This window comes from Streptomyces mabaensis, assembly GCF_053763515.1.
Genome location: NZ_JBSOPZ010000025.1, coordinates 57,001 through 113,156 on the forward strand (window position 1 = coordinate 57,001; position 56,156 = coordinate 113,156).

General features: G+C 72.0%; 49 protein-coding genes and 1 pseudogene (2 of these 50 only partly in view). 19 read left to right on the top strand and 31 right to left on the bottom strand.

Features of this window, described 5'->3' with window-relative positions:
• Window positions 1–300, top strand: partial view of a GNAT family N-acetyltransferase gene (locus ACWV17_RS22255; RefSeq protein ID WP_455361138.1) — the 3' portion only. Its footprint begins 255 nt before the window's first position; 300 of the gene's 555 nt are visible here — the last part of the coding sequence; its start codon lies off the left edge, out of view; the stop codon is at window positions 298–300.
• Window positions 301–358: 58 nt separating this feature from the next.
• Complete coding sequence (locus ACWV17_RS22260; RefSeq protein ID WP_455361139.1) at window positions 359–970, top strand: DUF6461 domain-containing protein; 612 nt, start codon at window positions 359–361, stop codon at window positions 968–970.
• A gap of 44 nt (window positions 971–1,014) precedes the next feature.
• On the opposite strand, the gene ACWV17_RS22265 is transcribed toward ACWV17_RS22260, so the two are convergent.
• From ACWV17_RS22265 to melC1, 3 genes and pseudogenes are all read right to left on the bottom strand, one after another.
• On the bottom strand, window positions 1,015–1,782 hold the full coding sequence (locus tag ACWV17_RS22265) for a S1 family peptidase (RefSeq protein ID WP_455353201.1): 768 nt from the start codon (window positions 1,780–1,782) through the stop codon (window positions 1,015–1,017).
• Between the two features lie 349 nt (window positions 1,783–2,131).
• Window positions 2,132–2,524: pseudogene (locus tag ACWV17_RS22270) on the bottom strand (tyrosinase family protein); the annotation flags it as partial.
• Window positions 2,525–2,554: 30 nt separating this feature from the next.
• Window positions 2,555–2,965 carry an apotyrosinase chaperone MelC1 gene (melC1, locus tag ACWV17_RS22275; protein WP_455361140.1) on the bottom strand — a complete coding sequence of 137 codons (411 nt, stop codon included), beginning with the start codon at window positions 2,963–2,965 and terminating at the stop codon, window positions 2,555–2,557.
• A gap of 99 nt (window positions 2,966–3,064) precedes the next feature.
• Between melC1 and ACWV17_RS22280 the strand changes: the two genes are divergently transcribed.
• Complete coding sequence (locus tag ACWV17_RS22280; RefSeq protein ID WP_455361141.1) at window positions 3,065–5,116, top strand: SpoIIE family protein phosphatase; 2,052 nt, start codon at window positions 3,065–3,067, stop codon at window positions 5,114–5,116.
• 132 nt (window positions 5,117–5,248) lie between these two features.
• The gene (locus tag ACWV17_RS22285) at window positions 5,249–6,652 is read left to right on the top strand and encodes an alkaline phosphatase PhoX (RefSeq protein ID WP_455361142.1); all 1,404 of its coding nucleotides are present in this window, start codon (window positions 5,249–5,251) and stop codon (window positions 6,650–6,652) included.
• A gap of 74 nt (window positions 6,653–6,726) precedes the next feature.
• Here ACWV17_RS22285 and ACWV17_RS22290 read toward each other — a convergent pair whose 3' ends face one another.
• Complete coding sequence (locus tag ACWV17_RS22290) at window positions 6,727–7,725, bottom strand: GNAT family N-acetyltransferase (protein ID WP_455361179.1); 999 nt, start codon at window positions 7,723–7,725, stop codon at window positions 6,727–6,729.
• A 50-nt stretch (window positions 7,726–7,775) separates the two neighbouring features.
• Between ACWV17_RS22290 and ACWV17_RS22295 the strand changes: the two genes are divergently transcribed.
• Window positions 7,776–8,372 (top strand): TetR/AcrR family transcriptional regulator, encoded by a 597-nt coding sequence (locus tag ACWV17_RS22295; RefSeq protein ID WP_455361143.1) that lies wholly within the window; start codon window positions 7,776–7,778, stop codon window positions 8,370–8,372.
• 77 nt (window positions 8,373–8,449) lie between these two features.
• Here the strand turns inward: ACWV17_RS22295 and ACWV17_RS22300 are convergent, their stop codons facing one another.
• From ACWV17_RS22300 to xylB, 6 genes are all read right to left on the bottom strand, one after another.
• Complete coding sequence (locus ACWV17_RS22300; RefSeq protein ID WP_455361144.1) at window positions 8,450–10,027, bottom strand: GMC family oxidoreductase; 1,578 nt, start codon at window positions 10,025–10,027, stop codon at window positions 8,450–8,452.
• 35 nt (window positions 10,028–10,062) lie between these two features.
• On the bottom strand, window positions 10,063–11,649 hold the full coding sequence (locus tag ACWV17_RS22305) for an APC family permease (protein WP_455361145.1): 1,587 nt from the start codon (window positions 11,647–11,649) through the stop codon (window positions 10,063–10,065).
• Window positions 11,646–13,115, bottom strand: a complete 1,470-nt coding sequence (locus tag ACWV17_RS22310) for an aldehyde dehydrogenase family protein (protein WP_455353194.1) — start codon at window positions 13,113–13,115, stop codon at window positions 11,646–11,648. The genes ACWV17_RS22305 and ACWV17_RS22310 overlap by 4 nt, the downstream gene beginning before the upstream one ends.
• A 465-nt stretch (window positions 13,116–13,580) precedes the next feature.
• Window positions 13,581–14,192, bottom strand: coding sequence for an N-acetylmuramoyl-L-alanine amidase (locus ACWV17_RS22315; RefSeq protein ID WP_455353193.1), 612 nt, complete (start codon window positions 14,190–14,192; stop codon window positions 13,581–13,583).
• A 55-nt stretch (window positions 14,193–14,247) separates the two neighbouring features.
• The gene (locus ACWV17_RS22320) at window positions 14,248–15,429 is read right to left on the bottom strand and encodes an ROK family protein (RefSeq protein WP_455353192.1); all 1,182 of its coding nucleotides are present in this window, start codon (window positions 15,427–15,429) and stop codon (window positions 14,248–14,250) included.
• On the bottom strand, window positions 15,426–16,910 hold the full coding sequence (gene xylB, locus ACWV17_RS22325) for a xylulokinase (protein ID WP_455361146.1): 1,485 nt from the start codon (window positions 16,908–16,910) through the stop codon (window positions 15,426–15,428). Before xylB ends, ACWV17_RS22320 begins: the two co-directional genes overlap by 4 nt.
• A 90-nt stretch (window positions 16,911–17,000) precedes the next feature.
• Between xylB and xylA the strand changes: the two genes are divergently transcribed.
• Window positions 17,001–18,173 carry a xylose isomerase gene (gene xylA / locus ACWV17_RS22330; RefSeq protein WP_455361147.1) on the top strand — a complete coding sequence of 391 codons (1,173 nt, stop codon included), beginning with the start codon at window positions 17,001–17,003 and terminating at the stop codon, window positions 18,171–18,173.
• Window positions 18,174–18,179: 6 nt separating this feature from the next.
• Here the strand turns inward: xylA and ACWV17_RS22335 are convergent, their stop codons facing one another.
• From ACWV17_RS22335 to ACWV17_RS22345, 3 genes are all read right to left on the bottom strand, one after another.
• Entirely contained in the window at window positions 18,180–18,548 is a 369-nt protein-coding gene (locus tag ACWV17_RS22335) for a VOC family protein (protein WP_455361148.1), read from the bottom strand.
• A gap of 350 nt (window positions 18,549–18,898) precedes the next feature.
• A complete protein-coding gene (locus ACWV17_RS22340; protein WP_455361149.1) occupies window positions 18,899–20,197 on the bottom strand; it encodes an SWIM zinc finger family protein in 1,299 nt (432 codons plus the stop codon).
• Window positions 20,194–23,202 carry a DEAD/DEAH box helicase gene (locus tag ACWV17_RS22345; protein ID WP_455361150.1) on the bottom strand — a complete coding sequence of 1,003 codons (3,009 nt, stop codon included), beginning with the start codon at window positions 23,200–23,202 and terminating at the stop codon, window positions 20,194–20,196. Before ACWV17_RS22345 ends, ACWV17_RS22340 begins: the two co-directional genes overlap by 4 nt.
• 216 nt (window positions 23,203–23,418) lie before the next feature.
• Here ACWV17_RS22345 and ACWV17_RS22350 point away from each other — a divergent pair, with 216 nt between their 5' ends.
• Window positions 23,419–23,601 (top strand): hypothetical protein, encoded by a 183-nt coding sequence (locus tag ACWV17_RS22350; RefSeq protein WP_254371611.1) that lies wholly within the window; start codon window positions 23,419–23,421, stop codon window positions 23,599–23,601.
• Between the two features lie 149 nt (window positions 23,602–23,750).
• Window positions 23,751–24,296: an MOSC domain-containing protein gene (locus tag ACWV17_RS22355; RefSeq protein WP_455361151.1), complete on the top strand. Its 546-nt coding sequence runs from the start codon at window positions 23,751–23,753 to the stop codon at window positions 24,294–24,296.
• A gap of 514 nt (window positions 24,297–24,810) precedes the next feature.
• Here ACWV17_RS22355 and ACWV17_RS22360 read toward each other — a convergent pair.
• Window positions 24,811–25,680, bottom strand: coding sequence for a hypothetical protein (locus ACWV17_RS22360; protein WP_455361152.1), 870 nt, complete (start codon window positions 25,678–25,680; stop codon window positions 24,811–24,813).
• 120 nt (window positions 25,681–25,800) lie between these two features.
• On the opposite strand from ACWV17_RS22360, the gene ACWV17_RS22365 reads away from it, so the two are divergent.
• On the top strand, window positions 25,801–26,220 hold the full coding sequence (locus ACWV17_RS22365; RefSeq protein ID WP_455361153.1) for a deoxyxylulose-5-phosphate synthase: 420 nt from the start codon (window positions 25,801–25,803) through the stop codon (window positions 26,218–26,220).
• Here ACWV17_RS22365 and ACWV17_RS22370 read toward each other — a convergent pair.
• The 4 genes from ACWV17_RS22370 to ACWV17_RS22385 all read right to left on the bottom strand — a co-directional run bounded on the left by ACWV17_RS22370 (window position 26,144) and on the right by ACWV17_RS22385 (window position 30,090).
• Window positions 26,144–26,380 (bottom strand): hypothetical protein, encoded by a 237-nt coding sequence (locus tag ACWV17_RS22370; protein WP_455361180.1) that lies wholly within the window; start codon window positions 26,378–26,380, stop codon window positions 26,144–26,146. The two genes, ACWV17_RS22365 and ACWV17_RS22370, sit on opposite strands and share 77 nt — an antisense overlap.
• A gap of 121 nt (window positions 26,381–26,501) precedes the next feature.
• Entirely contained in the window at window positions 26,502–28,553 is a 2,052-nt protein-coding gene (locus ACWV17_RS22375) for a recombinase family protein (protein WP_455361154.1), read from the bottom strand.
• 718 nt (window positions 28,554–29,271) lie between these two features.
• The gene (locus tag ACWV17_RS22380; RefSeq protein ID WP_455361155.1) at window positions 29,272–29,430 is read right to left on the bottom strand and encodes a hypothetical protein; all 159 of its coding nucleotides are present in this window, start codon (window positions 29,428–29,430) and stop codon (window positions 29,272–29,274) included.
• 60 nt (window positions 29,431–29,490) lie between these two features.
• The gene (locus tag ACWV17_RS22385) at window positions 29,491–30,090 is read right to left on the bottom strand and encodes a class I SAM-dependent methyltransferase (protein WP_455361156.1); all 600 of its coding nucleotides are present in this window, start codon (window positions 30,088–30,090) and stop codon (window positions 29,491–29,493) included.
• Between the two features lie 150 nt (window positions 30,091–30,240).
• Between ACWV17_RS22385 and ACWV17_RS22390 the strand changes: the two genes are divergently transcribed.
• From ACWV17_RS22390 to ACWV17_RS22420, 7 genes are all read left to right on the top strand, one after another.
• The gene (locus ACWV17_RS22390) at window positions 30,241–31,017 is read left to right on the top strand and encodes an MHYT domain-containing protein (RefSeq protein WP_455353181.1); all 777 of its coding nucleotides are present in this window, start codon (window positions 30,241–30,243) and stop codon (window positions 31,015–31,017) included.
• 77 nt (window positions 31,018–31,094) lie between these two features.
• Window positions 31,095–33,800: a nitrate- and nitrite sensing domain-containing protein gene (locus tag ACWV17_RS22395; RefSeq protein ID WP_455361157.1), complete on the top strand. Its 2,706-nt coding sequence runs from the start codon at window positions 31,095–31,097 to the stop codon at window positions 33,798–33,800.
• Window positions 33,797–34,234: a roadblock/LC7 domain-containing protein gene (locus tag ACWV17_RS22400; protein ID WP_455353179.1), complete on the top strand. Its 438-nt coding sequence runs from the start codon at window positions 33,797–33,799 to the stop codon at window positions 34,232–34,234. The genes ACWV17_RS22395 and ACWV17_RS22400 overlap by 4 nt, the downstream gene beginning before the upstream one ends.
• Before the next feature lie 110 nt (window positions 34,235–34,344).
• Window positions 34,345–34,671, top strand: a complete 327-nt coding sequence (locus ACWV17_RS22405; RefSeq protein WP_455361181.1) for a DUF742 domain-containing protein — start codon at window positions 34,345–34,347, stop codon at window positions 34,669–34,671.
• Window positions 34,652–35,269 (top strand): GTP-binding protein, encoded by a 618-nt coding sequence (locus ACWV17_RS22410; RefSeq protein WP_455353177.1) that lies wholly within the window; start codon window positions 34,652–34,654, stop codon window positions 35,267–35,269. The genes ACWV17_RS22405 and ACWV17_RS22410 overlap by 20 nt, the downstream gene beginning before the upstream one ends.
• A gap of 95 nt (window positions 35,270–35,364) precedes the next feature.
• Complete coding sequence (locus tag ACWV17_RS22415; protein ID WP_455353176.1) at window positions 35,365–35,763, top strand: roadblock/LC7 domain-containing protein; 399 nt, start codon at window positions 35,365–35,367, stop codon at window positions 35,761–35,763.
• 87 nt (window positions 35,764–35,850) lie between these two features.
• Window positions 35,851–36,771: a DUF6397 family protein gene (locus ACWV17_RS22420; RefSeq protein ID WP_455361158.1), complete on the top strand. Its 921-nt coding sequence runs from the start codon at window positions 35,851–35,853 to the stop codon at window positions 36,769–36,771.
• Here ACWV17_RS22420 and ACWV17_RS22425 read toward each other — a convergent pair.
• From ACWV17_RS22425 to ACWV17_RS22470, 10 genes are all read right to left on the bottom strand, one after another.
• Window positions 36,735–37,166: a YchJ family protein gene (locus ACWV17_RS22425; protein WP_455361159.1), complete on the bottom strand. Its 432-nt coding sequence runs from the start codon at window positions 37,164–37,166 to the stop codon at window positions 36,735–36,737. The two genes, ACWV17_RS22420 and ACWV17_RS22425, sit on opposite strands and share 37 nt — an antisense overlap.
• A 12-nt stretch (window positions 37,167–37,178) precedes the next feature.
• The gene (locus tag ACWV17_RS22430) at window positions 37,179–37,982 is read right to left on the bottom strand and encodes an FkbM family methyltransferase (protein WP_455361160.1); all 804 of its coding nucleotides are present in this window, start codon (window positions 37,980–37,982) and stop codon (window positions 37,179–37,181) included.
• Window positions 37,979–38,188, bottom strand: a complete 210-nt coding sequence (locus ACWV17_RS22435; protein WP_455361161.1) for a Trm112 family protein — start codon at window positions 38,186–38,188, stop codon at window positions 37,979–37,981. Before ACWV17_RS22435 ends, ACWV17_RS22430 begins: the two co-directional genes overlap by 4 nt.
• Entirely contained in the window at window positions 38,178–39,086 is a 909-nt protein-coding gene (locus tag ACWV17_RS22440) for a DMT family transporter (RefSeq protein ID WP_455353171.1), read from the bottom strand. Before ACWV17_RS22440 ends, ACWV17_RS22435 begins: the two co-directional genes overlap by 11 nt.
• Window positions 39,087–39,090: 4 nt before the next feature.
• Window positions 39,091–39,810: a class I SAM-dependent methyltransferase gene (locus ACWV17_RS22445; protein ID WP_455361162.1), complete on the bottom strand. Its 720-nt coding sequence runs from the start codon at window positions 39,808–39,810 to the stop codon at window positions 39,091–39,093.
• Window positions 39,807–41,177, bottom strand: coding sequence for a condensation protein (locus ACWV17_RS22450; RefSeq protein ID WP_455361163.1), 1,371 nt, complete (start codon window positions 41,175–41,177; stop codon window positions 39,807–39,809). The genes ACWV17_RS22445 and ACWV17_RS22450 overlap by 4 nt, the downstream gene beginning before the upstream one ends.
• Window positions 41,174–45,358, bottom strand: coding sequence for an alpha-(1->3)-arabinofuranosyltransferase domain-containing protein (locus tag ACWV17_RS22455; RefSeq protein WP_455361164.1), 4,185 nt, complete (start codon window positions 45,356–45,358; stop codon window positions 41,174–41,176). Before ACWV17_RS22455 ends, ACWV17_RS22450 begins: the two co-directional genes overlap by 4 nt.
• The gene (locus tag ACWV17_RS22460) at window positions 45,351–46,121 is read right to left on the bottom strand and encodes a class I SAM-dependent methyltransferase (protein ID WP_455361165.1); all 771 of its coding nucleotides are present in this window, start codon (window positions 46,119–46,121) and stop codon (window positions 45,351–45,353) included. Before ACWV17_RS22460 ends, ACWV17_RS22455 begins: the two co-directional genes overlap by 8 nt.
• Before the next feature lie 6 nt (window positions 46,122–46,127).
• Window positions 46,128–47,309: a glycosyltransferase family 4 protein gene (locus tag ACWV17_RS22465; protein WP_455361166.1), complete on the bottom strand. Its 1,182-nt coding sequence runs from the start codon at window positions 47,307–47,309 to the stop codon at window positions 46,128–46,130.
• A gap of 153 nt (window positions 47,310–47,462) precedes the next feature.
• Entirely contained in the window at window positions 47,463–48,428 is a 966-nt protein-coding gene (locus ACWV17_RS22470) for a DUF3068 domain-containing protein (RefSeq protein ID WP_455361167.1), read from the bottom strand.
• A 165-nt stretch (window positions 48,429–48,593) separates the two neighbouring features.
• Here ACWV17_RS22470 and ACWV17_RS22475 point away from each other — a divergent pair, with 165 nt between their 5' ends.
• Window positions 48,594–48,758: a hypothetical protein gene (locus tag ACWV17_RS22475; RefSeq protein ID WP_455354020.1), complete on the top strand. Its 165-nt coding sequence runs from the start codon at window positions 48,594–48,596 to the stop codon at window positions 48,756–48,758.
• A gap of 9 nt (window positions 48,759–48,767) precedes the next feature.
• The gene (locus ACWV17_RS22480; RefSeq protein ID WP_455361168.1) at window positions 48,768–49,991 is read left to right on the top strand and encodes a PucR family transcriptional regulator; all 1,224 of its coding nucleotides are present in this window, start codon (window positions 48,768–48,770) and stop codon (window positions 49,989–49,991) included.
• Window positions 49,992–49,993: 2 nt separating this feature from the next.
• On the opposite strand, the gene ACWV17_RS22485 is transcribed toward ACWV17_RS22480, so the two are convergent.
• Both ACWV17_RS22485 and ACWV17_RS22490 read right to left on the bottom strand, forming a co-directional pair.
• Window positions 49,994–50,881 carry an acyl-CoA thioesterase gene (locus tag ACWV17_RS22485; RefSeq protein ID WP_455361169.1) on the bottom strand — a complete coding sequence of 296 codons (888 nt, stop codon included), beginning with the start codon at window positions 50,879–50,881 and terminating at the stop codon, window positions 49,994–49,996.
• A gap of 37 nt (window positions 50,882–50,918) precedes the next feature.
• Complete coding sequence (locus ACWV17_RS22490) at window positions 50,919–53,432, bottom strand: DEAD/DEAH box helicase (RefSeq protein WP_455361170.1); 2,514 nt, start codon at window positions 53,430–53,432, stop codon at window positions 50,919–50,921.
• 144 nt (window positions 53,433–53,576) lie between these two features.
• Here ACWV17_RS22490 and ACWV17_RS22495 point away from each other — a divergent pair, with 144 nt between their 5' ends.
• Entirely contained in the window at window positions 53,577–54,368 is a 792-nt protein-coding gene (locus ACWV17_RS22495; protein ID WP_455361171.1) for a metal-dependent hydrolase, read from the top strand.
• A gap of 28 nt (window positions 54,369–54,396) precedes the next feature.
• Here ACWV17_RS22495 and ACWV17_RS22500 read toward each other — a convergent pair whose 3' ends face one another.
• A protein-coding gene (locus tag ACWV17_RS22500) for an ABC transporter ATP-binding protein (protein WP_455361172.1) crosses the window boundary here: on the bottom strand, window positions 54,397–56,156 show its 3' portion. 22 nt of this gene lie beyond the right edge of the window; only the last 1,760 of its 1,782 coding nucleotides appear in the window; its start codon lies beyond the right edge, outside the window; its stop codon occupies window positions 54,397–54,399.

The following is a 56,156-nucleotide window of genomic DNA, read 5'->3' on the forward strand; positions in this document are numbered from 1 at the left end:
ATGCGCCGGATCGGTCCGGGCGGGCTGGATATCGGCTACTGGCTCCACCACGCGTGGACGGGGAAGGGGTTGGCCACCATGGCTGCTGCTGCCCTGGCACATGCGGGACGCCGGATGCCTGGCATCGATCGCATCGAGATCCATCACGACGAGGCCAACCCCGCCAGCGGAGCCGTCGCCCGGCGCTTGGGTTTCACCGAGATTGAGCGCGTGCAGGTGCCGGAAGGGCCTGCGGCCCCGGGTGAGACGGGCGTTGACGTGATCTGGCGCCTGCGGACCCGCCCCTCGCCAAGCCCCTGACGCCGTCAAGGTTGTCGCCGAGGGGCGGCCTGTCAGTGGCGGCTGCCATGCTGCCCCTATGCCTGACACAACCACCGCCGCCGACTATGCATGGCTCAATGAGCAGTACGAGGATCTGATGGAGGCGTACTGCATCACGCTCGTCCAAGGGCTCGCCCCCGAGGAACTGCTCCGGGCCCTCGGAGCCGAACCGGGGGTGCGGATCACCGGCGTGACGGGGCTGCGCGAGCCGTCGTACGACGTGTGCGGCCATGAGCAGATGTTCGTGGGAGCCGCTTCCGTCGGTGGCTGGTCGCTGATGGTCGAGTACAACGGCTACTTGGGTGTCAGGGACGAGGCCATGCTCCCTGTTTCGCGCGGACGCACGGTGGTCTCACACTTCCGCAACGTCAATGCGGTGGACCACTTCTGCTGGTACCAGGACGGCACCACACGCCTGCACTTCGAACCGCTCTTCGCCTACTACCGCGACGGCAGCCACCCGGACGAACTGCTCACCGAGATGCGGGAATCAGGCTTTGACCTCAACGATGCCGACGACCGGGACTACGACGGACACACCGAAGCCGCCTTCGCTCTGGCCCACCGGATCACGGGCATACGCCTGACGCCGGAACTCTTCGCCTCCGCAGAGTTCGTGTGCGGTCTCTCGCCCGTGCACCACGAGTAGCTCCGATCGTCGTGCTGGCCACACCGCCCGGTGGGCGGCCCGGTTCAGTCGTTCAGGGCGGACTCGACGAAGTCCCTGAGGGCGGTGACGTCGGTGTATATCGACGGTGCCTCGGCGCAGGTCAGGCTGTCGTTCCCGCTGCGGCTCGTGGCGCCGATCAGCTGCCACTCGTCCCCGGCCCGGACGATGGCGGGGCCTCCGGAGTCGCCGTAGCACGCGCCCTGCGGGTCACCGTTCTCGTCGAGCGGGCTGTCCACGCACAGTTCGCCCTCGGGGCTGATGCCGGTGCACCCGGAGTCCACGAGCGTGGTGTCGAGCTCCTTGAGCGACTCCGAGCCCTCGTCGGCGCCCCTCTCCGGTGTGACCTGGCCCCAGCCGAGGAGGCGGGTGGGCGTGCCCACGGGTGCCTCGCCGGCGATGGCGATCGGCTGGGCCTGCACCGGCTCGGCCAGTCGGAGGACTGCGAAGTCGTACTGGGGGTGGGTGAGGACCTCGTCGACGGCACTGGTCTCACCGCCGGACGACCGGTCCGCGGACCCGACCCGCACCGTGTACTCGGCGCCGTCCTCGACGCAGTGGGCGGCGGTCACGGCCACGTCGGGCGAGACCAGCGAGGCGCCGCATTGGAACCCGCCGTTCGCGTGCAGCGAGGCCATGAACGCGTAGTCCTCGGACGCCTGGCCGCCGCCCACGATGTACGGCGAGACCGGGTCGGGGGAGCTGCCGGCGGACGCCGCCGTCGAGCCGGCGAGGGTGAGTACGGTCGCGACTGTGGTCGCACCCAGGGCTTTGAGCAGGGATGACTTATTCACGGGGCACTCCAGTTCCGGAACTCGGTCCGGACGGTGGGGGGATGTGACAGCCCCGGATTCTTGAACCCGACATGTCATCGAGCAATAGGTGGTGGGCCACGGTGGCCTGTCGGACCGCCAAACCCCCCAACCGGCGGAAGGATTACCCGGCCCGAGCGGACTCGGCATCGACCTCGACGGCCAGGAGTCAGCGCCGTTCCCCCGCACGGCTCGGTCGGCCGCCACCACGACCCTGTTCCGGAATGCGATCGACTATGACCGACTACTGGCCGTCGGACTCGTCGGGCTCGTCGGTGTCATACGCGTAGAGGGGCCTGTGGTCCAGCAGCTGAGCCGGTGTCACGTCGTCCCAGGGCCCGCATCGGCTCGTGGAGGCTGACGACGTTCTCCGTCGGCTGCTCGGGCGGATAGGGCGACTCGGGGTGGAGTCGCTGCCAAGGAAGTCGGGCCGCCAGATGCTCGCGTCGAGGGTCCGGTCCACCGTCCAGTCCCAGTAGGGGAGTTCGACGGAGTCGTCGATGGCCTGCAGTTCCTGCTCGAAGTCCAGGAGGAACTGGCGGTGCCAGGGCAGGAACGAGGGCCCCCGGTGGGCGACGCGCGGACCGAAGTCGGTGTCGCTCGTGACGAAGTCGCGGTGGGTGCTGACGAACCTGTCGTACCGGCCACGGCGCTTGAGTTCGAGCAGGGCGCCGATGAAGTTCCTCTTCTCGGTGGCGGTGAGCGTCGCTTGGTTCTTGCGCATGAAACAGGCTTCTTCTTTCCTGATCGATGGTTAGGCGAACGGGACGAGCGCGGCGCTGTTGAGCTCGTCGACCGCCGCCCGGGCGACGTCACGGGGGCTGTCGAAGGTGTCGTAGTGGTTCACGACGCTGATCCACGAGCCGTCGGCGTTGCGCATCACGTGCAGTTCCTCGCCGTCGATGAGAACTTCGACCTGCGGTCCGGGCTCTACGCTGTGGTGCTCTCCGTGCTGGTGTGGGGAGCCGCCGGGGACGGTTCGTCCCTGGATGCGGCGCCCCTTGTAGACCTCGTCGAACTGCACAGGACCGCCGGAGGGCGAGACGGGGTCCGCCTGCTGCGGCTGATCGGCGGACTGCCCCGCCAGGGCTATGGGCGTCACAGCGGCGGCGCCCGCGACTGCGACGAGCGCGCCCGTCAGGATGCGGCGACGCGTCCTGTCCACGGCGTGGGTCCCCCGGAAACGTCCGTCGGCAACATACCGGGCGATACTGGGAGTAAGGGCCTGCCCGTGTCGAGCCGGAACCGATCACCGGGAGTGCGTATGAACTCTGGCTCCGACCCTGCCGCCGGGGACTTGACCCTGCCCTGGGCACATCTGGCCGCACTGCTGGTCAGCGACTCGGGAGAGATCATGGCCTGCTCGGAGGAGGCCGCGGACCTCCTCGGCTACCTCCCCGGCGACGTGGTCGGCCTCCCCGCCTCCGCACTCTTCCCCACCTCGCCCGACTGGCCCACGGGCCGGGCGCGGGCGCGGGCGCCGCAGAGGGAAACCCGTACCGTCCTTCGACACAGGGACGGGAGCCGGGTAGACGTCGTCGTGGCGGCGTGGCCCATGGCGGGGAGCAGCGGGACGCTCGCGCTGGCCCTTCTCGCGGAGACGGCTTCAGGGGGCCCGGCGCGCCTCCCGCCCGTACCCGAGGAGCCCGGACGGGGCTCTGCTCTTGGGGTACTTCGCGAGGCGGCCTCCCGGATCGGCAGCTCCCTCGATGTGGTCAGGACGTGCCAGGACCTGATCGACGTTCTGGTGCCGGCGCTCGGGGACATGGGCAGCGTGACACTGACGGAGTCCGTCCTCGCCGGTAACGAGCCGCTCCCCGTCTACGACGCGCGTGAGCCGAGGCGGCTCGTGGCCGCCAAGCACGCGCACGGCCCTCGTCCGCCCCGGATGGTGCAGGTTGGTGACGCGGTGCCGCCCATCCCGGCGCTGCCGCAGTTCGCCGCGCTGTTCGACGGCGAGACCGTCGTCTGGCGCTCTCCCGAGGAAGCCGCCGTCCTGCTCGGACACGATCCCCGGCTGATCGCCCTGCTCCTGCCTCCCGGCATGCGGCAGTCCCTCGGGGCATCGCTGTTCGCCCGTGGCGTGGCCGTCGGCTATGTGGTCGTGGGCCGCACCCGTGATCCGCGGCCCTTCGACGAAGAGGACAAGTGGCTCATGCAGGAGCTCGCCACCCGGGCCGGACTCGCCGTGGACAACGCGCGCCGCTTCACCCGCGAGCACCATACGGCCGTCACACTCCAGCGCAGCCTCCTTCCGCGGGCGAGCACCGACACCGCCGCGGCCGAGACGGCAGGCTCCTACTTCGCGGCCGAAGGATCTGCCGGCGCCGGCGGAGACTGGTTCGACGCGATCCCGCTGTCCTCGCTGCGCGTCGCTCTGGTGGTGGGTGATGTGATCGGACACGGTCTGAAGGCCGCCGCGACGATGGCGCGGTTGCGGGCGGCGGTGCAGACGCTGTCCGACCTCGACCTCCCTCCCGATGAGGTCCTGCTCCGACTGGACGACCTGCTCCACCGTGTCGCCGCTGAGGCCGAGCACCCCGATGTCGTGGGCGCGTCCTGCCTGTACGCCGTCCACGATCCGATCACCGGGCGCGCCCTGCTGGCCAGTGCCGGTCACCCGCCGCCCGCCGTCGTGCACCCCGACGGTACGGCCCGCTACCTCCACGTCGAACCCGGCCCGCTCCTCGGAGTCGGCGGACTGCCCTTCGAGGTGACCGAAGTCCAGCTGACGCCCGGCAGCACCCTGGCCCTCTACACCGACGGCCTGACAGGCCGGGACCAGGAGCCGCACGACCTGTTGCGCCAGCTGTCGTCCGCCTGCCGCCCGGAGCGCGCACTCACCGACATCGGTCGCGACCTGGTGCACACCGCCCCGCGCACATCCCCGCGGCCTGATGACGTCACCGTCCTGCTTGCCCGCCTCCGCGCCGTCCCGCCCACGGACACGGTCGCCTGGAGCTTCCCGGCCGACCTGGCCGCCGTGGCCCGAGCTCGTCGGGCGGCGACCGGCCAGCTCTCCGACTGGGAGTTGGAGGACCTCGCCTTCTCCACGGAACTGATCGTCAGTGAGCTGGTCACCAACGCCATCCGCCACGCCCACAGCGGGGTCACGCTCCGTCTGACCCGCGACCGGGTGCTGGTGTGCGAGGTGTCCGACGCGAGCAACTCCCAGCCGCGACTGCGCCATGCCCGCGCGACCGACGAGGGCGGGCGGGGGCTGTTCCTCGTCGCTCAGCTCAGCAGCCGATGGGGGAGCAGGTACGGCGTCACGGGCAAGACCATCTGGACCGAGCAGCCGATCGGCGGGGAGTGACCAGCCTCCATACCCAGGCGGCGGACGGTTCCACCCAGGTGGGTGGAAGCCGGCAGCGGCCATTCAAGGGGGACGTCGCCCGGTGATACACACGGCGCGACGTTGTCGGTCCGCACTGTGGAGTGTCCCCTCATGGATGTATCACGCCGCCAGGTCCTCGCACGTACAGGTGCTGTCGGGGCGGGAATCGCCTTCGCCGGTTCTCTTTCCGACGTCTTCGCCGGTACGGCTACCGGCGCCCCAGAGTTGGGAGAAGGGTCTGGGTACGGGCCGCTGGTGCCCGATCCGGAGGGGCTGCTCGATCTGCCGGAAGGCTTCTCCTACCACGTACTCTCCCGTGAGGGAGACGAGCTGCTGAGCGGTGAGGGCCTGGTCCCGGGCAATCACGACGGCATGGGCGCGTTCGGCGGCGAGGGGGGAAGCGCCCGGCGCATCCATCTCGTCCGCAACCACGAGAACCACGCCTCCGCGCGCGGCCCCGTCCCGGCTGTTGTCGGGATCACCTACGACCTGGGAGGCAAGGGCGGCTGCACGGTCATCGAGCTCGACGGCCGGAACAACGTGATCGGTGAGCGCGTCGGCATCGCCGGCACCGCAGCCAACTGCGCGGGCGGGCCAACCCCTTGGGGTACCTGGCTCACCTGCGAGGAGACCGAGGACCGGGCGGGCACGAACGGCTACACCAAGGATCACGGCTTCATCTTCGAGGTCGACCCCGTGGACCCGTACCGCACCGGAGCCGCCCCGCTCACCGCGATGGGACGCTTCGCGCACGAGGCGATCGCCGTCGACCCGGACAGCGGCATCGTGTACGAGACCGAAGACGCCTTCAAGCACCCGTTCGGGCTGTTCTACCGATTCCTGCCCAACAAGCCGCTGGGCGGGACGGGTTCGCTGCGCGCGGGCGGGGCTCTGGAGGCGATGCGGGTCCCTGGCGTCCCCGACCTCTCCGTGATCGACGAACCGGGTGCGAGCTTCGACGGGGTCGAGTGGGTGCCCGTTCCCGACCCGCTGGCGAAGCGGACGCCGATCCGGCTCCAGGACTTCGGGCGGAAGGGCATCACGCATGCCCAGAAGCTGGAGGGCTGCTACTGGGGTGACGACTCGGTGTACTTCGTCTCAAGCTTCGCGCGGTCCAAGGACGGCTCGGGGTCAGACCACTCCGGCCAGGTGTGGCGCTACGAGCCGGACGCTCGCCGCCTCACCCTGGTCGTGGTCTTCGGGCCCGACTCGGACATCGACCTGCCCGGCGAGGCCCCGGACAACATCTGCCTGGCACCCGGCGGCGGCCTCATGGTCTGCGAGGACGGTGGCGGCGAGCAGTACGTGTACGGGCTGACCCAGCAGGGCGAGGTATACCCGGTGGCGCGCAACGCGCAGGCGGTGACATCTGCTGCTGCCGCAGCGGGCGGCTCCGCAGAGTCACCGGAGTACGGCGAGTTCGCCGGCGTCACGTTCTCGCCCGACGGCGCGACGATGTACGTCAACTGCTACGCGCCCGGCACCACGTTCGCAGTCACCGGCCCCTGGAGGTAGTGCGGCAGACTGCGTCGGCTCCGGCCGTCGGGGCCCCAGCCGTCGGGGTGCGTTGAGGAGCCCTTACACGTCCTCTACACGTCCTCCCAGGCCATCGAGCTCATCCTCCAGCCGGCGGGCGTCCTGACGAACTGGGTGGTCTTGCGGCCGGAGCCCTCGAACCGTTCGCCGTGCAGGAAACCGGACTTGCGGTATTCGCTGAACCTGTGCGCGATCGAACCGAAGATCTCGGTCCGCTCGGCGACCTCCCATTCGCGGAACTCCGTCAGCGTTCCATCGGTGAGGATCTTCTGCCGGGGCTCGATGAACGCGTCGACGTCGTAGACCAACGGCTCGTCTCCGACGTTGGTGATCGTTCCTTGTGGAATGAACACCTCGCGGACGACGTCAACGTTCGGCCGACCGCCGCCGGTGTTCGTGAACGCGCCGAGGAAGACGTGCATCAACTGGTCGAGCTCGGCCTTGACTTCGGACACGTCGGACACGGGTACCCCTACGCCGAGGGAGACGCCTCGCGCCTGACCGTCGCCCACCGCCGGCGTGTCCTCGGAGAGGATCGACCAGATCTCGATGTCGTGCCGCATGCCCCGGTAGAGAGAACGCCGCCGAAGTACCCCGTCGCGGGTCATCCCGAGCCGGCGCGCGGCTTCGACGCTGCGGGTGTTGCCCGCCGCGACCCACCATTCGACGCGGCTCATCCGGCGTTCCCCGAAAGCCCAGTCGATCAACACACGGCACGCCCGGGTCACCAGCCCGCGGCCCGCCCCGTCCGCCTCCAGCCAGCAGCCGATCTCGCACACCCCCGAGGCGGCGTCGAAGTTCGTGAACATGACCCCGCCGACCAGCGTGCCCTCCAGCCAGATCCCATAGATCCGGCGGGTGTCCTCGGCCTGCCGGTCCGCATACCGCTGGAGCACGGCCGTGGCAGAGGGAAGGTCGGGGCTGAACGTCGCCCAGGGTATCCAAGGGTCCACATAGGGGCGGGCGCGGTCGATATGGGCGAGGAACTCCTGGGCGTGCCAGGGCTCCAGCGGGCGGAGCTGCGCGTTGTCGCCGAGCGGCAGTGCGAACACGGACATCCTTTCCAGGTACGTAACGAGCGTTCGGTATGTACAGTGGCAGTATGCCGCCCGCACCCGGAGACCGTGAAGCCCGCCGCGAGGACGTGTCCCAGGCGGTGTGGCGCGTACTCGCCGAGAAGGGGTTCGGCGGGCTGACGCTGCGTGCCGTCGCAGCCGCCATGGGTGTCTCGACCGGCATGCTCATGCACTACTTCCCGACCAAGCGGGCCTTGGTCGCGCATGCCCTGGACCTGCTGGAGAAGCGCACCGCGGGACGTCCGCGGCGTGAACGTCCCACCGAGGGCCTTGCCGCCCTGAGAGCAATGCTGCTGGACATCCTGCCTCTGACCCCGGGCGACACCGCCCGTAACCGCGTCTGGGTCAGTTCATGGGACCTGTCCCTCGCCGACGAGTCTCTCGGCAAGGACCAGGCCGACCGCTACACCCGGTTGCGCTCGGCGATCCGCCCGCACCTCGAAGCGGCTCGCGACCTCGGCGAACTGCCGGCAGACGCCGACCCGGAGCAACTCGCCGCCACCGCAGTTGCGTTCACCCACGGACTCGTCGTCCAGGCCCTCTTCGACCCCGGCCGGTTCCCCGAGGACGTACAGATCGCGATGCTCGACGGCTTCCTCGCTTCGCTCGCCGGCCCAGCCTGACGGCGGCAGCAGGCCAACGCCGTTCCGGGGGAACTCCCGGACCGGGACGTTGCAACCACGTTGCGCTCGCGGCCGGTTCAGGATTCCTTGATCATGTCAGCGCACTTCTCGCCGATCATCATCGTGGTGATGCACGGGTTCACCGCCGGCAGGAAGGGCATCACCGACGCGTCGGCCACCCGCAGCCCGTCGATCCCCTTCACCCGCAGCTGCGGGTCGAGCGGCGAGGCGGGGTCGTCCGGTGGGCCCATCCGGACCGTCCCCGCCGGGTGGTAGACGGTGTTGTGGGTCTCGCGGATGTACGCGAACAGCTCCTCGTCGGACGTGGCTGCGGGCCCGGGGGCGAGCTCCGCGCCGGTCCACGCGCGCATCGGGGCCTGGGCGGCGATCTCGCGGGCGAGCCGCAGCCCGTACGTCATCACGCGGATGTCGTGCTCGTGCGTGAAGTACCGCGGGTCGACCTTCGGCTTGTCCCGGTAGTCACGCGTGCGCAGCCGGACCGTGCCCATGGACCGGGCACGGGTGACGTTCGGCGTGAGGCAGAAGGCGTTGTCCGTGGTCGGGTAGCCGCGCCGGTAGGTGTTCAGGTCGAAGGGCACCGAACCGTAGTGGAACATCAGGTCCGGGCGGTCCAGGCCCGGTTCGGTGTTCGTGAAGATGCCGATCTCCCACCACTGGGTGGAGGAGGCGACCATGGGCTGCTTCGCCTCCCACATGATCACGCCCTCCGGATGGTCCTGGAGCGCCTCACCGACGCCGGGCGAGTCGGCCCGTACGTCCACTCCGACGTCCCGCAGATGCCCGGCCGGTCCGATGCCCGACAGCATCAGCAGCTTCGGCGAGTCGATGGCCCCGCAGCACACGACAACCTCGCGCCGGGCCCGGACCGCGCCGGTGTGAATGGTGTCGGGCTCCAGGTACTCGACACCCGTGCAGCGCCGGCCGCTCTCGTCGAACAGCAGCCGCCGGGCCGTCAGACCGGTCCGTACCTCCAGGTTCGGACGCCGGCCCAGTACCGGGTGCAGATACGACACCGACGCCGACGAACGGACGCCGTCCGCACGGGCGTTGATCTGGAACCAGTGCGCGCCCCGCACCACCGTCGTGCCGGTGTTGAACGGCGTGGTGGGAATGCCCGCCTCCGCGCAGGCCGCCAGCAGCGCCGTACCGCACGGGTCCTTCGGGGGGACGGTACGGATGGTGACCGGGCCGGAGCGCCCGTGGTGGTCCCCGGGCGCGTCGTTGCTCTCCAGGCGCCGGTAGAGCGGGAAGCAGTCCGCCGCGCTCCAGCCGGTACAACCCAGCGCCGCCCACTCGTCGAGATCCTCGGCCGGTGCCCAGAAGGCGATGCACGAGTTGTGCGAGGAGCAGCCGCCGAGCACCTTGGCGCGGGCGTGCCGCATGAAGCTGTTGCCGTTCTCCTGCGGCTCCACCGGGTAGTCCCAGTCGTATCCGGACTCCAGCAGGGCCATCCACCGGTCGAGCCTGAGGATGTTGTCGTCGCCGACGTCCGACGGGCCGGCCTCGACGAGGCAGACGCTCACCTCCGGGTCCTCGGTCAGCCGCGCGGAGACGACGGCGCCGGCCGTGCCGCCGCCGACCACCACATAGTCGAATTCCGGTGACGGGCCGGGCGGAACGCTTGCTGCGGACATCGTTCTCTCCAGGACTCGGGCGGTGGGGGTGGCGGTCAGGACCCGGGTGGTGCCGGCTGCGTCGGGTCGAGAACCTCCGCGCGGTGGGCGTCCAGTACGCCCGTACGCTTGCGCTGGACGAACCAGTAGTAGGTGAAGCCGCCGAGCGCCACGACGCCGATGAACAGGAACGCGCCCCAGCGCAGGTACCAGTGCTGCGGTCCGGTCGCGTTGTACACCTCGGCACGGGGCCAGGCGAGGTTGATGGACATCGCGGCGCCCCACAGCACGGCGACGATGTTGACGGGCAGCCCGAGCCGGCCGAGCGAGAACCGCCCCTCCTTGGGCTGCCAGCGTCCGCGCAGCCGTTGCACCAGCATCGGCCCGGTGACCAGGAGATACGCCAGGTAGATCATGATGATCGCGATGCTGGTGATCACCGAGAAGATCTGCGGCTGATTGATGTTGATCACCAGGATGACGACCCCCACCACACCGATCACGACGGCGGGCACCACCGGGGTCTGGAACCGTGGGCTCACCCGGGCGAGCACCGAGCCCGCCGGCAGGTTGTTGTCCCGCGCCATCGCGAACATCAGCCGGATACCGGCGGCGTGCACGGCCAGCACACAGACCGTGATCGCGACGACCACGGCCCACAGGAAGATCTCGCCGATGGTCGAACCGAGGGTCTCCAGCACCACGTACTGCAGACCGCCGGTGGACAGTTCCTCGGCCTTCAGGTCCGGTACGGCCATCAGGGCGAAGAGCAGGATGAACCCGCCGATGAGGAACGAGGCGATGAGCGCCCGCAGGATGGCACGCGGCGCGTTGCGTGACGGGTCGTGCGACTCCTCGCCGAGGGAGGACGCGGTGTCGAAGCCGTACATCACGTACGCGGAGGCCAGCGACGCGGTCAGGAACGCGCCGAGATAGCCGAGGTTCTGGCCGCTGCCGAGCCCGTAGGTCTCGGTCAGGACGCTGCTGGGGCCGCGGGTGATGTGCGCCGCGAGGAAGATGATCAGCGCGACGGCGGCGATCAGCTCGATGAACACGCCCGCGGAGTTGATCCGTGCCATGAGCTGGACGCCGAAGGCGTTGACCAGGGTCGAGAAGAGGATGAGCACCGAACCCAGCAGAACGGCGTTGGCCGCCGCGTCGGTCGGCCCGCTGCCGTCACCGACGAACTGGAACCAGTCGTCGATCTGCGGCAGCGTGATCTGGTAGGCGAGCGCCACGGCCGACAGGGTCACCATGGTGGCTGTCATCATCATCCAGCCGCCGAGCCAGCCGACGTGCGGGCCGCCCATCTTCTTCGCCCAGTTGTAGATGGACCCCGCCACCGGATAGCTGGCCGCCAGCTCACAGAAGCACAGCGCCACCATCAGCTGGCCCACGAAGACCATCGGCCAGGACCACCAGTAGGCGGGCCCGCCGAAGGCCACCCCGAAGTAGAAGAGCTGGAAGGTGCCGGTCAGGATCGAGATGTAACTGACCCCGGCGGCGAAGGTGTGGAAGTTGCCGAGGGTGCGTTTGAGCTCCGGGCGGTACCCGAGCTCGGCGAGCGAATCGTCGTCGTGCTGGCTCTGGGTCCGGACGGGGCTGCTGGGGTCCGGCTCCCGGCCGGAGGATTCCGTACTCATTCGAACCACCGCTGCGGACGCGGCGCGAGATTGCGCCAGATGTGTTTGGCCTCCTGGTACTCGGCCAGCCCGGCCGGTCCCAGTTCCCGGCCGAAGCCGGACTGCTTCATGCCGCCCCACTCGGCCTGCGGCACGTACGGATGGAAGTCGTTGATCCATACCGTGCCGGCGCGCAGCCGGGAGGCCACCCGGTGCGCCCGGCCGACGTCCTGCGACCAGACCGCTCCGGCCAGCCCGTAGACGGTGTCGTTGGCGAGCGCGACGGCCTCGTCCTCGCTGCGGAACCGCTCGACGGTGAGCACCGGGCCGAACGACTCGTCGTGCACCACGGACATCGCCGGCGTGCACTCGTCGAGCACGGTCGGCGGATAGTAGTAGCCGCCGCGCAGCGCCGGGTCGTCGGGACGGGACCCGCCGCAGCGCAGTACCGCGCCCTCGGCCAGGCCGGCCGCCACATACGCCTCCACCTTGTCGCGATGCGTCGCGGAGATCAGCGGGCCGGTACGGGCATGCTCGTCGAACGGGCCGCCCAGCCGGATCGTCCGGGCCCGCTTGACCACCTCCGCGACGAACGAGTCGTGCAGCTCCTCCTGGACCAGCAGCCGTGCCCCGGCCGAGCAGACCTGGCCGGAATGCAGGAACACGGCCATCAGCGCGTAGTCGACCGCCGCTTCGAAATCGGCGTCGGCGAAGACGATGTTCGGATTCTTGCCGCCCAGTTCCAGCGCGACCTTCTTCACCGTCGGCGCGGCCGCCGCCATGATGCGCCGGCCGGTGGCGAGCCCGCCGGTGAACGACACCATGTCGACCCGCGGGTCCTCGCAGAGCGGCGCACCCGCGGTGGGGCCCGCGCCCAGCACCAGGTTGGCCACCCCGTCGGGCAGGCCCGCCTCGGCCAGCAGCCGCATCAGGCCGATGGCGGTGTGCGGAGTCAGTTCGCTGGGCTTGAGGACGAACGTGTTGCCCGCGGCCAGCGCCGGCGCGACCTTCCACGACGTCTGCAGCAGCGGATAGTTCCACGGGGTGATCAGCGCGCAGACCCCGACCGGCTCGTGCACCACCCGGCTGTCCGCGTCGGGCTCGCCGGTGTCCACGATCCGGTCCTTGCCGCCCGACGCCGCGAGGTTCCCGAAGTAGCGGAAGCACTTGGCGATGTCATCGATGTCGTACTCGCTCTCGACCAGCCGCTTCCCGGTGTCCAGGGACTCCGCGCGGGCGAGCGCCGCCTTGTCCCGCATCAGCAGATCGCCGACGCGCAGCAGCAGCCGGCCCCGATCGGCCGCCGGGGTACCGGGCCAGGGCCCGCGGTCGAAGGCGTCACGGGCGGCGGCGACGGCCGCGGCGGCGTCCTTCGGCCCCGCCTCGTCGACGGTCCCGACCAGGGTGCCGTCCGCCGGGCAGCGGATCTCGCGCACCTGCCCGTCGACGGCGGCGGTCCACTGGCCGCCGATGAACAGCTGAGGCATGGGGACTCCTGAGGGGTCGACAGTCGGGTGCACCGCCGGGGCCCGGCACGCCGGGACCCGGCCGCTTACCCCATCCACCGACACTAAGGAAAACCGGGCGCATCCGCAGTACGGGGGAGTGGCCGGATCGGAGCACCGCGCCCCGCCGCGGTCCCACGGGCGGGTCGGGTACGTGCGTCGCACCGGGGATCACGCGCCGTGCCGGCAGGTCGTCCTCACTCCACGGCTGTACGCCCAGTCGTCGAGCAGCACCGGATCCGGACCCCGGTAGGAGCTCAGCGCCGAAGCGGTCGCGACGGAGTCCGTGTCGACTGCGACGGCCGTCCGGGTGGCGGGCGAGCAGGACGAGGATCTCGCTGTACCGGCGGCTCAGCCGCGTCCTGCGGCCAGTGGCCAGCCACCGGCAGCGCCTCGTCCCGCGCCGGACCGGTCCGGCAAGGACTCCGGCTCCAGCACGACCCGGCCTCAGGAGGAGTTGACCAGCCGCATGTAGCGGGCCCAGTCCCACAACGGCCCCGGATCGGTGTGCGTGGCGCCGGGAACCTCGTGGTGGCCGATGATGTGCGCACGGTCCCTGGGGATGCCGTACCTGGCGCAGACAGCGGCGGTGAGGGCCGCGGAGCGCTCGTACATCGCCTGGGTGAAGTACCGCGGCCGGTCGACCCAGCCCTCGTGCTCGATGCCGATGCTGTCGGTGTTGTAGTCCCAGCTCCCCGCGTGCCAGGCGATGTCCCGCTCCCGCACGCACTGCGCGATGTACCCGTCCGAGGAGCGGACGACATAGTGCGCTGACACCTGCTTGGCCGGGTTCTGGAAGATTCCGAGGGTGCCGGTGAACGACGTCTGCGTGACGTGCACGACGATCCGCCGCACGGGATACGCCGAAGGGCGCGACGACGCCGTGAAGTTGGCCGGTGAGGCCGGCGACCAGCGCGCGAGCGGATGGTCGGTGGTGGCCGCGGAGGCGGCGCCCTGCGCGCCGGGCAGCAGGACACCGGCCGCGGCGGTGAGCGCGGCTCCCCGCAACAGGCGTCTTCGGCTGGGGTGTTGGCTGCGGTGCTCCGCCCGGTGCTCCATGAGTGGTTACCGTACGTGACGCGGCCCGGACTCCGGAAGCGCCCCCCGGGGCGTGTCACCGGTCCGCGTACGCCGCCGGGTCGTCCAGGACCGCCCGTACGACGGAGTGCGCGGCGCCCAGCAGCGGTCCCTCGGAACCCAGCCGCGAGACGATCAGGGAAGGGCCGGCAGGTTCCGCGGTGCGTCGCGTCAACTCCCGTTGCAGGGACGGCAGCAGCCAGGGCGCGAGCCGCGACAGCGCCCCGCCGAGGACCACGGCCTGCGGGTCGAGCAGGTTCACCGCCCCCGCGACCGCGATCCCGAGGGCGGCGCCGGCGCCGCGCAGGGCCCGCCGGACAGCCTGATCGCCCCGGTCCGCGTGCTCGGCGAGTACGGTGACCGGGCGCCGGCCGTCGGCGGTGATCCCCGCCGCGCGCAGTACGGCCTCCTCACCGGCGTACTGCTCCAGGCAGCCGCGCCCGCCGCAGGCACAGCGCGGCCCCTCGGGACGGACCGGCACATGCCCGAGCTCCCCGGCGTACCCGTGCGTGCCGCGCAGCAGCCGGCCCTCGACCACCACGGCCGCGCCGATGCCGATCTCGGCGGAGACATGGACGAAGTCCTGGGGCGCCGGCTCGCCGCCGAGCCACAGCTCGGCGAGCGCGCCGAGGTTCGCCTCGTTGTCGACGGTGAGCGGACCGCCGTACGGCAGAGCGGCGCCGAGGTCGACGTCCGTCCAGCCCAGGTTGGGTGCGCGGACGACGGTCCAGGTGCCCCGGGCCACCAGTCCCGGCACGGCGACGGCGAGCCCGGCCGGACGCAGCCCCGAGCCGCCGGCCGTCTGCGTCACCTGCCGTACCAGCTCGGCCAGTTCCTTGAGGACCGGCCCGGGCGGGCGCCCCCGGTTGCCGCACTCGGCCGACGCCCGGGCCCGCACCGCTCCGCGCAGGTCCACCGCGCACACCGAGATATGGTCCACGCCGATCTCGGCGCCGATGCCGACCGGGCCCCGCTCGCCGAGGGCGAGGGCGCTGCCCGGCCGGCCGGCCGTACCGGACCGCTGCTCGGGGCCCAGCTCGACCAGGAGTCCGCCCCGGACCAGCTCGTCCACCAGGGAGGACACGGCGGCGCGGGTCAGTCCGACCCGGCCGGCGACGGTGGCCCGGGACAGCGGGCCCTGGGCGGCGACCGTGTGCATCACGAGGGAGAGGTTCCGCCGGCGTATGTCCTGCTGCGTGTGGGGGAGCGGGGTGGTCATCGGTCCGCCTGTCGTCTGAACAGCGCGTCGCTGTCGGCGAGTACGGAACCCAGCCGGTCCAGCGCCTCGGAGTCCACGGGCAGCGGCGGGTGGACCGGGCCGTGGGCCGTGCCCCAGCGCCGCGCCACCGCTGCCGGATCCTCCTCGGTCACCAGCCCGGCGGCCTGTGCCGCCGCCCCGAGCGCCACCAACTCCCGGGCCTCGGGCACCTGTACGGCCCGCCCGGAGAGCCTGCGTACGGTGTCCCGCCAGGCGGTCCCGCGGGCCCCACCCCCGATGAGCAGCAGCGGCGCGCCGGGTCCGGAGCCGCCGTCGAGTGTTGCGCCGTCCGCGGTTCCGCCGTCCGCCACCCGGTCGAGGGCCGCGAGCAGGGCGTACACCGCCCCGTCGTACGCGGCCTGGAGCACCTGTCCCGGTGAGGTGTCGTGGCGCAGCCCGTACAGCAGGCCCGACGCGTGCGGCGCGTGCGGTGTCCGCTCGCCGTCGAGGAACGGCAGCACGACCACGCCGCCGCCCGCCTCCACCGCCTCCCGGTCGCGGCCGAGCAGGGCGGCGATCCGGTCGACCGCGAGCGTGCAGTTGAGGGTGCAGGCCAGCGGAAGCCAGTCGCCGCGCGCGTCGGCGAAGCCGGCCACGGTGCCCGTCGGATCGGCGGGTTGGCGCTCGGTGACGGCGAACACCGTGCCGGACGTGCCCAGGCTCAGCACCGGGGGGCCGCCCGGGCGCAGACCCAGTCCGAGCGCGGCGGCCGCGTTGTCGCCGGTGCCGGCGGCGACCAGGATGCCCTTGGAGAACGACAGGTCCGTGGTGTCCCGCAGCGTGCCGGCCACCTCGCGCGGCCGTACCACCTCGGGCAGCAGCGCGGGGGAGAGGCCCGCCAGCGCGAGCACCTCCTCGTCGTACGCCTCGGTGGGCGCCGCCCACCAGCCCGTGCCGGAGGCGTCGCCCCGGTCGGTGGTGCCGCGTCCGGTGAGCCGTTCGGTGAGATAGTCGTGTGGCAGCCGGACGGCGGCCGTCGCGCGTGCCGCCGCCGGTTCGTGCTCGGCCAGCCACGCCCACTTGGCCACGGTGAAGGCCGGGCCGGGCACACTGCCGATCCGCTCCGCCCAGGCCCCCGGCCCGCCCAGCCGCTCGATCAGCCGCTCGCTCTGGGGGGCGGAGCGTACGTCGTTCCACAGCAGCGCCGGGCGGACCGGCCGGCCCGCCCGGTCCAGGGTGACCAGCCCGTGCTGCTGGCCTGCGACGGAGATCGCGGCCGCCTGTCCCGCCAGGGGGCCGCAGGCGCGGAGCGCCGCGCACAGCGCATCCCACCACTGCTCGGGATCGCTTTCCCGCCCGGCCCCGCCGGAGACCGTGTGCGGTGCCTGCCCGCTCGCCATGATCGCGCCGGTCGCGGCGTCGACGACCAGCGCCTTGGTGGACTGGGTGGAGCTGTCCACGCCGACGACCAGCGGCCCCTCGGGCCCCTCGGGTACTGACATCAGCCTCTCCGTCCCTGCGGGCTCTTCCCCTTCGATGCTCCCGGATACTAATTTGTTAAGTGCCATGACGAAATAGCCGAGGGAGCACCCATGAGCTTTTCACCGACCCCCGAGGACCGGTTCAGCTTCGGTCTGTGGACCGTGGGATGGCAGGGCCGTGACCCGTTCGGCGAGGCCAGCCGTCCCGCCCTCGATCCCGTCGACGCCGTACGGCACCTCGCCGGTCTGGGCGCGTACGGCGTGACGTTCCACGACGACGACCTGATCCCGTTCGGCGCCACCGAGGCCGAGCGCGAGGCGCACGTCAAGCGCTTCCGGCAGGCGCTGGACGCGACCGGTCTGGTGGTGCCGATGGCCACCACGAACCTCTTCACCCACCCGGTCTTCAAGGACGGCGCCTTCACCGCGAACGACCGCGACGTGCGGCGGTACGCCCTGCGCAAGACGATGCGCAACATCGATCTCGCGGCCGAACTGGGCGCGCGGGTGTACGTGGCGTGGGGCGGCAGGGAGGGCGCGGAGTCCGGCGCCGCCAAGGACGTACGGGCGGCCCTGGACCGGCTGAAGGAGGCCTTCGATCTGCTGGGTGAATACGTCACCGGGCAGGGTTACGAGCTGCGCTTCGCCATCGAGCCCAAGCCGAACGAGCCGCGCGGCGACATCCTGCTGCCCACCGTCGGCCACGCCCTGGCCTTCATCGAGCGGCTGGAGCGGCCCGAGCTGTTCGGTGTCAATCCGGAGACCGGCCACGAGCAGATGGCGGGCCTGAACTTCCCGCACGGGATCGCGCAGGCGCTGTGGGCCGGCAAGCTGTTCCACATCGACCTCAACGGCCAGAACGGCATCAAGTACGACCAGGACCTGCGCTTCGGCGCCGGTGATCTGCGGTCCGCGTTCTGGCTCGTCGACCTGCTGGAGACGGCCGGCTACGCGGGCCCGCGGCACTTCGACTTCAAGCCGCCGCGCACGGAGGACGTCGACGGGGTGTGGGCCTCGGCGGCCGGCTGCATGCGCAACTACCTGATCCTCAAGGAGCGCGCCGCGGCTTTCCGGGCCGACCCGGAGGTCCAGGCGGCGCTGCGGGCCTCCCGGCTGGACGAACTCGCGCGGCCCACGCTGGACGAGGGCGAGACGGCGGCCGGACTGCTCGCCGACCGCGGCGCGTTCGAGGACTTCGACATCGACGCGGCCGCCGCGCGCGGGATGGCCTTCGAACACCTCGACCAGCTCGCCATGGATCACCTGCTGGCGGCCCGCGGCTGATGGCGGCTACCGCTGAGCGGGCGGCGGCTGGTGCAGGCCGAAGGGGGACCCCTGGTTGTCGCGGCACAGCTTGAAGTGCCCGAACTGCGCGATCGACTCGGCATCGGCGCCGGCGTCGAACGCCTCGACGGTACCGCCGAGTTCGAGAACCCGTGTGAGGGCTGCCTCGATGTCGTCGACCTTGAAGAACACGTACGGGCTCGCCCCGGCGTCTCCTCCGTGCAGCCCGCCGGGGACCTGCGGAGTCCGGATCGCGAACCCGCCGCCGTCGGGAGTGCCCGGCTCGAAGGTCCAGTCGAACAGGCCGCCGTAGAAGGTGCGGGCCCGGTCGGCGTCCGCCACGCCCAGTTCGAAGAAGGAGATCTCACCGGCCATCGGGGGCTCCCGCCATCCGTACCCAGACCATCGCACCCACAAAGCCACCGTACGTCCCCCCACCCACCCCCGCACCCGAACGGCCCACCCGCCCAGGGGGTGTCCGGTCGATCATGCCGGGCTCCCGTCGTCTGGCACGCACATCTGCCGCGTTGGCCGAATCCGCCCATAGCTCCGCTATTGCCGAATCCGGCCGCCTTGCAGCTGCGCTCGGCATCCGGAGGATGAATCAAAGAGCCGAGACGGAGCGAGCGAAGCGAGTGCAGTGCACCAGACGCCGCTCGCTGATCCGGCCTGATCGACCGGACACCCCCTAGCCGCCTCCGCCGTACGCTGCTCCGGCAGGCCGGCTACCCGGTCAGTACCGCGAGGGCCGCCGCCGGGTCGGGGTCCGGGGGGCCTGCCGGGGTCCAGTGGCCGCGCTCCTTGCGGTACGGCCACCAGCGTCCGTCCGGGCCGTGGCGCAGCTGAGTCTCGGTGCCCACCACGGTCCAGCGGTTGCGGGTGGCGCGCAGCCGGGGCCGTTCCTCGTCGTCCCAGGCCGCGTCGAGTGCCGCGCGGGCGCGGGCCAGTGCTTCCGGGCCGGGGGACCACTCCTCCTCCAGTACGGCGAGCGCGGCGCTGCCGCCGTACTCCCAGGCGCGTGCGGCCCGGGCGAGTCCGGCCCGTTCGCGTCCCGTGCCGGCCGCAAGCCGGGCCGCGAGGTGAGCCGGCGGTCCGGCGGCGGCCAGCCGTGCCGCGTCCTGGCCGGGTGTCAGTGCGGCCTGCACGGGGTGCTGTTCGTGGCCCGGAGTCACGGCCTCGGCGAGCAGCCGGTGCGCGGTCCCGGCCGCCGCCGAGGCCAGGAACTCCAGGGCCGCCACGTCGACACCGGGCGCCGGATCTGACTCGCCGTCGAGCGGCGGCGGGGTACCCGGCTCGTCGGGGAGGAGGGGGAGAGCGGGCAGTGGCGGCAGGTCGCGCGCCGCGGCGAAGGCCTCCGCCGCGGACACACCCCGCGCCGCCCGCTCGTCCTCACGCGCCCCCGGCGGCTGCTGGTGCGCCGCCCGCGCCACACTCCGTACCTGGAGCTCGTCGAGCAGCTCGCGCTCACCCCGGCCGCGCATCAGCAGCAGTACGAACGGGTCCTCGTCCAGCAGCCGGGCCACCTGGTAGCAGAGGGCCGCGGTGTGCGGGCACAGGTCCCACGCCTCGCAGTCGCACTCCGGCTCCAGATCGCCGATGCCCGGCAGCAGTTCGACGCCGGCCGCCGACGCGTCCTCCACCAGGTGCGGCGGCATCTCGCGATCGAGCAGCGCCGCGATATGACCGGCCCGCTCGACCGCCATGTCGAGGAACCGGTCCCACTCCTCCTCGGTCAGCCGCTGCAGCAGGACGTCACTGCGGTGCGGGGTGCGGTCCCGGTCCCGTACGACCGCAGTGATCCGCCCCGGCTGCACCGACACCGCGCCGACGGCGCCCTCGCGCGCGTACCTGCGGCCCTTCTTCAGCTGCTCACCGTCCAGCGCCGTGTCCTCCAGAGCCTTCAGCCAGGCCTGGCCCCACCAGCTCTGCGCGAAGCCGCGGCCCCGCGCGGGCGGCAGCGCGGCGAAGGTGCGCTCGCTCTCCGGGCGTTCGCCGTACGGCCCGCTCCCGTGTCCGCCGCTCATCGCGTGCCCCCTCGCAGCTCCACCAGATCCGCCAGCTCGGCGTCGGTCAGTTCGGTCAGCGCCGCCTCGCCCGCGCCGAGTACGGCGTCCGCCAGCTCCCGCTTGCGGGTGAGCATGTCGGCGATCCGGTCCTCGACGGTGCCCTCCGCGATCAGCCGGTGCACCTGCACCGGCTGGGTCTGGCCGATGCGGTACGCGCGGTCGGTGGCCTGCGCCTCGACGGCCGGGTTCCACCAGCGGTCGTAGTGCACGACATGCCCGGCGCGGGTGAGGTTGAGCCCGGTGCCGGCGGCCTTCAACGACAGCAGGAACACCGGCACTTCACCCTCCTGGAAGCGGCGGACCATCTCCTCGCGCCGCGGCACGGGCGTACCGCCGTGCAGGAACTGCGTCGGCACACCGCGGGCCGCAAGATGCCGCTCCACGAGCCGCGCCATCTGCACGTACTGAGTGAAGACCAGGACGCTCGCGTCCTCCGCCAGGATGGTGTCGAGGAGTTCGTCCAGCAGCTCGAGCTTGCCGGAGCGGCCGGCGATGCGTGGCTGCTCCTCCTTGAGATACTGGGCCGGGTGGTTGCAGATCTGCTTGAGCGCGGTGAGCAGCTTCATCACCAGCCCGCGCCGCGCGAAGCCCTCGGCGCCGGAGATCTCCGCGAGGGTCTCGCGCACCACCGCCTCGTAGAGCGCGGTCTGCTCCGTGGTGAGCGAGACCGCGTGGTCGGTCTCGGTCTTCGGCGGGAGCTCCGGTGCGATGCCGGGATCGGACTTGCGGCGGCGCAGCAGGAACGGACGTACCAGCGCGGCGAGCCGCTCGGCGGCGTGCGGGTCGTTGCCGCCCTCGACCGCCTGGGCGTAGCGGGTACGGAACGTGCCGAGCCGGCCCAGCAGCCCGGGGGTGGTCCAGTCGAGGATGGCCCACAGCTCGGTGAGGTTGTTCTCCACGGGAGTGCCGGTCAGCGCCACGCGGGCCTTCGCGCCGATCGTGCGCAGCTGCTTGGCCGTGCCGGAGCGGGGGTTCTTGACGTGCTGTGCCTCGTCGGCGACGACCATGCCCCAGGTGACTGCCGCGAGCCGCTCCGCGTCCAGCCGCATGGTGCCGTACGTGGTGAGGACGAACTCGCCTTCGGCCAGGGCCTTCAGGCTGCGGGCGGAGCCGTGGAAGCGGCGTACCGGGGTTCCGGGCGCGAACCTCTCGATCTCGCGCTGCCAGTTGCCCATGAGGGAGGTCGGGCATACGACGAGCGTGGGCCCGGCGGCCAATTCGTCGTGCTGGCGGTGCAGATGGAGCGAGATGAGGGTGATGGTCTTGCCGAGGCCCATGTCGTCGGCGAGGCAGCCGCCGAGACCGAGCGAGGTCATCCGGACCAGCCAGTTGAGCCCGCGCAGCTGGTAGTCGCGCAGGGTCGCGGCGAGCGCGGCGGGCTGCGCGACCGGCTGCGCGTCGGCCGCCTCGGCCGCCTCGGGGTCCGCGAGACGTTCGCGCAGCCGCTCCAGCCAGCCGGTCGTCCGTACCTCGACCCGCTGCCCGTCGACCTCGGCCGAACCGCTCAGCGCGGCGCCGAGCGCGTCGACCGGCGTGATCTTGTGGTCCTGGCGCTCGCGGGCCCTGCGCGCTTCCTCGGGGTCGATCAGCACCCACTGGTCACGCAGCCGCACCACGGGCCGGTGGGACTCGGCGAGGCGGTCCAGTTCGGCCCGGGTGAGCTGCTGGTCGCCCAGCGCGAACCACCAGTTGAAGGCGAGCAGGGCGTCGGCGGAGAGCAGCGAGGGCAGGCCGGAACCGGCATGGCCGGCCGGCTGCCCCGTGGTCTCGGCTGCTGCGGCTGCTTCGTCTGCTGCCTCGCCGGGGTGGCCGGGGTCGCCGTCCGGTGGGCCGATGACGGCGCGGGCGGTGAGCTTACGGGCGAGCTCCTTGGGCCAGTGCACCTGCACGCCGGCCGCCGAGAGCGCACGCGCCGCCGGCCCCAGCAGCTCGGTGACGTCCTCGTCGGCCAGGTCGACGGAGTCCGGTACGGCGTCGGAGAGCAGCGGGGCGAGCGGCGCCCAGGCGCGGGCGGCGCGCCGCAGGGCCAGCAGTGCGTCCATCCTGGCCCGCGGTCCGAAGCGGGTGGCGGCGCCGGCCCACACCTCGGCGGCGTCCGCCACGAGGGCCGGATCGCTGACGCTGTGCAGCTGCGGCACGGCGCGGAAGGACGGTCCCCTGCCTGCGTTGCCAGCCCGGCCCGCGTTGCCCGCCCTGCCTGCCTTGCCCTCGCCGGCCGCTGCCGGGTCGCCGGTTTCCGCCGCGGCGTCGACGGCCTCCGCAAGGCCCAGCACCTCCACGCGCAGGGAGATCCGTACGCCCGCGTCCTGGCCGGCGGCGATGTCCGCCGCCCAGGCGCGGTGCTCCGGTACGTGCTGGGGCGCGGGGGCGGCGAAGGCGGGGCCGCCTGCGGCCAGGGCGGCTGCCGGTGAACGCGGCAGCCCGTCGGCCACGGCGTCGAGGAAGGCCCGCAGCAGCTCCTCGGGGGCGGGCAGCCGGAGGGCCTGGGCAGCCAGGGCCGGGGCTGGGAGCGGGACGGAGTGTGCGGTCGGCGGCATCGCGGCTGCAAGCTCCCGTACCCGCTCCAGGTCCTCGGCGGACAGCGGTCCCGCACGCCAGGCGTCGTGGTCGGTGGCGCTGAGCCCGGGCAGCAGCAGCCCCCGTGCGGCGAACTGGAGGGCGAGCACGGCGGCTGCGCCCCAGAAGACGGCGGCGGGGTCGGCCCCCGCCGTCACCCGGGCCCGGGTGAGGACGGGCAGCGCGTCGCGCACGGGCAGCAGCAGCGCCCGCACGGCCCTCGGCCGCACGTCGGCTGCGACCACGGTCAGCTCCGTCACCGGACCAGGGACGGCCGGCGGCTCGCTCCCGTCACCGTGCCAGAAGGCGATCGTGCCGGTGCGGGCGGGGTCGGCGGGCAGGAAGACGACGGAGCAGCGGGCGAGTTCGGAGACCTGGGAGGGCGTTGCCGCGGGAAGCGTGTGCACAGCGAAAGCGCATTCCTCAAATTTGACTAGTGAAGCCAGGAGCCGCCGAGAGTACCTCACCCGCATGGACGGTGGGAGTAATACTGAGGTGACGCAGGTCACGTGTGCCCGCGGTCCGGGGCCGGCCGGCGAGTCGTCGCGATCGCGGGAACCGTCGGCCCCGTCCGGGCGTTGACCGGGCAGGAAGCGGCGCCAGCCGTGAAGGAGGCATCCGAGATGTCGAAGAGCGCGAAGGTCGCCACCGGCGGAGTGGTGGTAGGGGTCGCCCTGATCTGGGTGATCGGTTTCTGGCCGGCCCTGCTGGTGATGATCGGTGTGCCCGTGGCCGCGTATCTGCTGCTGGACTCCTCGCAGCGGCGCAGGCTGCGCAGGGTCACGCGCAAGGAGATAGGCCGCTGAGACCGGAGTCGACCGGTACGGCAAAGCGGGCCGGCACGGGAAGCCGGTCGGCACGGTGAATCCGAGCGGCGCGGAGAGCCGATCGGCACGGTGAATCCGAGCGGCACGGAGAGCCGATCGGCACGGGGAAAAGGGGGAGTTTCCGCACGATGCACAGCGGCACGATCACGGCGGTCAGCAGCAATGGCACGTACGCGTTCGCCAAGCCGAACCGGGACAGCATCACGCTGCTGGCCGGGCTCGGCGTCGAGGGGGACGTGCACGCGGGCGTGACGGTCAAGCACCGCTCCCGGATGGCGCAGGACCCCACCCAGCCGAACCTGCGCCAAGTCCACCTCATCCACCAGGAACTCTTCGCGGAAGTGGAGGACGAGGGCTTCAAGGTCGCCCCCGGACAGCTCGGGGAGAATGTCACCACCGCCGGCATCGACCTCCTCGGCCTGCCCACCGGGACTCTGCTGCGCCTCGGCGACGAGGCCGTCGTGGAGGTGACCGGACTGCGCAATCCCTGCCTGCAGATCGACGCCTTCCAGGACGGCCTGCTCAAACAGGTCGTCGGCCGGGACTCGGCGGGCCACATCGTGCGCAAGGCCGGGATCATGAGTGTGGTCCGGACGGGCGGGGTCGTGCACCCCGGTGACCGGATCACGGCGGAACTCCCGGAAGGGCCGCACCGGCCGCTCAAGCGGGTCTGAGCCGTGGTCACGGTCCCAGGAGTCCGCAGCCACGCGGCAGCCTCGGGGCCGACGGCTCGCACGATGCCGTCCCGACCAGACGTCCGGGCAGGACGGCTCGCGTGGGGCGGACGGGCTGCCAGGCCGAGGGAGTCAGGCGGGCGGCCAGGCCGCGCGGACCGGTCTGGGCCACTGAGGGACGGGGGACGGGCGGGCGGACCGGGCGAGGTCACTTCGGGCGGGCCGGCTGGTGGGGCGGGTTGGGCCGGGTTGCTCGGGACAGGGGATCGGGCGTGGCCACTTCGGGACAGGCGGGTCAGACCGGCAGGGTTGGGCCGGGTTGGGCGGACCGGGCGAGGTCACTTCGGGCGGGCCGGCTGGTGGGGCGGGTTGGGCCGGGTTGCTCGGGACGGGGGACCGTGCGTGGCCACTTCGGGGCAGGCGGGTCAGACCGGGCCTGGTTGGGCCGGGTTGAGCGGGGCCTCCCTGCCGGGGGCGAACGGGGCCGGGCGGGCCGGGTTGCCCGGGACGGGGGTCAGGCCGGGCGGACCGCCACCTTGTCCAGGGCCTCCAGCAGGCCCGGCAGGGCCGGGCCCCGGCCCACCGGCAGGACCTCGCCGGGCTCGTCGTCCAGCAGGATGAACGCGATGTCGTCCGTTCTGGCGACCATGGACCAGCCGGGCCCGTCGGCGCGCAGCGTACGGGCGCCACCCGAGGCGAAGGCCGAACGGACGCGGCCCAGCGGCGGCGGCGAGTCCGCGTAACCATGCGCCTCTTCCAGCGCCCGGCGCACACCCGGATGACCCGGTTGACCGGCGGGCGCGTCATCCCCCGGGACGGCATCGGCGTCGGCGTCGGCGTTCGCATCGGCGTCCGCCCCGCCCGTGCCCGCATCGTCGTCGAACTGCTCCCGCCACGCGGCCCACTGGAGCGCGATCTCGTCGGCCCCGAGCCGCCGCTGCGCGGGGCCCCACTCCCCGGCGTCCGGGGGCGCCAGCGGCGGCCGGCCCGTGCCGTCCGCCCCGGGCTCCGGATCATGCGGGGCCGGCAGCCCGGGCGCCGCCACCGCAACCGCGAGCGGCCAGCCGGCCAGTGAGACGACGACGGACCGCTCGTCCGGCGACAGGTCGTACTCCATGCCGCAGTCCCAGGACGCGATGGCCACCGCGACGAGCGACACGTCGTCGATCACCACTGTCCACCGCGCACCGTCGCTGTCCTGGCCGAGCACCAGGCCGTAGCCGCCTTCGTACGCCTCGAGGCCGAGCGCCGCGCACGCCTCGGGGAAGTCGTCACCGAGCACGCTCGGGAACTGCGCCGGGGTCAGCAGCACAGCGGTCAGCACATACAGCGAGTCATCGGCGCCGGCGTCGCCGCTGTCGCCGATGTGGTCCGTCCCGGCCACGGCATCCTCCCTATCGCTTGTCGTCGGCGCACCCTAACCAGTCGGTAACCCGGGCGTCGAGAGCCTCCACCCGACGAAAATCGTTCGGCCCGCCCTCGCCGCCCCGCCTACCATCCGTCCATGCCCGCCGCCAAGTCCCACTTCGTCTGCCTGCCGTGCCGCGCCTCCTTCAAGAAGGAACCGGACTACGCGCGGGTCCGCCAGAACCTCTGCCCGCAGTGCGGCGGGCTGCTGATCAACGCGGGCTCCGCCTTCGCCGCCCCCAAGCGCCGGGACAGCGCCGCCTGGTCGGCACTCTCCGCCGTGCTCGGTGCCGGCCTGCGGTTCCGCCAGGGCTGCTGCGGCGGACCCGGCTACCGGCCGCGCACCCCGCGCGAGGTCCGCGAACGTCTCGCGTACGCGGCGCGGACCGGTATCAGCCCGTCCGAGGCGCTCAGCCGCTCCGGCCTCACGGACACCGACGTCAGGCAGCGGGCAGGCCGAGGAGGGTACGCGCCACGGCCTGCGGGGATTCGTCGCGCTCCCGGGCCAGGGCGATGACGGCCCGGCAGGCCAGCTCGCTCACGCCGAAGGACAGCGCCTCGGGCGATACCCAGGTCGCGGCCTCGTCGATGCGCTCCTGGTCGTCCTCCGCGCATGCCGACACATAGGTCGCCGCGGCCTCGAACAGGTTGTGCCGTGGCGCGGCGGCCCGCGCCACTCCCGACCGCTTCGCGGCGCCGGTGCCCCTGTCCCGTACGAGGAACCGCCGGATCTTCTGGATCACCCCGATCACCTGCCCCCTCGATAGTGCGATCAGCTGATCTTTCAAGTGTGCCCCCTCAACGTAGAGTTGGACCTCCGTCAACAGAAGGGGCACCGAGCGGTGAAGCGGTATCGGCAGGTGCCTGACCAACTCCCACCAGGAGTCGGGGGTCGACCCGGCCCTCCACCAGCAGTGGAGGCAGTGGGTAGGGGGCCGGAGGCAGGGGAGTGGACTCTCCGTCCGCGAGTAAATCCATAAGCTGGTCCCAAAGTCCGGACTTCACCCAGCGTTGGTACCGCACGATCAGGCTGGAGGGGTTGCCGAACTTCCCCAGGGCGTTCCAGGCACTCCCGGAACGGGCCTTCTCCAGCATCGCCTCCAGCGCCTGACGGTGTGACAGCTGCGCCGTACGGTCACGCTTGACCGTGGCCACGATGGTGGGCTCCACCGCCGCCCATGAGGCGTCAGTGAGGACTGGGACGCCCCGATTCCGGCTGCGGAACCAGGCGGTGAGGCTGTCGTCCGCGCGAACCTTCTTTGGCACCTCGCCCTGCAAGGTGACTTTGACGTCCAGGAGGTCCAGCACTTCCGCCTGCTCAGCCGGCGTCATGTCATGGAGGCGGGTGCGGGCCGTGTCGGCCAATGCCTGCAAGTCTTGCGCCCTCTGCTGGGCGACTTCGGTCTCGGCCTGCCATGCCGCAGCTTCCTTACGAAGCCGGACGAGCTGGTCTCGTTCTCCCTTCAGGGTATTGGTCGCGCGCGTGATCGCCTCGGGGGCGCTGCCCTGCTCGGCGGCCATCACCATCAGTGAGGCAATGGCCCCATCCTGCGCTTCGATTTGCCGGTCAAGCTCGGTGATCCGATCGGCATGGTTGACCACCTGCCCAATCGTCATCTCCAGCCAGTCCTGGGACATGGACGTAAGGCGCGCCGGGTCCTCCATGAGGCGGCAGACTTCCGTCCAGACGCGCTCTTCCACCGCGTCAGCGTCCACCTGAGAGCACGAGCAGACGGCTGCGCCTGGGTACGCCTCCACCTTTCCCGAGCAGCGGTAAATGCGCCCGGAGCGGTCCGTACGGTTCAGACCCGTGTAGTAGGCGCCGCACTTGCCGAACACTCGCTTGGAGAGTGGATGGGCAGGAAGGTCCGCGGCAGGCGTGCGCGTACGTGCATTGCGGGCCAGCGCCTTATTCAGGTGGGCGACTTCTACGTCATCGAACAGAGGCGGCAGCTCGTTGACGACGGTCGGGCCGTACTGCGGAGTGCCGTCCGGCTTGACCTTGGTGCCATTGCTCTTGCCTGCGGTCTCGGGGTTGCGGAAAATCACCTCTGCTTCCTGGACCGCTCTGGACTTCAGCTTCCTGCGCAGGTTCTGCGCGGTCCAGAGCTTGCCTGAGCGAGTCCGCAGACCCTCGGCGTTCATGATCCTGGCGGCCTGGCGGCAGTTCTTGCCATCGATGACGAGCAGCGTCCATGCGCGCCGCATGACGGTCGCTTCATGGACTGCCTTGCACTGACTGGCCCCGTTGCAGACGTCGAGGACGAGATGGGACTCGCCTTTCTTGCCCTTCTCGGCGATGCGCCAGCCGTATGGTGCGACGCCTCCTGCGTGCTTGCCTTCCTCGGCCTTTTCCTGGATACCTTCCTGCGTCCGCGTGCGGATGCGCGTGTACTCCTCGAAGGCGTAGTTCGCCTCCTCGCGCATGGCGTCACGGCCGGCATCGGTGGTGTTGTCGATGTCTTTGTTGACCAAGGCGACATAGACGCCGATGTCCTCAAGAGCCCACACCCAGCGCCAGAAGGCACGGTCCGTACGGCCGATGCGGTCGCTGGCTGGTACCGCCACGAGGTCGAAGGCGCGGGGTTCGGTGATGGCCAGGGCCATCAGCCGGTCGAACTCGGGCCGCGACCCCATTTCCAGGGAGCCGGACGCGCCCTCGTCCTTGAAGGTCTCGACGTGCTCGTGGCCCTTGCGTTCGATCCAGGCCTTTGTCTTCCTGTCCTGGCTTGCAATGCCGTAGCCGTTCTTCTGCTCCTCCGTGGAGACCCGGAGGTAGGTCACGGCCCGAAGCCGTGGCTGCTGGACGCACCCGAGGACGTCCAGGGATGCCATGAGAGTCTTTGTCATGTCAGTCCTTCCCGACTGGCCAGACCCCGGCAGCGTGCCCGCGCTCCGGGGTCACCCATGTGGCGGGCAGCCTATGCCGTAGCACTGTCAAGGCGTGGGAGAGCGTCAACTTCGCCAGGCGGCGGTAGGCGTCTTGCGCTCCTCCAGGACGGAGGCTTCAGCGCTTCGCGGATGTCCTCGCGAAGGTCCAGACGTCCCTTGTCTCTGGTCATGCAGTCCTCCCCTGCAGAGAGCCTCCGGCTTCTGCCAGAGGCTTTTGGTTTTTTGTGCTCAGGAGACGGTCCGCCTGGTCGCGCGCTGTCGTCGGTGAAGGGCTGCTTTGTCCGCCCTCCCAGCGTTCGCGCAGCCGCAGTCCGGCGATTTGGGCCATCAGGTCGAGTTCGGCCGGCCACACATATCGGAAGGGGACCGACCGGTGCTCGCCGTGGCCGTCGGCCACGTCGATGTAGTGGCAGATCATTCTGCGAGGACGTCCACGGTCGACTCGACGACGCCGGGACGGAACATGGCGCTTGAGGACTGGTCGTACTTTTCTGCTATGAGCTCTCCGAAGTACCCGTCTTCATCGATCACTGGCGGACCGTAGCGCTTCAGTTGCCAGGAGCGCCGACATTTTCTGGCGGCTGGAGGGGCTAGTACCACTGACGAATCCGAACTACAACGCCCAGCTTCTCCAAAGCAACGGCGGCCTCGGGTAACCAAGTGCATAGGACCTGGCTCACGGATACTTCCGGCTGGCGACGTCGGCTGCGTAGGCGCCCCAGTCCCCGGCAGCGGCTCGCTGCCATTTGACGCCGACGGTGATGTCGATGCCGAGGGCCCGGGCGAGGACCGCCGTGGGCAGCTCGGTGGCGATCTGCAACGCAGCAGTGGGCACGTTCCCGGTTCCCGGCGTGCGGGGATGCCCGCACCGCCAGTCCTGAAACGTACACCGGCGTCAGGACTCACGTGCCGCCAGTGCGAGGAAGCGGTCGTCCTCGTCGGCGTACGAGGTCATCCGCCAGCCCGAAGCGGCCAGTAGCGGGCGGAGGTTGGGCTCGGCCCGCAGGTCGTCGGGGGTTACGTGGCGGCCCTGGCGCGCGGCCAGCGCCGCCCGCCCGATGGGATGGAAGAGCGCCAGCACGCCGCCCGGACGTACTACCCTGGCCAACTCGCGCAGATTCGCGGCGGGTTCGGGCAGGTGGGCGATCAGGCCCGCGGCGAAGACGGCGTCGAGTGACCGGGCCCGCAGGGGCAGCCGGGCGACGTCCGTGAGCAGCAGCCGCGCGCCGCGGTCCCGTCCGGCCTGTACGGCAGCCTCCAGCATCGCGGGCGTGAGGTCCGCGCCGATCACCGTGCCCAGCGGGCCGACGGCCTCGCGCAGGGCGGGCAGCGCGCGGCCGGTCCCGCATCCCGCGTCGAGTACCGAGTCCCCGGGGCGCAGCCCCAGTTCGGCCACGGCCGCCGCGTAGGCGGGACCGTCGTCGGGGAAGCGGGTGTCCCAGCCGGCCGCGCGCGCTCCGAAGAACGCCTGGACGTGAGTGTGGTCGTCGCTCATAAGCCCATGATCTCCCACGGCCGTACCTTACGTTCGGTGCGCACGTTCGAACTCGGCGTGATCGTTCGAGAACGTATCTCTGTCATATTCCATCAGCTTTCGAAATGCGCCCCCTGTTCGCGCCCTCACCCGGACTAGCGTCCCTGGGCCATGGGACACCTGGACCACGCAGCCTTCGGCTGGCTGACACCCGTGCTGTCGTACGCGATGGCCTGCATCGGCGCCGCCCTCGGGCTGCGCTGCACCGTACGCGCGCTCGGCGCGACCGGCCGGTCGCGCCGCAACTGGCTGATCACCGCGGCCTCCGCGATCGGCACCGGGATCTGGACGATGCACTTCGTCGCCATGCTCGGCTTCAGCGTCACCGGCACCGAGATCCACTACAACGTGCCGCTGACGATCCTCAGTCTCCTCGTCGCCATGGTCGTCGTCGGCGGCGGTGTCTTCGCCGTCGGCTACGGCCGGGACCGGACCAGGGCGCTGGTGATCGGCGGCCTCACCACCGGGCTCGGCGTGGCGAGCATGCACTACCTCGGCATGGCGGCCCTGCGGCTGCACGGAGACATCGCCTACGACCCGTTGCGCGTCGCACTGTCCGTCGCCATCGCGGTGGTCGCCGCCACCGCCGCGCTCTGGGCGGCGCTCAACATCAAGTCGCCCCTGGCGGTGGCCGTCGCCTCGCTCGTCATGGGCGCGGCGGTCAGCAGCATGCACTACACCGGGATGATCGCGGTGAGTGTGCAGGTCAGCCCCTCGGACGGGGAGCTGCCCGGGGCCACGGCGATGCAGTTCGTCTTCCCCCTCGCCGTCGGCCTCGGGTCGTACCTCTTCCTGACGTCCGCCTTTGTCGCGCTCTCCCCGACGGCGGGCGAACGCGAGGCCTCCGCGTCGGCGCAGCGGCTCGGCGAGAACGCCACCGCACACTGAGCCCGCCGACTGGCCCCGGCCGTGGATACGGCCTGGTCACGGCACCATCCGCCCCTGTCATCCGGAACGAGGAGGCCATGCGAACACCCCGCAGGACACCGGGCGCCAAGGCCGCGCCGCCCGCGCACGCGCCGGCGCGCGTCACCCCGGCGGCGCGCGGACGACGGGCGCACGCCGGCCCGCCCGCCGACGAGGACACGGCGGAGGAGCAGCTGAGCGCGCGGCCGGGCGGCGCCGCCGGCGCCCCGCCGGCCGCGCCCCTGGGCTGGCGGCTGCGCCCGCGCACCGTAAGAGCCAAGATCGTCTCGCTGCTGATGGTGCCAGTGGTCTCGCTGCTCGCCCTCTGGGCGTTCGCGACCGTCAGCACCGCGCAGGACGTGGCCCGGCTGCAGCAGCTCCAGCGCGTCGACGACGAGGTCCGTACGCCCGTCGCGCTCGCTGTCGCCGAACTCCAGGCCGAACGCAGGGCGGCTGTACGGTACCTGGCCGTACCCGACGCGGGACGGGCCGCCGAGTTCGAACAGCAGGCCGGGCAGACGGACCGCGCCCTCGCGAAACTGCGGCTCGGTGAGCGGCACACGGTCGCCGACGCCGGCGCCCTGCCGGCCGGTGTCGCGGACCGGCTCGAGCGGTTCGTGGCCGGTGCCGAGGGACTGTCCGGCGTACGGAAGAACGTGACGGACCGGCGCGCGGGCTGGGATGCGTCCTATGCCGAGTACACGGCGGCGATCGGCTCGGCCTTCGCCGTCGGCGGCGCGCTCTCCGGCATCCAGGACGCCGAACTCGGCTCGGACGCGCGCGTGCTGCTGGAGTTCGGCCGGGCCGGCGAGATGCTCGCCCGCGAGGACGCGCTGCTGTCCGCCGCCCAGTTGAACCGCAGTCTCAGCGGCGAGCGGCTGCGCTGGTTCACCGGGGCCGTCGAGACCCGGCGGGCCCTCACCGAATCCGCCGCCGCCGACCTCCCGGATCCCCAGCGCACCGCCTGGCGCGAGCTGTCCACCGCAAGCGCGTACGGGAGACTGCGCGCCGCGGAGGACAAGGTGCTCGCCGCGGCGCCCGGGCGGCAGGCGGCCCAGGCGGTGCCGGCGGCGGCGTGGGACGAGTCGTACACCGCGGTCGGCGCGGCACTGCGGGAGATCGAGACCGCGGCGTACCGGACGGCGGCCGACCGCTCCGATCCGCTGACCCGCGGTGTCCTCACCCCGGCGGGCGCCGCCGTGCTGCTGGGACTGGGCGCTGTCGCCGCGTCGCTGGTCATCTCGGTGCGGATCGGCCGCGGACTCGTCGTCGAACTGGTGACGCTGCGCAACAGCGCGCTGGAGATCGCCCGCCGGAAGATGCCGCATGCCATCCACCGGCTGCGTGCGGGTGAAGAGATCGACGTACGGGCCGAAGCCCCACCCGGACCACCGGCGGAGGACGAGATCACCCAGGTCGGCGAGGCGCTCACGACCGTCCACCGGGCCGCGCTCAGCGCCGCCGTGGAACGCGCCGAACTCGCCAGCGGGGTGTCCGGAGTCTTCGTCAACCTCGCCCGTCGGAGTCAGGTTCTGGTACACCGCCAGCTCAACCTGCTCGACGCCATGGAGCGACGGGCCGACGACCCCGGCGAGCTCGGCGACCTGTTCCGGCTCGACCACCTCACCACCCGGATGCGCCGGCACGCGGAGAGTCTGATCATCCTGTCGGGCGCCGCTCCCGGGCGGGCGTGGCGGATGCCCGTACCGCTGACCAACGTCGTCCGCGCCGCGGTCTCGGAGATCGAGGACTACGCCCGCGTGGAGGTGCGGCAGTTGCCGGAGGCCGCGGTCGCCGGAGCCGCGGTCGCCGACCTCACGCACCTGCTGGCCGAACTCGTCGAGAACGCGGCGCAGTTCTCCCCGCCGCACACCAAGGTGCGCGTGAGCGGCGAACCCGTCGGCAACGGCTACGCGCTGGAGATTGAGGACCGCGGGCTCGGCATGGGCAAGGAGACGCTGGCCGACGCCAACCGGCGTATCGAGCAGTCCGAAGCGCTCGACCTGTTCGACAGCGACCGGCTCGGCCTGTTCGTGGTCAGCCGGCTCTCCGCCCGGCACGACATCAGGGTCCACCTGCGGACGTCGCCGTACGGCGGCACCACCGCGGTCGTCCTGCTGCCCACCGCGCTGTTGCAGAGCGCACTCACCGCGGGCGCGGGAGCGGGCGGTGCGGGCGCGGGTTCCGGCGCGGGCCTCGGCTCCGGCGAGCAGGCCCTGCGGGAGTCCGCGGAGCGTGTGGACCGGCCCGAGCGGCACGAGACCGGCTCCGCTTCCGGGAAGGGGTCGGAGTTCGGGCCCGGTTCTGGTTCTGGTACCGGTTCTGGAAACGGGAACGGGTCCGGCTCCGCGGCGATTCCCGGCCCGCGGGCGGCGCGGAACGGGAGCACGGCCGTGCCGGCTCCGGCGTCCCGGCCCGCCCTGGCAGGCGTCCCCGGGGCGCAGTCGCCGAAGCCGCGCGCCGCGGACCAGCGGGAACCGGCCCCGGGCCCCGTGCCCACCGTGACGCCTGCGGGTGTCACCCCACTGAGGCTGCGCGGGGCGCCCCCGCCCGACGACCGCGGTGCGGCGACCGAACTGCCGCGCCGAGTCCGGCAGGCCAGCCTCGTCCCGCAGTTGCGCGAGGCTCCCGCCCCCGACGCGCAGTCCGCCGGGCCGGACCCGGACGGCGAGGACGCGGGGCGGCGTACCCCGGAACAAGCCAGAGACCGTATGGCGGCCTACCGCAACGGCTGGGCGCGTGGCAGCGAAGGAGAACCGACATGATCGAGCATCAGAGGATCGATACCGTTCAGCGCTCCGGGGAACTCGACTGGCTGCTGGACGACCTGGTGGTACGCGTCGGAGAGGTCCGGCACGCGGTGGTGCTGTCCAACGACGGCCTGGCCGTGGGCGCGTCGACCGGGCTGATCCGCGAGGACGCGGAGCACCTGGCAGCCGTGGCCTCCGGTTTCCACAGCCTGGCCAAGGGCGCGGGCCGGCACTTCCACGCCGGGAGCGTGCGCCAGACGATGGTCGAGATGGACGACGGCTTCCTGTTCGTCGCCGCGGCGGGCGACGGCTCCTGCCTCGCCGTACTGAGCGCGGTGACCGCGGACATCGGCCTCATCGCCTACGAGATGGCCCGGCTGGTCAAGCGGGTCGGCGAGCATCTGTACACCCCGCCGCGCTTCACCGCGCGGCCGCCCGCGGCCGGTTGACCTCAATGACCGGGGTGTCCTCGACCGAGGAGAGGGACGACGGCGGCCCGCGGCAGCCGGGCAGTCAGTGGTACGACGCCGAGGCGGGCCCGCTCGTACGCCCGTACGCGATGACGGGCGGCCGGACCAAGCCGGGGCCCAGCAATGTGCGCTTCGACCTGATCGCGCTGGTCGTCGTCGACGACAGTGCGGCCGACCGGGCCGCCGAGTCGCTGCTCGGCCCCGAGCACCGGGCGCTGCTCGCGCTCTGCCGTTCGGAGACCCAGTCGGTCGCCGAACTCGCCGCGGACGCCGATCTGCCGGTGGGCGTGGTGCGGGTGCTGCTGGGCGACCTGCTGGAAGCCGGTTATGTGAAGGTCAGCCGGCCCGTACCACCCGCACAGCTACCTGACGAGAAGATCCTGAGAGAAGTGATCGATGGGCTCCGAGCGCTCTGACGGCACGGGCGGGGAAATGGCCGCCCTCGCCCTGAAAATACTGGTCGCGGGCGGCTTCGGGGTGGGCAAGACCACGCTCGTCGGCGCGGTGAGCGAGATCCGGCCGCTGCGTACGGAGGAACAGCTCAGCGAGGCGGGTGAGTGGGTGGACGACACGGGAGGCGTCGACCACAAGACCACCACGACGGTCGCCATGGACTTCGGACGCATCACGATCCGGTCCGGACTGTCGCTCTACCTGTTCGGCACGCCGGGGCAGGACCGTTTCTGGTTCCTGTGGGACGAGTTGTCCCAGGGCGCGCTGGGTGCGGTCGTGCTCGCGGACACCCGGCGGCTCGAGGACTGCTTTCCCGCGGTGGACTACTTCGAGCACCGAAGCATCCCGTTCGTGGTGGCGGTCAACTGCTTCCCTGGAGCGCGGACGTACGGCGCGCACGAGGTCTCGCGCGCCCTCGACCTCGAACGCGGCACGCCGGTCGTGCTGTGCGACGCGCGCGACCGCGACTCGGGGAAGGAGGTACTGGTGCGGCTGGTCGAGTACGCCGGCCGCATCCACACGGCGCGCCTGCTGGACTCGGTGGGACAGCCGGCTGGCTGAGCTCCTTGCCCCTCGGGCGGCGGTGGTGAAGGCTTGCGGAGCACATCGCGTGTCGCGGGGGACGAGTGAGTGACCGAACGGGGAGGACCGGGGAGATGGCACAGGAACAGGGGCTGGACTGGCTGCTGGACGACCTGACGCGCCGCGTCGAGCAGGTACGGCATGCGCTGGTGCTCTCCAACGACGGCCTGGTGACCGGCGCGAGTACGGGACTCGAACGGGAGGACGCCGAGCATCTCGCGGCGGTCTCGTCCGGGCTGCACAGTCTCGCCAAGGGATCGGGACGTCACTTCCGGGCGGGCAAGGTCCGGCAGACGATGGTCGAGTTCGACGAGGGTGTTCTCTTCGTCACGGCGGCGGGCGACGGCAGCTGTCTGTGCGTCCTCAGTGCGGCCGAGGCGGACATCGGACAGGTCGCTTACGAGATGACCCTGCTCGTCAACCGGGTGGGCGAACATCTGGGTGTCGCCGCGAGGCAGCGGGGCAGCGACTGACGAGTTATCCACAGGGGCGGGCGGTACTTCTCGCGCTGAGCTACGGTCTTCACAGAGAGTAACCGCGCCTCACGGGGGAGGACCGTCATGGAAACACAGATGAAGGTACGCGCCGACGTACGGGCTGAAGAACGGGCCGACGTACGCGCCGACGCGCGCGCCGACGTTCGAGCGGAAGGCGAGGGCAGGCCGCTGGGTCCGGAGCGGGCCGCCAGGGAACTCGCCCTCACGCGGGGCGAGTTCGATATGGGCGTGCGGCTGGGCATCATCCGCGCCCATCCGGTGGCGGAAGGACGCGTGCGGCGCAGTGCCGTCTCCCGGGAGGAGATCGAACGGCTGAAGGGGACCGAGAACTTCCCCGAGTCGCTGCGCAGCCGGGTCCGGACCGCCGGCGCGGCGGAGGCGGCCCAACTGCTCGGCATCAGCCCGCTGCGTATGACGCGGCTCGCCCGTTGCGGACTCGTCAGCCCGGTCACCTTCCGGATCAACCGCTACCGGGCCGTCGTCTGGCGCTATCTGGCGTACGAACTCCAGGAGTTCGCCGCCCGCGAGCCGCACCTGCTGACCGGGCGCAGTACGCCGGAGATGCGCGCCGTACTCGACGCGGGGGACGACCTGCGGCCGCGCAACTGGCGGGGCCGACGGGTCGGGCTGCTGCTGCGGCAGACCGCCGATCCGTGGGCGCGGGCGGCGGCGCTCGCCTGCGTACTCGACCCGGTGCAGTTCGCGGAGGTGATCGAGGATCCGTACGAACGCGCCTACCTCCAGCGCCTCGCCCCGCCGCCGGTTCCGGGGATCCCCGACTCGCCCGCGGCCCAGGCGGTCTCGGCGCGGCTGCTCTACGCGGACGATCCGGACGAGCTGCTCTGGCACCGGATCAGCGTCGCGCTCGCCGTGGAGGACGCGCGCGGCGTACGGCCTGCCCCGCGCCCGGGCGACGGCAGGGCGGGCGCCGAACCGGGGAAGGCGCCCTACTCCACCACGACGGGGGACAGCGGGCCGACGTAGAGCCAGGAGCCGCTCTCGCGGACGAATCGGCTGCGCTCGCGCAGCGACCCGGAGTGCGCGCCTTCCTCGAAGTGGGCGCGGAACTCCACCGCTCCCTCGCTGTCGAACAGCCCGCCGTCCGACGCGGCGAGGATCTCCAGCCGCACCCAGTGCTGTTCCGGGTCGAGCTGCAGGCGGGGCGGTCTGGTCGTGGGGTGCCAGGTCCGCCGCAGGTACGGCACGTCGCCGACGGCGAACGCACTGAAGCGCGAGCGCATGAGCAGCTCGGCAGTCGGCGCCTTGGCCTGTCCGGCGTGGTACCGGCCGCAGCAGCTCTCGTAGGACGTGCCCAGCCCGCAGGGGCAGGGCGCGTCGGGGGCGATCGCCGTCCGCCGGCGTGCGTTCTCTCTGGCCACGCCCCGATTATGTCAACGCTGCCGGCCCCGCACGGGAGCCGCTGCCTCGGTGCCACCGGGACGCCGGGAGCCATGGAGGAAGAGCACCGAATTGACGTACCGCCGCCGGAAGGGGGTGAGACTGCGGCGCAGCAGTCCGTGCTCGGCGACATGCGCGGTGCGCGACTGATGGCCGGACAGGTCGAAATCGGCCAACGGCAGCCAGTCGCGGCCCGGCAGCACCCAGCCGCGGTAGCCGTGGCCGGCCAGCAGGTTGAGCACGGCTTCGAGTGGCCCGATCCGGGCCTCCAGTTCGATGAAGAGCGCGGGACGGTCACCGAGCAGTGTCTCCTCGGCACCGCGCAGCACGTTCAGTTCACTTCCGTCCACATCGATCTTGATCAGGGTGATGCCATGCAGACCAAGACTGTCGACCCGGACACAGGGCACCGGTATCGACCGGGCGTGCAGGTCCCGGCGGACGAGCGACGAGACGCCGCGGTTGCCGCCGTCCCCCGGCGGCAGCCACAGCTGGACCGTGCCGCCGTCGCGGTCGGTGGCCGCCGCGTGCACCACGTCGACGTGGGCGGGTGTGGTCGCGGCCAGCAGGCGGGCGAGGTGCGGGACCGGCTCGACGGCCACCACCCGGCCGGCCCGGCGGGCCAGCTGCCGGGACCACGGGCCGTACCAGCCGCCGACATCGACGGCCGTGCCGCCGGGCGGGCAGAAGTCCGCCAGCCGGCGCAACTCCGGCTCATATCGCGGATACAGCAGATCGGCGCACCTGGCGATCAGTGCGGGTGGCAGATGAGGGGCGATGCGGGCGGCGAGCGTCATGGGGCGATCCGCTTGAGGATCCGCTCGTGCTCCTCGTCGGGCACCCGGACACCGGAGGACGGGAGGAGCTGGGGGATGCCGTCGATAATCGGATAGCTGCGGTGCAGCCGCGGGTTGTAGAGGACCTCCTCGGGGAGGAGCAGCGTCAGCCTGCCCTTGTCGATCGGGCAGGCGATGATCCTCAGCAGCGGGTCGTCAGGCTTCATGGGCCAATTCCTTTGCGGGAGTGGGGGGTTCGTCATGACGGGGAAGCATCAGCAGGACGGAGACGGCCAGTGCGGTCCCACCGAGCCGCAACGCCAGCCGCAGCGGGTCCTGCGGCAGCGACTCGCCGAAGGCGAACGTGCCGAGAGCGGCCGTGAACAGGCAGGTCACCGTGGTGCACACCGGCACGATCAAGGAAGCGCGGCAGCGCTGCAGAGCGGTCTGGGACAGCACCAGCCCGGTGACCCCGGTGAACAGCAGGATGTACGGATACGGGGACCCCAGCAGGGCGAGGGCCGCGTCCCCGACTCCCCGGGTCGTCAGGTGACCGGAGACGCCCTTGATGGCCAGCGAGCTGACGCCGTACAACAGGCCGACGGCGACGCCGTACTCGACACCCGCGGTCGGCAGGCGGTGACGACGACGGGCCCGGCGTTCCACGGCCCAGTACAGCCACAGCCCGGCCGCGAGCGCCGGCAGGCAGATCAGCAGGACCCGGCCCGCCGACGCATGACCGCCGACCGCGTCGGTCTCCTGGAGGGAGGCCACGACCATCAGCAGCGCGACGGTGATCATCACCACCCCGCGTCGCTCGCGGCCGCTGGGGCGCTCGCCCAGCACGACCGAGGACAGGAGCAGCAGCAGGACGAGACCGGAGACGAAGATGCCCTGCGCGGCGGCGATGGGAAGGGTGCGGTAGACGGCGAGCTGCGCCGCGAAACCGGCCGCGAGCGCGAGCGAACCACCGAGCCACAACGGGCTGCCGATGAGCAGCCGTACGACCCGGGCCGGCCGGCCGGTGCTCAGTCGCGGCAGGCCGGACAGCGCCCGCTTCTCGAGGACGAAGCCGGTGCTGTAGAAGACATTGGCCAGCAGGGCCGAGGCCACCCCCCACCACACGGCCCTACACCCGCCTTGCGTGCACCAGGAGAATGGAGGCCGCGGAGGGCACGGCACAGGCAGCCCGGTCCAGCAGTCGCAGCGGCCGGGGGACACCGTGGAAGGGGGCGCCGGCCAGGGTGACCACCTCGAAGCCCGCGGCGGTCAGGAACCCCCGCAGCGCACGGGCGGTGAACAGGCGCAGATGGCCCACCACCTGGGACCCCGGCCGGCCGTGGATGCCGCGCAGACTGACCTCCGAGAAGACCGGCTGCACCCCGGCGGACAGCAGGACGCGGTTGTACCAGGCGGCCAGGTTCGGGGTGGAGAGCATCAGATGGCCGCCCGGTCTGAGGACCCGGCGCAGCTCGTCCATGGCGCTGTCGGGATCCACCAGATGCTCGATCACCTCGCTGAAGAGCACGGCGTCGGCGGTCTCGTCCGCCAACGGCAGTCCGCCCGACGTCAGTTCACCGCGCACGACATGGGTCATCCGGGTGGCGGCCCGCCGCAGGGCGTCCTGGGACCAGTCGATTCCGACGACCCGGTGACCGGAGAGGAGGGGAGCCGCGACGGCAGCCGCGGAGCCGTCACCGCAGCCGACATCCACGACGAGGGAGGATTCCTGGGGCAGCACCCGGGCGAGCATCAGGGCCTGGCGGCGGCTGCGCTCGTCGCCGGAGGCGACGGGGACGGCCGGGTTCTCGTAGAACTCGCGCAGTCCCGCCGGGAGGGTTCCCGTCATGGCCCGTCACCTCCTGGAGTGGCCCGTCCCGGAGCGGCCGGCAGGGCTGCCATGGCCGCCAGATACTCCGTGAAGAATGCGCACAGCCGGCGGCCGGCCGCGTCGTCGAGAAGTGCCCGTGACCAGCGCAGCGCCAGATGCAGCCGTCCTCCGGTGCTGGCGGTGGTGACGGTGAGCCCGCGGGGCATCCGGGCGGGGGCGGAGAACCAGACGGCCTCCGCCCGGCCCGCCTCCGCGAAGTCCAGGGGATACGGGACCCGCCCGATGTTGCTGAGCAGTGTCGTCGACGTCCACGGAGCGGCGGCCCGCCGCAGGCCGCGGGTCAGAGCGGCCCGCAGCCCGACGGGCAGGACGGGCGCGGTGAGCAGGGCGGCCGCGTGGCCGAGTTGGGGGCGCGGCGCCGACTTCAGGGCGCGGGTGCGCTCGGCGGTGCGGTGCAGGAGGACGGCGAGAGCGTCGGGGCCGGGCTCCGCGGCGCACTCCTGCGCCGCGAATCCGACCTCGACCAGCCGGGTGCCGTTTCCGATGGGCATCTCGGCACCGCGGGGGCGGTCGTCGACGGGCATGGTGATGCGCATCGGGCGGGGCGGTGCGTCGTGCAGCCGGTTCCACCGCGCGATCATCAGGCATGTGGCGACGAGAAGCTGGTCGTTGACGGTGTAGGCCGCCCCGGCCGGCCGGCCCGGCACCGGAAGGTCGGCCAGCAGCAGGCCGTTTCCGCTGTCCCCCCGGACACCGGTCACGGGTGCCACCCGGGCGGGCCGGGCGGTGCCGCTCGCCGGGGCGGGCAGCGGCCGGCCGGGCCGCGCCGGGACGCCGGCCAACTGCCGTACCGGGGGCGGCGGGGACGCGGCGGCGCCGCCGTACAGCTCGGCGGCCGTGGCCAGGACCCGCAGGCACGCGGGACCGTCCAGGGCGGTGTGGTTGAGCGTCAGCAGCAGCACGCACGCGCTGTCCGTCGCCGACTGCCTGACCACCTCCAGGCGGACGGGCGGTGAGGCGGACAGCGGCGGGGCCTCGGCCAGCGCCCTGGCCCTGGCCCGCTCCAGCGCACCGGGCCCCGGCTCCGGGAAGCGGACCGGCTCCACATCGGGGGCGCCGGTCAGTTCCCACTCGTAGCGCCGCCGGTACCAGGGGCCCGGTGCCTCCCGCATCAGAATCCGTGGGTGACGGCGCAGGGCCTCGCCGAACGCGGCCCGCAACCGGTCCGGATCCGGCTGCCGGGGCAGGTGCACCTCGATGTGCACGGTCTCGGGCTCCTCCTCCCGGAGACAGTGCCGCGAGACCTCGTCGACGGTCGGAAAGGGTATCCGCCCCGGAACCGTCCGGGCCGGTGGCCCGGGGCGGGCCGGCCGCACAGCGGTCATCGCGGCGTGACCTCCCCTGGCTCCGGGGGCGGGGTTGGCGCGGTGCCGGTGTGCCGGCGACGGGTCACGGTCACCAGGGCCGCGCTCACCGCGGTGAGGGCCAGGATCTGGGCCGCCGGGCCGAACGCGCCCCGGCCGGCCGAGGCCGGGTCGCCCGCCCCGGTCGCGGCCGCGATGCCCGCGCCCGCCATCGCCACCAGGGCGATCGGCACCAGCAGGGTGTGCCGCAGGTGGGCAACCACCGCCAGCGCCGGCACGATCAGCGCGAAGGGGCCCGCCACAACGGCGACCACGACGGTCAGTGCGACGCAGCCCAGCACCCAACCCGGCGCCGGCGGGTCCGGCTGCTGCTCCGTCGGGGCGCCCGCCCGGCGGCGTATCAGGGCGAGACAGGCCAGCAGCGCCACGCCCACCGCGCCGCCGATCAGCCCCGCGTGGTAGATCAGCACGGGTTCGTACACGAGCTTCACCGTGCCGCCCGCGCCCTCGGGGATCAGCCATGCCTGCTGCCAGCCGTCGATCCGCAGCGGGATCAGGGTCTTGCCGTTCAGCGTGGCCTTCCAGCCGTCGTTGGCGTTCTCGTACATCTGGAGGTAGCCGGCCTCGCCCGCGCCTACGGTGACCGACCGCCGGTCGCCGCTCCAGTCGCCCGCCGTGGCCGTCCGCTGTCCGCCCGCGGTGGGCGGCCCCGCCTCACCGCGGGTCAGCGTGATGTCGGTGATGGCGAGGGGGCCTTCGTCGCCCGCCTCCACCGTGTGCAGCCCCCGGCCCAGGGGCAGCGTGCCCGCCGCCGTCCGGCAGAGCGTGACCTGCACGGGCCGGCGCTCGGTCAGGTCGCGCACCGTGCCGGACGCGCTCGTCGCGTGCAGCGTGCCGTCGACGGCGACGGGCGGGCCCTCGCCGCACGGCACGGAGAACTTCAGCTGCGGCGCCGGCGGCGGCGTACGCAGGTCGTCCAGCGCCGGAATGTAGACCTCGCTGAGGCCGACCGGCAGTTGCATCCGGTTGTCGGCGATCGGGTTGTGGACGGTCAGGGGCGCGGCCCGGCTGATGGTGATGTCCAGCCGGTCCGTGCTGATCGGCTCGAACCGCGCGACGCCGTTCTCGTCGACGGCGGCCGTCACAGCCCCGTTCGGCGTGCTGACCAGTATCTGCTCGGGCCGGGTGGAGAGTCCGCCCGCCGCCGCGAGGACGATCTCGTCGATCGTCTTCCGGCCGGGCCAGCTCAGATGGATGACCGGCCGGTCCCCGGCGATCCACGCGGTGGTCAGGTCCTCGTCGACGAGATTACGCGGACTGAGGCCGTTCCCGAGCCGGCTGGTGGAGTCGGCGGTGACGGTGATCTGCCGCCGCTGCCGCGGATCGGCGCCCGTGACGAGCCGGTCCAGCGCCTCACCCGGCACCGGCAGCGCCTTGGCCGTGAGGGTGAAGTCCCCGCCCCGGCCGACACTCAGCCTGCGGTGCAGGCCTTCCTCGGCCGAGGCCGGCGAGAGCCCGCCCGGGTCGCTGCCGCGATGGAGCGAGAAGACCTCCGCCCGGGAGTCGGTGCCACGCGCGTCGGTGGGCAGTCGCAGCAGCCGCGTCACCTGGACGCCGGGAACCGCGACCTCGCTGAAGCCCGCTCCCGCCAGCCCGGCCTTCGGGGACTGCGCCGCCAGCACGGTGATCTTCAGCCACTTCGCCTGGCCCGCCGGTGCCTTGACCGGCTGCGGGCTGCCGTTCGGCTGCAGCGGGCTGTCCTCCGCGCCCTGATCGGTCTCCACCCGGACCAGCGTCGGAGCGGCCCGCATTCCGTCGCCGGGCAGCGGAGTGAGCATCAGCGAGCCGGGCACGTCGGTGGGCGAGGAGAAGGCGATACGCAGCCACTGGCCGGCGGCGTTCCCGGCGCTGCCCTCGGCCCACGCGGTCTGCGGATTCCCGTCGAACGCGTTCACCGGGTCGTACTGCGGCAGGTGGAACAGCCAGTTGCCGCTGCTGGAGGCGGTCACCGAGGCGGCGCCCCGCAGGACGGCCGTCGTCTGGTGGCCGGTGCCCCGCGTCGGCAGGATCTGCCGCGGCTCCCTGCCCGGGTCCTGGAGGCTCCCGGAGTGGTTCCGCTCACCGGCGGTGTAGGTGTAGGACGTGTTGCTGTTGACCAGTCCGAAGCGGGTGTCGGCGCGGCGCAGCCCGTCCGCGACGTACTGCGCGGCAGGCGTGCCGAGCCCCGGATGGTTGTCCCCCGTGAGCACGGTGGGCCGGTCCCGCAGCCGCGGATCGGCGGACAGTTGCAGCAGCGCCTCGGGACCGCCGCTGACGACGGCCGTGTCGGCGACCGCCTGCAGGCCGACCTGCCCGGGGCGCCGGGTCCCGTCGGCCGGCTGGTAGATCTCGACGGCCTGCATCCGCGGGAAGATGCCCTGGACCTGCAGCGGCGTGCCGCTGGGGATACGGCCGCCGGTGAGCACCGGGTCGAACCCGGTGACCCGCCGGTAGCCGGAGGCCTCCAGGGTGCGCTTCACCGTGATCGGCGGAACGTAGCCGATCTGGTCGGGGTCGAGGTCGTTGCGTACGACGACGTAGTAGAGGCCGGCGCGGGACAAGTAGTCGCGCAGCCCCGGTACTTCGCTGCCGCTCATCAGCGCCTGCTCCACCGCGTCCATGGCCCGCCGCGAGCCGGGCGTACCGAAGGGCACGAAATCGCGCTGTGCCCAGGGGGAGTCGGCGAGCACGTCGAAGGGCTGGTCGATGGGGGAACCCCAGGTGTAGAGGCCGTGGGCGGTGGCGGGGACGACCAGGGCCCGGCTGTCGGGGGAGTTCTTCTCCAGCCAGTCGGCGGCCTGGGTCCACTGGCTCGGCAGCTTCTTGAATGCGCCGGGCTGGAGGATCGTCCCGTTGACGTACGGCCAGGCGAGGCCGGGCAGCACCAGCAGCGCGGCGATCAGGGGGGCGAAGCGCCGCGCGGGGAGCGGCCGTGCCCCGCGGCTCTCGCCCGCCCTCGCCACCAGGTGCATCAGCCCGAAGGTGAGCGCGAGGGCCAGACCGGGCTGGAACTTGTAGATGCTCCGGAAGGGCTTGAGCGGCCCGTTGAACCAGTCCCGGACCGCGTCGTGGAACGGCGCGCCGAAGGAACCGGCGTATCCGGCCAGCGCGATGAGGACCACGGCGAGCACGGTGAGCAGAAGCCAGCGGCGCTCGGGCAGATCGCGCCGGGCCAGGCCCGCGAGCCCCAGCGCGGCGGCGAACGCCGAGCCGAGGATGGTGACCGCAGCGGTCGCCACGGTCCAGCCGGCGGGCAGCCAGGCCTCGCCGAAGTGGAGGTAGGCGACCCAGTTGCCGGCGCCGCGCAGCAGTTCGGTCGCGGACATCGTGCCGGTGGTGGTGTCGGCCTGTTCGACGTACGGCATGAAGTCCTCGCCGTAGACGCCGAGCAGCAGCAGCGGGACCACCCACCACGCGGTGGCGAGGACGACGCCCGGGGTCCACCAGGCGATCAGGGCCCGCTTGCGGGGGCCTGCCGGACGGCTGAGCAGATAGAGCCCCACGGGCAGCAGCGAGGCCAGCGTCGAGGCCGCGTTGACCCCGCCCATGAAGGGGATCAGCAGCGCGGACGTGGCCGCGGCCACCCGCGGACTGGTCCGGTCGCCGGTCAGCGGCAGCAGCACCCACGGAAGCATCGCGCCGGGCAGTGCGGCTGCCGAGGTGGAGCCGACGACGATGGTGAAGGTCGGCCACAGCGCGTAGACGACGGCGCCGAGCAGCCGGGTCCGCGCGCTGCCGATGTCCAGCCGCTCGGCGAGCCGCAGGGCGCCCCAGAACGCGGTGGCCACGATCAGCGAGAGCCACAGCCGCTCGGCCAGCCACACCGGCATCCGCGCGAGGTCGGTGAGCGCGTAGTACGGCAGGGCCGGGAAGGCGTATCCGGCGTACTGGTTGGACAGCCCGCCGAAACCGGCGCGGCTCTGCCAGAGTTCCCCGAGGTCGCCGATGAACCGCCACGGGTCGGCGGCCACCGGGAGCTTGGTCTCGAAGGTCATCCGGCCCGGTGAGACGGACAGGAACGCGACGAGGACCGCCGCCCAGAAGCCCAGTAGCCACGTTCTGCGGCGCGGCCGGCCGTCCGGCGGCGGAGCCGGCGGCGCCGCGGTCGGCCGGGGCCGGCCGGGCCGGCCGCCCGGCGGGAGGGTCAACGTCGTCTCAGCCACGGGTGCCTCCCAATGGGCTGTTCATGGCTGCTGCCGTTTCCGTGCGGCGCCGGAGGATGAGGAGCAGGTTCCAGGTGACGATCTCGCGCAGGCCCGGGACCCGGGTCACCGCCTCCGCGAGGAACGGCCAGTACCGCGACCGGGCCGATACGACGCTCACGTCGTCGCGGGCGCGCACCTGCCGCAGGGTCGGGCCGATGTGGATCGCGAAGAGGTTCTCGCCGAGCGTGTGCTTGGCGGGGCGTCCGGTCCTGCGCCGGTAGCGGTCGCGGGCGCGGTCCGCGCCCAGGTAGTGCCAGGGCGCCCACTCGTGACCGCCCCACGGGGAGAGCCAGTTGGTGAACGAGACATAGATCAGCCCGCCCGGCCGGGTGACCCGGACCAGCTCGCTGAGGAAGGTCTGCGGATCGGCGACATGCTCCAGGACGTTGGAGGAGAAGCAGACGTCGGCGATGCCGTCGGCCAGCGGCAGCAGATAGCCGTCGGCGACCACGGAGCCGTCCGGAATGCTGCCGCGCGCACCCAGTTCCCGCAGGTCGGGCTCGAAGAGATAGCTCTGCGCGCCGCGCCGCCGGAACTCCTCGGTGAAGTGGCCGCGTCCGCCGCCCACGTCCACCACCATCCGGTCGTGCAGCGGCATCTGCCGTTCGATCTGTTCGGCCGCGTCGTGCGCGAGCAGCGTGTAGCACCGCTCCGGGTCGGTCTGCTCGCTCATGAACGCGCGGAACAGCGTCACGGATCTACGGATGGAGGGATCTTTCATTGCCGCTCACCCCCGCAACAGCGCGGCCTCCGCGGCCGCCGCCCGGAACTGCCGGACCGTGGCGCCCCAGCGGAAGTGCGCGGCCCGCAGCCCGGCCGCCCGGCCGAGGGCGTCGCGCCGCTCGGGGCTGAGCGCCAGCGCGCACCAGGCGGCGGCGAACGAGCTCTCGCCGCGGGCGAGTACGCCGGTGACGCCGTCATCGACGGAGTCTCTGAGTCCGGGTACGTCGAAGCCGATGGCGGGCGTGCCCCGGGCCGCCGCCTCGGTCACCACCAGCCCCCAGCCCTCGACGAGCGACGGGTGCAGCAGCACCCAGGCCGCGCACAGCAGCCGGTGCTTCTCGGCCTCCGTCACCCGGCCGGTGAAGGTCACGCCGGGGCCCGCGAGCGCTTCGAGCCTGGCCCGCTCCGGCCCGTCCCCCACGATGACGAGCCGGCCTCCGGTGACCGGTCTGACCCGCTCCCACAGCCGCAGCAGCAGGTCGATCCGTTTGTACTCGACGAGGCGTCCCATGGCGAGGAACAGCGGTTCCGCCGACTTGGGGGCCAGGGGGCCCGGCTCCTCGACACCGTTGTGGACCAGCCGGATCCGCTCGCGCGGCACTCCGAGACTGTGCAGCGCGTCGGCCGTGGAACCGGACACGGCGACCAGCAGGCTGCCGCTGTGCGCGCGGGTCAGCGCCCAGCGTTCGAGCTCCCGGCCGAGCCGCGCGGCGGGACCGGGGAAACGCTCACCCCAGATGTCGGTGTGCACATGGTTGACCAGGCACAGGGTCGGGCCGCGGTGCCACAGCGGGGCGAGGTACGGCATGCCGTTGCACACCTCGACGAACAGGTCGCAGTCGCCGACCTGCCGTTCGAAGGCGCGGCGGGCGCGCAGGAAGTGCCCGGCGTCGCCGCCGGCGGAGACCACACGGTAGTCGCGAAAGGCGGCGGGTCCGCCACACAGCAGGGTGACCTGGTGTCCCTGGGCGGTGAGCCCGTCGGCGATGCGGTCGATGAGGAGTTCGGAGCCACCGGCGGCGGGGTTGCCCAGGTCGCGGCGGGCGAGGAAGACGATCCGGCGCGGATGCGGCGGAGGGCCCGGGTGGCGGCCGGAAGGGCGGTCGGTAGGGCGGTCGTGGTGCGGTGGTTTCGCGGGGAGGTGGGGGTGGGGCGCGCGCAGCGTGGGGGGCACGTGCTGGGGCATTCGAGCTCCAACTCGTCTCGGGGTGCGGGACGTCGGGAAGGCGGGCGGCGCGAGCGGTGTGCGGGCGGGGTGGGTTCGTAGTGTTCGCCCCGCTGTTCGATGCCGCTACTCACGACGGTGACAAATTCGGCCCGCCATTGAGCTGACGCATCATCACATTGTGGCGGATTGCTGCGGATTCGGGCGTTCTCTGCCACGCCCGACCAGTACGGCGCCGGCCACCGCCAGCACCAGCCCGGCCGCACCGCCGGCGATCGGCGCCGTCTCACCGACCATCCGCAGCCTGCCGCTGTCCGCCTTCGCCAGCGCCACCTGCTTGTGCTGCGTCTCCGCGGTGAACTCCAGCCCCGCGCTGTCCAGCAGGACCACCTTCGCCTTGGCCGCACCAGGCGCGCGCAGCGTCTTGCGGGGAGCGATCTTCGCGTTCATGATGCGGCCGGTCCGCCGGTCGACGACGAGCTCGATCCCGGCGTTCGCGTACCACTCCTCGGCGTGCACCTGGCTCTGCTTCGGCAGACCCACCAGCCGCCCCGGGACCTGCCGGGTGCCCGTCCGGGTGTCCTTCACGGACCCGGTGAACCGGTAACCCTCGTACCCCGCGACCCGCTTGGTGCCCTGGAACTCCAGCGGGACGGTGGCCCCCAGGGTGTTGTCCCACCAGCGGTAACCCCGTTTCTGCACATCGAAGGGGAACTTCAGGTACGCCTCGCCCGCGAACTCCGGCGTCTCCCCGCAGCAGTGCACCGGAGCGTTGGTCCGGCGGTCGGTCACCCAGCGCTCCAGGGTCCACTGGAACGACCGGCGCGGGTCGCGGAAGGCCCGCGTGTCCGGGGTGTCGATCGCGGTGGAGACGTCCCACACCGCCCGCCCGCTGCGTTCGCTCTCCGCGACATCACCCAGCACCCGCCGGGTGACGGTGATCGGTTTCCCCTTGGCGGGGCTGAGGGTCTTGGTGTCGAAGTACTCGCCGGTGCCGGTGAACACCGTGGTGACATCGACATCGGTCGGGGTCCGTTTGGCGCGCGGCTCCACGTACCAGGCGAGCAGTGGAGCCAGCACAAGCAGAAAAACGCCGGCACCCAGCAGGACCAGCGACAACGGCGAAGCGGTACGACGCATTCAGGCACTCCTGGGCGCGAGGGTGGATTCAGGACGGTCCGCGTCTGTCCGGGCCGGGACCGTAAGCGCCCTCTTGACGAAGTGTCAATGGCACTCACAGACTGGGCACTCGCCGGGCCGGTGTCGTGGGGCGGGGTGCCTTCCGACCGAGAGGCTCGCTGAACCATGCACCGACTGACCGCTGCCGTGCTGACCACCATGGCTGCCGCTGTTCTCGCCGTGGGGGCCGCTCTCGGCATCGTCGCCGCACTCAACGCCACTCCCGAGCAGCCCAATGTGCCCCTCGTCTCCTTCGAGTCGGGCGGTCCGACCGGTTCCCCGCAGCCCTAGGGGGTGTTTATGGACCAGGCCGTACGCACGGCCTGGCGGGACGTCCCCCGCCTGCGCACCCGCAGGTTCGCCGCCCTGGCCATGGCCGAGGTGCCCGCACTCGCCCAGGCCATCCTGGTGGAGATCCGCAAGGAGTACCCCGGCCTGCCCCTGTCCGTCGACGACTCGGGCGAGCCCATGGCTCTGGTCGGCATCCGCCGGGCGCTGGAGGACTTCGTCGACCACCTCGTGGAGGAGGACCGGCCGAACGGACGACGGCTGGAGGTCTTCCAGGAGTTCGGCCGCGGCGAGGTGCTCCAGGGCCGCAGTCTCGACTCCCTCCAGGCGATCTACCGCCTCGGTGTCCGGCTCGCCTGGCGCCGGCTCGCCGAGATCGGGCAGCAGGTCGAGATCCCGCCGCCCGCCATGTACGAGCTGGTGGAGTCCGGCTTCGAGTATCTCGACGGCCTCGTCGCCCAGTCCGTACGCGGCTACGCCGAAGCCGCCGCCCGCCAGGCCGGTGAACGGCTGCGGCTGCAACGGCGGTTGATCACCCTGATGCTCGGCGAGCACCGCACCGATCCCACCGACGCCCTCGCCGAGCACGCCGAGAGCATCGGCTGGCCCCTGCCCGAACGCGTCGCCGTGGGCGTCCTGCTGCGCCCCGCCCCCGAATCCGTCGCCCCGGCCGTGGGCCAGGACGTCCTGCTGGACATGGAGTACGAGCAGCCGCGCATGGTCGTCCCGGAGCCGGACGCGGCCGGCCGGCCCGAACTCCTGCGCCGCGCCATGACCGGCTGGTCCGGCGCCATAGGGCCGCCCGTCCCGCTCGCCGAGGCCGCCAAGTCGCTGCACTGGGCCTGGGCCGCCGTACGCCTGATGCAGCGCGGGCTGCTGCCGGCCGGCCAGGTCCTGCACTGCACCGAGCACACCGAGGCGCTCGTCCTGCTGCCGCCCGAGGAACTGATCGAGGACCTGGCCCGCCGCTGCCTGGCACCACTGGACAGGTGCGCCCCCGCGCACGGCCGACGGCTCGTCGAGACCCTGCTCGCCTGGCTGGAGACCCGCGGCGGCGCCCCCGAGGTCGCCGCCCGGCTCGGGGTCCACCCGCAGACCGTGCGCTACCGGTTGCGGCAGATCCGCGAACTGCTCGGCGACGAGGTGGACGACCCGGACCGGCGCTTCGAACTGGAGCTGGTGTTACGGGCCCGGCGCCTGCGCGACGCCCGGACGGAGCCGGGACGCGGCCGGTGACCCTACTGCCCCGCACCACTCGGGTCGTACGGACGGAACAGTCCCTCCTGCACCACTGACACCAGCAGCCGGCCCTCGCGGTCGTAGATCCGGCCACGGGCGAGGCCCCGGCCGCCCGTGGCGATCGGGGACTCCTGGTCGTACAGGAACCACTCGTCCGCGCGGAACGGACGGTGGAACCACATCGCGTGGTCCAGCGAGGCCATGTCGAAGCCGCGCTCGCCCCACAGCGGCTCGACCGGGATGCGTACCGCGTCGAGCAGCGTCATGTCGCTCGCGTACGTCAGTGCGCAGGTGTGCACGAGCGGGTCGTCGCCCAGCGGCCCCACCGCGCGCATCCACACCGCGCTGCGCGGATCGGCGTCCTTGACCTGCTCGGGCGTCCAGCGCAGCCGGTCCGCGTACCGGATGTCGAAGGGCTGGCGCCGGGCCATGCGCTCCAGTGCCTCGGGCAGCGTGCCGAGGTGCTCCCGGATCTCGTCGGTGACCGTCGGCAGGGACTCGGGGTCGGGGAAGTCCAGCCGGGGCGGCAGCTGGTGCTCGATGCTGCCCGCCTCCGCGCTGTGGAAGGAGGCCGTCAGGTTGAAGATGGTGCGGCCCTGCTGCACCGCGACGACCCGGCGGGTGGTGAAGGAGCGGCCGTCCCTGACCCGTTCGACCTGGTAGACGATCGGCACACCCGGACGGCCGGGCCGCAGGAAGTAGGCGTGCAGCGAGTGCACCGGGCGGTCGCCCTCGGTCGTACGGCCCGCCGCGACCAGGGCCTGGCCGGCGACCTGCCCACCGAAGACCCGCTGCAGGGACTCGTGAGGGCTGCGCCCGCGGAAGATGTTCACTTCGATCTGCTCGAGGTCGAGCAGATCGACCAGCCGTTCAGCAGGGTTCGTCATCGGGTGTTCTCCACTCCCGTAACCGTTAGGGATCCAGTCAGAGCTGGCCGACGGAGGTGACCCGGACGACGGCCCGGCTCTCCTCGTCGGACGCCGCGAGATCGACCTCGGCGCTGATGCCCCAGTCATGGTCGCCGTTGGGGTCGGCGAAGGTCTGCCGGACGCGCCACAGGCCGTGCGCCGGGTCCTCCTCGATCATCAGCAGCTTCGGCCCGCGGGCGTCCGGGCCGGTGCCGAGGTCGTCGTACTCGTCCCAGTAGGCGTCCATCGCCTCGCCCCAGGCGTCCTCGTCCCAGCCCGACTCGGCGTCCATCCCGCCGAGTTCGGCCACGTTGTCCAGGGCGGCCAGCTCCACCCGGCGGAACATGGCGTTGCGCACCAGGACCCGGAAGGCGCGGGCGTTGGTGGTGACCGGCTTGACCTGGTCGGCCTTCTCCTGGGCCTGCTCGGCCGTCTCGACCTCCGGGTTGGCGAGCTGCTCCCACTCGTCCAGGAGGCTGGAGTCGACCTGGCGGACCATCTCACCGAGCCAGGCGATGAGGTCCTCGAAGTCCTCGGACTTCAGGTCGTCCGGAACGGTGTGCTCCAGCGCCTTGTACGCGCTCGCCAGGTAGCGCAGCACGATGCCCTCGGTGCGGGCGAGTTCGTAGTACGAGGTGAACTCGGTGAAGGTCATGGCCCGTTCGTACATGTCACGGATCACGGACTTCGGCGAGAGCGGGTGGTCGCCCACCCACGGGTGGCTCTTGCGGTACACGTTGTACGCGTGGGACAGCAGCTCCTCCAGCGGCTTGGGGTACGAGACGTCCTGGAGCCGCTCCATCCGCTCCTCGTACTCCACGCCGTCGGCCTTCATGGCGCCGACCGCCTCGCCGCGCGCCTTGTTCTGCTGCGCGGCCAGGATCTGCCGCGGGTCGTCGAGCGTGGACTCCACGACCGAGACCATGTCCAGGGCGTACGAGGGCGATTCCTGGTCCAGCAGCTCGAACGCGGCGAGCGCGAAGGTGGACAGCGGCTGGTTCAGCGCGAAGTCCTGCTGGAGGTCCACCGTGAGCCGGATGGTCCGGCCCTCCGCGTCGGCAGTGCCGAGCTGCTCGACCACCCCGCCGCCCAGCAGCGAACGGTAGATGGCGATCGCCCGGCGGATGTGGCGGAGCTGGTTCCGGCGCGGCTCGTGATTGTCCTCCAGCAGCCGCCGCATCGCCTCGAAGGCGTTGCCGGGCCGGGCGATCACGGACAGCAGCATCGTGTGGGTGACCCGGAAGCGCGAGGTGAGCGGCTCGGGGTCAGAGGCGATCAGCTTCTCGAAGGTCGAATCGCTCCAGGCGACAAACCCCTCCGGCGCCTTCTTGCGGACCACCTTGCGGCGCTTCTTCGGGTCGTCGCCCGCCTTGCCGAGCGCCTTCTCGTTCTCGATGACGTGCTCGGGAGCCTGCGCGACGACGAAGCCCGCCGTGTCGAAGCCGGCCCGCCCGGCGCGCCCCGCGATCTGGTGGAACTCGCGGGCGCGCAGCGTCCGTACCCGGTTGCCGTCGTACTTGGTCAGAGCCGTGAACAGCACCGTGCGGATGGGCACGTTGACGCCGACGCCCAGGGTGTCCGTACCGCAGATGACCTTCAGCAGACCGGCCTGCGCGAGCTTCTCGACCAGCCGGCGGTACTTCGGCAGCATGCCGGCGTGGTGGACGCCGATGCCGTGCCGGACGAAACGCGACAGGTTCTGGCCGAACTTGGTGGTGAAGCGGAAGTTGCCGATGAGGTCGGCGATCTTGTCCTTCTCCTCGCGCGTGCACATGTTGATGCTCATCAGCGACTGCGCCCGCTCGACCGCCGCGGCCTGCGTGAAGTGCACGATGTAGACCGGTGCCTGCCGGGTCTCCAGGAGCTCGGTGAGCGTCTCGGTGATGGGCGTCAGCCGGTACTCGTACGACAGCGGAACCGGCCGGGTCGCCGAGCGCACGACCGACGTGGGACGGCCGGTGCGGCGGGTGAGGTCCTCCTCGAACCGTGACACGTCGCCGAGGGTGGCCGACATCAGGACGAACTGTGCCTGCGGCAGCTCCAGCAGCGGGATCTGCCAGGCCCAGCCGCGGTCCGGCTCGGCGTAGAAGTGGAACTCGTCCATCACGACCTGGCCGATATCGGCGTGCCTGCCGTCCCGCAGCGCGATGGAGGCGAGCACCTCGGCCGTGCAGCAGATCACCGGGGCGTCGGCGTTGACGGACGCGTCACCGGTCAGCATGCCGACGTTCTCGGTGCCGAAGAGCTTGCACAGGTCGAAGAACTTCTCCGAGACCAGTGCCTTGATCGGGGCGGTGTAGAAGGTGACCTTGTCCTGCGCCAGCGCGGTGAAGTGCGCACCCGCCGCGACCAGGCTCTTTCCCGACCCGGTGGGGGTGGAAAGGATGACGTTCGCCCCCGAGACCACCTCGATCAGCGCCTCCTCCTGAGCCGGATAGAGGGTGATGCCCTGATCCTCGGCCCAGGACGAGAAGGCTTCGAAGAGGGCATCGGGGTCGGCATCCGGCGGCAGCTGATCAATGAGGGTCACACCCCCCATCTTGCCTGGCCTCCCCCCGGATGAGGGAACCGGTCGGCGGCAAGAAGATCATGGCCGATACGCTGTCCCGTCAACTGGGCTGAAACCCAATGGGCTTCGCACAACAGCATCGCGAGCAACGGGGCGGGAACGATCATGATGGGACCGGCGCACTCTCTGTCGGGGGCAGCGGCATGGCTGGGGGTGGGGGCGGCGGCCGAGGCCGCCGGGCGCCCGATGCCGTGGCCCGTGCTCGTCGTCGGAGCACTGATCTGTGCGGGTGCGGCGCTCGCTCCCGACCTGGACCACAAGTCGGCGACCATCTCGCGCGCGTTCGGACCGATCTCGCGGGGCGTGTGCGAGGTCGTCGACAAGCTCTCGTACGCCGTCTACAAGGCGACCCGGAAGCAGGGCGACCCCCGCCGCTCCGGGGGACACCGCACGCTCACACACACCTGGCTGTGGGCGGTGATGACCGGCGCGGGAGCCTCGGCGATCGCGGTCACCGGGGGCCGCTGGGCGGTCCTCGCCCTCCTCTTCGTCCATCTCGTGCTCGCCGTCGAGGGCCTGCTGTGGCGGGCCGCCCGGGTGTCGAGCGACGTCCTGGTCTGGCTGCTCGGAGCGACCAGCGCGTGGATCCTCGCGGGCGTCCTGGACAAGCCGGGCAGCGGCGCCGACTGGCTCTTCTCGGCCCCCGGCCAGGAGTACCTCTGGCTGGGGCTGCCGATCGTGCTGGGCGCCCTGGTGCACGACATCGGTGACGCCCTGACCGTCTCGGGCTGCCCGATCCTGTGGCCGATCCCGATCGGCCGCAAGCGCTGGTACCCGGTGGGCCCGCCGAAGCCGCTGCGCTTCCGCGCGGGCAGCTGGGTGGAGCTGAAGGTCCTGATGCCGGTGTTCATGCTGCTGGGCGGTGTGGGCGGCGCGGCCGCCATGAACGTGATCTAGATCCAGCCGCCGCGCCGTTCCTTCACCCCTACCCGTGCCAGGAGCGCCACAGGGCCGCGTACGGGCCGTCCGCCGCCACCAGCGCGTCGTGGCTGCCCAGCTCGCTGATCCGGCCGTCCTCGACCACCGCGATCACGTCCGCGTCGTGCGCCGTGTGCAGCCGGTGGGCGATCGCCACGACCGTACGGCCGTCCAGCACCCGCGCCAGTGAACGTTCCAGGTGCCGGGCCGCCCGCGGGTCCAGCAGCGAGGTCGCCTCGTCCAGGACCAGCGTGTGCGGATCGGCGAGCACCAGCCGCGCCAGCGCGATCTGCTGCGCCTGTGCCGGGGTGAGCACCGAGCCGCCCGAGCCGACCTCGGTGTCGAGGCCGTCGTCCAGCGCCCGCGCCCACCCGTCCGCGTCGACCGCGCCGAGCGCCGCCCACAGCTCCGCGTCCCTGGCGCCGGTCCGGGCCAGCAGCAGGTTGTCCCGGAGTGAGCCGACGAACACATGGTGCTCCTGGTTGACCAGGGCCACATGCTCGCGCACCCGCTCCGCCGGCATCCGCGACAGCTCCGCACTGCCGAGGGTGACCGAGCCCGCCCGGGGCGCGTAGATGCCCGCGAGCAGCCGGCCGAGTGTGGACTTGCCGGCACCCGACGGTCCGACCAGGGCCAGCCGCGTCCCGGGGCGGACGTCGAGCGTCACCCGGTGCAGTACGTCGACGCCCTCCCGGTACCCGAAGCGCACCTCGTCCGCCCGTACGTCCCGGCCGTCCGGTGCCACCCGCGCGTCGCCCGCGTCCGGCTCGATGTCCCGGACACCCACCAGCCGGGCGATCGACACCTGGGCGACCTGGAGCTCGTCGTACCAGCGCAGGATCAGGTTCACCGGGTCGACCAGCATCTGCGCGAGCAGAGCACCGGTGGTCAGCTGCCCGACCGTGATCCAGCCCTCCAGCACGAAGACGCCGCCGATCAGCAGCACCGAGCACAGGATCGTCACATGCGTGACATTGATGACGGGGAAGAGCACCGACCGCAGATAGAGCGTGTAGCGCTCCCACGCCGTCCACTCCCTGATCCGCTGCTCCGACAGGGCCACCCGCCGCCCGCCGAGCCGGTGTGCCTCGACCGTCCGCCCGGCGTCCACCGTCTCGGCCAGCATCGCGGCGACCGCCGCGTACCCGGCGGCCTCGGAGCGGTACGCGGAAGGCGCCCGCCGGAAGTACCAGCGGCAGCCGAGCACGAGCACCGGCACCGCGACCAGCACGGCCAGCGCGAGCGGCGGCGCGGTCACCGTGAGCGCGCCGACGAGCAGTCCCGCCCAGACCACGCCGATCGCCAGCTGCGGGACGGCCTCGCGCATCGCGTTGGCCAGCCGGTCGATGTCGGTGGTGATCCGGGAGAGCAGGTCGCCCGTACCGGCCCGCTCCAGCACCCCCGGCGGCAGGCCGACCGACCGTACGAGGAAGTCCTCGCGCAGATCGGCCAGCATCTCCTCGCCGAGCATCGCGCCGCGCAGCCGTACCAGCCGGACGAACACGGTCTGTACGACCAGCGCGAGCGCGAAGAGTGCCGCGGTGCGCTCCAGGTGGAGGTCGCGCGCCCCGTCGGCGAGGTCCTCGACCAGTGCGCCCAGCAGGTACGGGCCCACCATCGACGCGATCACCGCGATGGCGTTGACGGACACCAGCATGACGAACGCCGTACGGTGCCGCCGCAGCAGCTCGCGCACGTACGCCCGCACCGTCGCCGGTGTACCGACCGGCAGACTCGTCGCCGACTCCGGGGCTGCCGGGTCGTACG

What these genes read in the sequence shown, in the direction of transcription:
- ACWV17_RS22375 (WP_455361154.1), bottom strand. Translation starts at nt 28,553, where the DNA reads ATGACAAAGACTCTCATGGCATCCCTGGACGTCCTCGGGTGCGTCCAG.
- ACWV17_RS22420 (WP_455361158.1), top strand. Translation starts at nt 35,851, where the DNA reads ATGGAAACACAGATGAAGGTACGCGCCGACGTACGGGCTGAAGAACGG.
- ACWV17_RS22285 (WP_455361142.1), top strand. Translation starts at nt 5,249, where the DNA reads ATGGATGTATCACGCCGCCAGGTCCTCGCACGTACAGGTGCTGTCGGG.
- ACWV17_RS22400 (WP_455353179.1), top strand. Translation starts at nt 33,797, where the DNA reads ATGATCGAGCATCAGAGGATCGATACCGTTCAGCGCTCCGGGGAACTC.
- ACWV17_RS22350 (WP_254371611.1), top strand. Translation starts at nt 23,419, where the DNA reads ATGTCGAAGAGCGCGAAGGTCGCCACCGGCGGAGTGGTGGTAGGGGTC.
- ACWV17_RS22335 (WP_455361148.1), bottom strand. Translation starts at nt 18,548, where the DNA reads ATGGCCGGTGAGATCTCCTTCTTCGAACTGGGCGTGGCGGACGCCGAC.
- ACWV17_RS22280 (WP_455361141.1), top strand. Translation starts at nt 3,065, where the DNA reads ATGAACTCTGGCTCCGACCCTGCCGCCGGGGACTTGACCCTGCCCTGG.
- ACWV17_RS22480 (WP_455361168.1), top strand. Translation starts at nt 48,768, where the DNA reads ATGGACCAGGCCGTACGCACGGCCTGGCGGGACGTCCCCCGCCTGCGC.
- ACWV17_RS22450 (WP_455361163.1), bottom strand. Translation starts at nt 41,177, where the DNA reads ATGACCGCTGTGCGGCCGGCCCGCCCCGGGCCACCGGCCCGGACGGTT.
- ACWV17_RS22460 (WP_455361165.1), bottom strand. Translation starts at nt 46,121, where the DNA reads ATGAAAGATCCCTCCATCCGTAGATCCGTGACGCTGTTCCGCGCGTTC.
- xylA (WP_455361147.1), top strand. Translation starts at nt 17,001, where the DNA reads ATGAGCTTTTCACCGACCCCCGAGGACCGGTTCAGCTTCGGTCTGTGG.
- ACWV17_RS22300 (WP_455361144.1), bottom strand. Translation starts at nt 10,027, where the DNA reads ATGTCCGCAGCAAGCGTTCCGCCCGGCCCGTCACCGGAATTCGACTAT.
- ACWV17_RS22465 (WP_455361166.1), bottom strand. Translation starts at nt 47,309, where the DNA reads ATGCCCCAGCACGTGCCCCCCACGCTGCGCGCGCCCCACCCCCACCTC.
- ACWV17_RS22430 (WP_455361160.1), bottom strand. Translation starts at nt 37,982, where the DNA reads ATGACGCTCGCCGCCCGCATCGCCCCTCATCTGCCACCCGCACTGATC.
- ACWV17_RS22320 (WP_455353192.1), bottom strand. Translation starts at nt 15,429, where the DNA reads ATGACCACCCCGCTCCCCCACACGCAGCAGGACATACGCCGGCGGAAC.
- ACWV17_RS22435 (WP_455361161.1), bottom strand. Translation starts at nt 38,188, where the DNA reads ATGAAGCCTGACGACCCGCTGCTGAGGATCATCGCCTGCCCGATCGAC.
- ACWV17_RS22260 (WP_455361139.1), top strand. Translation starts at nt 359, where the DNA reads ATGCCTGACACAACCACCGCCGCCGACTATGCATGGCTCAATGAGCAG.
- xylB (WP_455361146.1), bottom strand. Translation starts at nt 16,910, where the DNA reads ATGTCAGTACCCGAGGGGCCCGAGGGGCCGCTGGTCGTCGGCGTGGAC.
- ACWV17_RS22410 (WP_455353177.1), top strand. Translation starts at nt 34,652, where the DNA reads ATGGGCTCCGAGCGCTCTGACGGCACGGGCGGGGAAATGGCCGCCCTC.
- ACWV17_RS22305 (WP_455361145.1), bottom strand. Translation starts at nt 11,649, where the DNA reads ATGAGTACGGAATCCTCCGGCCGGGAGCCGGACCCCAGCAGCCCCGTC.
- ACWV17_RS22390 (WP_455353181.1), top strand. Translation starts at nt 30,241, where the DNA reads ATGGGACACCTGGACCACGCAGCCTTCGGCTGGCTGACACCCGTGCTG.
- ACWV17_RS22355 (WP_455361151.1), top strand. Translation starts at nt 23,751, where the DNA reads ATGCACAGCGGCACGATCACGGCGGTCAGCAGCAATGGCACGTACGCG.
- ACWV17_RS22340 (WP_455361149.1), bottom strand. Translation starts at nt 20,197, where the DNA reads ATGAGCGGCGGACACGGGAGCGGGCCGTACGGCGAACGCCCGGAGAGC.
- ACWV17_RS22415 (WP_455353176.1), top strand. Translation starts at nt 35,365, where the DNA reads ATGGCACAGGAACAGGGGCTGGACTGGCTGCTGGACGACCTGACGCGC.
- ACWV17_RS22495 (WP_455361171.1), top strand. Translation starts at nt 53,577, where the DNA reads ATGATGGGACCGGCGCACTCTCTGTCGGGGGCAGCGGCATGGCTGGGG.
- ACWV17_RS22445 (WP_455361162.1), bottom strand. Translation starts at nt 39,810, where the DNA reads ATGACGGGAACCCTCCCGGCGGGACTGCGCGAGTTCTACGAGAACCCG.
- ACWV17_RS22310 (WP_455353194.1), bottom strand. Translation starts at nt 13,115, where the DNA reads ATGCCTCAGCTGTTCATCGGCGGCCAGTGGACCGCCGCCGTCGACGGG.
- ACWV17_RS22365 (WP_455361153.1), top strand. Translation starts at nt 25,801, where the DNA reads ATGCCCGCCGCCAAGTCCCACTTCGTCTGCCTGCCGTGCCGCGCCTCC.
- ACWV17_RS22385 (WP_455361156.1), bottom strand. Translation starts at nt 30,090, where the DNA reads ATGAGCGACGACCACACTCACGTCCAGGCGTTCTTCGGAGCGCGCGCG.
- ACWV17_RS22485 (WP_455361169.1), bottom strand. Translation starts at nt 50,881, where the DNA reads ATGACGAACCCTGCTGAACGGCTGGTCGATCTGCTCGACCTCGAGCAG.
- ACWV17_RS22475 (WP_455354020.1), top strand. Translation starts at nt 48,594, where the DNA reads ATGCACCGACTGACCGCTGCCGTGCTGACCACCATGGCTGCCGCTGTT.
- ACWV17_RS22295 (WP_455361143.1), top strand. Translation starts at nt 7,776, where the DNA reads ATGCCGCCCGCACCCGGAGACCGTGAAGCCCGCCGCGAGGACGTGTCC.
- ACWV17_RS22315 (WP_455353193.1), bottom strand. Translation starts at nt 14,192, where the DNA reads ATGGAGCACCGGGCGGAGCACCGCAGCCAACACCCCAGCCGAAGACGC.
- ACWV17_RS22470 (WP_455361167.1), bottom strand. Translation starts at nt 48,428, where the DNA reads ATGCGTCGTACCGCTTCGCCGTTGTCGCTGGTCCTGCTGGGTGCCGGC.
- ACWV17_RS22395 (WP_455361157.1), top strand. Translation starts at nt 31,095, where the DNA reads ATGCGAACACCCCGCAGGACACCGGGCGCCAAGGCCGCGCCGCCCGCG.
- ACWV17_RS22405 (WP_455361181.1), top strand. Translation starts at nt 34,345, where the DNA reads ATGACGGGCGGCCGGACCAAGCCGGGGCCCAGCAATGTGCGCTTCGAC.